Below are 57,671 nucleotides of genomic sequence, written 5' to 3' on the forward strand. Positions count from 1 at the left end.
GAAACGCCCGGTTACATTCCGAACCCGGAAGCTAAGCCTTACAGCGCCGATGGTACTGCAGGGGGGACCCTGTGGGAGAGTAGGACGCCGCCGAACAATCTTTGGAAGGACCCCTGGTCACCAGCGTTCAGCTGGGACCAGGGGTCCTTTTTATTTTTGCGGTGCGCGCCGGGTACCCGGCTGCGCGAGAATGACTTGCGGTACCGAAGACAGGAGTCACCATGTCCACCAACTCTCCCGACGACCGACCGGAGCGCGACCAGCGGCGACGGGAGGAGGACCGGAACGACCGCGGTCACCGTGGTGGTCAGCGCGGGGACCGCGGAGACCGTGGGGGCTTCCGCCGCGACAACGACCGCGGCAGCTACGGGCGTCGTGAAGGCGACCGGGGCGACCGCACCGACCGAGGTGAGCGGGGCGGCTTCCGCCGGGACGACAGCCGCGGTGGCGGTTACGGCCGGCGCGACGACCGCGACCGTGGACCGCGCCGGGACGACCGTGGTGGTGACCGTCCTTCCTTCCGGCGCGACGACCGTGGTGGTGACCGCCCCTCCTTCCGGCGCGACGACCGCGGTGAGCGTGGTGGCCCCCGTCGGGATGACAACCGTCGGGATGACAACCGCAGCGGTGGGTACGGGCGGCGCGACGGCCGTCGGGGCGATGTACGTCGTGGGGACGACCGACGCGGCGACGACCGCGGGCAGCGCGGTGGTTTCCGACGGGATGACCGACGGGATGACCGGCGGGATGACCGTCGGGACGACAGGCGCGATGACCGGCGCGAGGGCGAGCGCGGCGGATACCCCCGCCGAGACGACCGAGGGTTCCGTGGCGACAACCGGGACCGCGGCTTCCGTGGCGATGACCGCGACCGAGGTCACCGCAGTGACGATCGGGACCGTGGGTTCCGTACCGATGACCGCGACCGCGGCTTCCGTGGCGATGACCGCGACCGCGACCGCGGTTACCGGCGTGACGACCGTGGTGGTTTCCGGGGTCGTGACGACCGGCGCGGGGACGACCGTGGGGACCGTGGCGGTTTCCGGCGTGATGATGCCGGTCGCGGCGGGCGTCCCGGGTTCCGTCGCGAGGACGGACCGCGCGGCGACCGTGGTGAGTTCAGGCGAGATGACCGCGGCGACCGCGGTGAGCGTGGCGGCTTCCGGGGCCGTGACGACCGTGGTGGGCGCGGCCCCCGGCGCGATGACCGCGGTGGCCGTCCCGGCGGCTTCCGCGGCCGTGACGACCGGCGCGGCGACGAGCGTCGCGGTGGCGGCCGTTTCCGTGAGGAGCGGGACCGGGACCGGGAGCCGATCAAGCGGCTGCCGATCCCCGAGGACGTCACGGGCGAGGAGATCGACAAGGACGTGCGGCAGGAGCTGCAGAGCCTGCCGAAGACGCTCGCGGACGACGTCGCCAGGAACCTGGTGATGGTGGCCCGGCTCCTCGACGAGGACCCCGAGGGCGCGTACGGCTACTCCAGGGTGGCGCTGCGGCTGGCCTCGCGTGTCGCGGCCGTGCGGGAGGCCGCCGGGTTCGCCTCGTACGCCAACCAGAAGTACGGCGAGGCGCTGGCCGAGTTCCGGGCCGCCAAGCGGATGACCGGGAACATCGACCTGTGGCCCGTCATGGCCGACTGCGAGCGCGGGCTCGGACGGCCCGAGAAGGCGCTGGACATGGCCGGCGCACCCGAGGTGGGCAAGCTCGACAAGGCCGGGCAGGTCGAGATGCGGCTCGTGGCGGCCGGTGCGCGGCGGGACATGGGGCAGCTGGACGCGGCCATCGTGACACTGCAGAGCCCGGAGCTGGCCTCCAACTCCGTGCAACCGTGGACCGCGCGGCTGCGGTACGCGTACGCCGACGCGTTGCTCGCCGCCGGGCGGGAGAGCGAGGCGCGCGAGTGGTTCGCGAAGGCCGTGGAGGCCGACCGCGACGGCAGCACGGACGCCTCGGACCGGCTCGCCGAGCTGGACGGTGTGGAGTTCGTCGACGCCCTGTCCGACGACGAGGCCGAAGACGAGGCCAGGGGCGGGGACGCCTCCGAGGAGGAGAAGGACTGACGCTCTGCAGAAGGGGGGCGGATCCCGGTCGGGATCCGCCCCCCTTCGTGCGTTCGGAGGTCGTGTTCCGAGGTGTTCAGACGTCCAGTGCCCGCAGCACCAGGCCCGACGCCGGCTTCGGCCCGAACGAGGTCGACTTGCGTGGCATCGTCACGCCCTGCCGGGCCAGGTCGCGGACGACCTCCTCGCGGACCGGGTGCATCAGCACGGCCGTACCGCCGTCGCGTTCAGCCTTCGCGACGGTCGCGGCCGTGTCGTGGATGTAGGCGATGTGCGCGGGGGAGTCCTCGGGGACGCGCCAGACGTGGTCGAGGAGCGTGGCGTGCAGGACCGTCGCGTCGAGGGCGCGCCAGGCCGCGGGGCGGTCGGCGGGGATCGTACGGGCCAGGAGTTCCGGGTCAGGACGGTCGACGAGGTGGAAGGAGCCGTCGCCGGCCAGCAGGAACGCGTTGCCCGCACAGGCAGCGTCCGCCAGCGCATCAAGGGCCTCGGGCAGGGCGGCGTGGAGGCGGCGTACCCGGAAGAGGCCGTGCAGGGCGGCCACGGCCCGGTCGACGGGCAGGCCGTGGAGGAGGCGGTGGATGGCACGGACGCGGAGGGGGTAGCGGGCGGTGTCGACCAGGAGGACCAGGCCGTGGTCCCACGGGCTGGGTGAGGGGTGCTCGGCGCGGAGGCGGCGGTAGGTCGCCCAGCGGTGGTGGCCGTCCGCGATGAGGGCCTGGTGGCGGGCCAGGTCGGTTTGGATCGTGGCCAGATCGGCGGGGCCGGTGACCGACCACAGGCGGTGGCTGACGCCGTCCTCCGTCGTGGTGGCGAGGAGGGGTGGCAGTCCGGCGGTGCGCTCGATGAGGTCGGTTGTGGCGGTCGTCGAGCCGTTGCCGCGGTACGTGAGCAGCAGGGGTTCGAGGTTCGCGGAGGTGGCCCGCATGAGGTCCGCGCGGTCGGCGACGACGTGCGGCATGACGTCCTCGTGCGGTAGCACCACCTGCTCGGCCGGGTCCGACACCCGCAGGGCGCCGATGATGCCGCGTTGCAGCATGCCGTCGTCGTGGCGCTGTTCGTAGACGTACAGGCCGGGTTCCGGGTCGGTGGTCAGGACGCCCTCGGACAGCCAGCGGCGCAGGGTGCCGGCGGCCTGCTCGTTGCGGGCGCTGGGCGTGGCGGCCTGGGGCAGGATCAGACGGACGATGTTGTGCGGGTCGGAGGATTCGAGGTGGTGCAGGCCGTCGGGGCGCACCACGACGTCGTACGGCGGAGATGTCACGGCGGCAAGGCTGCCGACCCGGTCGGGGTCGTAACGAAGGCCTCGGAACGGGGTGAGTTCCAGGCCTCGGTGCGTCGTTGCCTCCGAGTGACCTGCTGTGTTCATCCCGGCATCGTACGGGTGTCAGTGCCATGGGGGATGATCGGGGGAAAAGCCGTCGAACGAGGAGCGATGCGGGATGAGCCGGAGCGTCAGGACGAGGCCCGAGGGCAGTGGGCAGGCCCTGAGCGAGGCGTACGACACGGCGCTGCTCGATCTGGACGGGGTCGTGTACGCGGGGGGCAGCGCTATCGCGTACGCGGTCGAGTCGCTGGCCGAGGCCCGGGAGGGCGGGATGCGCCTGGCGTACGTGACCAACAACGCGCTGCGGACGCCGGACACCGTGGCCGCGCACCTCACCGAGCTGGGGATACGGCCCACGGGCGCGGACGACGTCATCACCTCGGCGCAGGCGGTCGCGCGGCTGATCAGCGAGCAGGTGCCGCAGGGTGCCCGGGTGCTGGTGATCGGCGGCGAGGGACTGCGGGTGGCGCTTCGGGAACGCGGGCTGGTGCCCGTCGAGTCGGCGGACGACGATCCGGCGGCGGTGGTGCAGGGCTACGGCGGGCCCGAGCTGCCCTGGGGCCGTTTCGCTGAGGCCTGTTACGCGGTCGCGCGCGGTGTGCCGTGGTTCGCGTCCAACACCGACCTGACGATCCCGAGCGGGCGCGGGATCGCGCCGGGCAACGGGGCGGCGGTGGAAGTGGTGCGGATCGCCACGGGTGCCGAGCCGCAGGTCGCGGGCAAGCCGTTGCCCCCGATGCATCGCGAGACGATCCTGCGGACCGGGGCGAAGCGGCCGCTCGTCGTGGGGGACCGGCTGGACACGGACATCGAGGGCGCGTTCAACGGGGACGTCGACTCGCTGCTGGTTCTGACCGGGGTGACCGACGGCGCGCGGTTGCTGGCCGCGGCGCCGCAGCACCGGCCGACGTATGTGGACGCCGATCTGCGCGGGATGCTCCGCGGTCAGCCGGAGGTCGGGGAGGTGGGCGACGGCGGGTTCCGATGCGGTGGCTGGACGGCGACGGCCGGTGCCGGCCGACTGGAACTCGACGGGGACGGCGAGGCGCTGGACGGGCTGCGCGCGTTGTGCGCCGCGGCGTGGACGGCCGCCGGTGAGGGTAGGTGCGAGCTGGACGGGGAGAAGGCGCTGGCACGGCTGGGGCTCTGAGCGCCTGCTCGGGTCGGGGTTCCTGGAGCGCGCCGGCACAAGCACCGGCGTCGGCGGCGGCGGTCCGGAATCGTGACTGAATGAGAGGGTAGGCTAACCTAACTGCGTGTTGGTCGACAGTCCCCCCGAACAGCGCGCGGAGACCGCCCCCGCGCCCCCAACCCGACGGGCGGTTCGAGCCTTTGGGCTGCTCCTCGCCCTCGCGATCCTGGTTCTCGTCGTGTTGGCGAGTATCGCGATCGGAGCGAAAGAGCTGTCCCTCGGGCAGGTGTGGCACGGCTTGTTCGAGGACTCGGGGACGTACGGCGACGTCGTCGTCGCCGAGCGGCTGTCGCGGACCGTGCTCGGGCTGCTCGCCGGCGCCGCCCTCGGCCTGGCCGGCGCGGTGCTGCAGGCCCTCACGCGCAACCCGCTGGCCGACCCCGGGCTGCTCGGCATCAACGCGGGCGCGTCCGCCGCGGTCGTCACGGCCATCACGTACCTCGGGATCACCTCGCTCAGCGGCTACGTGTGGTTCGCGTTCTTCGGCGCGGCGGCGGTCGGGGCGCTGGTGTGGTTCCTCGGTGGCAGCCGGGGCGCGACGCCGGTGCGGCTCGCCCTCGCCGGTACGGCGATCAGTGCCGCCCTCTACGGCTACCTCCAAGCCGTGATGATCATGGACGACGCGGCGCTCGGCAAGATGCGCTTCTGGACGCTCGGTTCGCTGTCCTCGGCGACCGACTCGACCATCCGGCAGGTCCTGCCGTTCCTGCTGGCGGGGACGGTCCTCGCGCTGGCCCTGGCCCGGCCGCTGAACGCCATGGCCATGGGTGACGACACCGCCAAGGCGCTCGGCGCCAACCTGAACCGGACGCGGGCGCTGTCCATGCTGGCCGCGACCGTGCTCTGCGGGGCCGCGACCGCCGCCTGCGGCCCGATCGTCTTCGTCGGGCTGATGGTGCCGCACGTCGTGCGTTCCTTCACCGGGCCCGATCTGCGCTGGATCCTGCCGTACGCGGCGATCCTGTCGCCCGTGCTGCTGCTCGGCGCCGACGTCATCGGCCGGATCGTGGCCCGGCCCGCGGAACTCCAGGTGGGCATCGTCACCGCGATCCTCGGCGGCCCGGTGTTCATCTTTCTCGTACGACGGCGGAGGACGGCGCAGCTGTGAAGACCACCAACCGTGCTGTGCGGACCCCGGGCGGGCTCTCCCTGCGCCTGGACGTACGGGCGTTCACCGTCGTACTCCTGCTGCTGGTCTCGGCCCTCGCGGCGAGCGTCGCGCTCATCGGCACCGGAGACTTCCCGATCCCGGCCGCCGACGTGCTGAAGACGCTGGTGGGCGAGGGCAACGCGGGCCAGGAGTTCATCGTCAACGAGCTGCGGCTGCCGCGCGTCCTGGTCGGGCTGCTGGTCGGCGCCTCGCTCGGACTCGGCGGCGCGCTGTTCCAGTCCATCTCCCGCAACCCGCTGGGCAGTCCGGACGTCCTGGGCCTCGGGCAGGGCGCGACGGCCGGTGCGCTCACGGTGATCGTGCTGTTCTCCGGGACCGCGGGCCAGGTCGCCGTCGGCGCGCTCGTGGGCGGCCTGGCCACCGGCCTCGCGATCTACGTGCTCGCCTGGAAGCGGGGCGTGCACGGATACCGGCTGGTGCTGGTCGGCATCGGTGTCTCGGCGATCGTCACGGCGGTCAACGGCTATCTGCTGACCAAGTCCGACATCGTGGACGCGGCCCGCGCGGTCGTGTGGATGACCGGGTCGCTCGACGGCCGTGACTGGGCGCAGGTCTGGCCGCTGCTCGGGCTGTGCGCCGTACTCGTGCCGCTCGTCCTGGTCAACGCGCGCGGGCTGCGGATGATGGAGATGGGCGACGACGTGTCGTACGCCCTCGGGATACGGGTGGAGCGCGTGCGGCTGCTGCTGATGGTGGCGGCCGTACTGCTGACCGCGTCCGCGACGGCCGCGGCCGGCCCCGTCAGCTTCGTGGCGCTCACCGCGCCGCAGCTGGCCCGGCGCCTGACCCGTGCGCCCGGCCCGAACCTGCTGGCGTCCCTCTGCATGGGCGCCGCCCTGCTGGTCGCCGCCGACTTGCTCTCGCAGCGGGCGTTCGGCGCCGAGCAGTTGCCCGTGGGCGTCGTCACCGGCGTACTCGGCGGCGTCTACCTGCTGTGGCTGCTGGTCACCGAGCGCAGGGCGGGCAGGATATGAGCGAAAACCGAAGGAGCACTGTGAACCGTCTGTCCGCCGAGAGCGTCACCCTCGCCTACGACCAGCGGGTCATCGCCGAGCAGTTGTCGGTGGAGATACCCGACAACTCCTTCACCGTGATCGTGGGCCCCAACGCGTGCGGCAAGTCGACACTGCTGCGGGCGCTGTCGCGGATGCTCAAGCCGAGCACGGGCCGGGTACTGCTCGACGGTCAGGTCATCCAGTCGATGCCCGCGAAGAAGGTCGCCCGCACCCTGGGCCTGCTGCCCCAGTCGTCCATCGCGCCCGACGGCATCACCGTCGGTGACCTGGTGGGCCGCGGCCGCTATCCGCACCAGGGCATCCTGCGCCAGTGGTCCACCGAGGACGAGCGCGTCGTCCAGGAGTCGATGCGGCAGACCGGTGTCGCCGAACTCGCCGACCGCTACGTGGACGAGCTGTCGGGCGGTCAGCGCCAGCGGGTGTGGATCGCCATGGCGCTCGCCCAGCAGACGCCGCTGCTGCTGCTCGACGAGCCGACGACGTTCCTGGACATCCAGCACCAGATCGACGTGCTGGACCTGTGCGCGGAACTGCACGAGGAGCAGGGTCGCACGCTCGTCGCCGTGCTGCACGACCTGAACCACGCCGCCCGCTACGCCACGCACCTCATCGCCCTGCGCGAGGGCACGGTCATCGCCGAGGGCGCGCCGAGCGACATCGTCACGGCCGAGCTGGTCGAGGAGGTCTTCGGGCTGCGCTGCCAGGTGATCGACGACCCGGAGACGGGCACGCCGCTGGTGGTGCCGGCGGCGCGGAAGGCACGCGCCGGGGCGGGCGCCGGGGCCGGGAGGCCGGCGGTTACAGAATCTTCCTGAGCTGGAGCAGGTCCCGCACCCCCGCGTGGAGCTTCACCCGGCCCGAGCCCCAGGCCTTGGCGAAGTGCAGCTCGCCGTCCACCAGCGCCACCAGATCGTCACCGGTCATGACGAGCCTGATCTCGGCCTTGGAGGGCGGCGGTCCCTGCACGGTGTCGTGCACCTCGATCCGTCCGCCGCGCATACGGCCGACGAAGGTCACGTCCAGGTCCGTGATGTGGCAGCTCACCGAACGGTCCAGGGCCGCGGCCTCGCGGACGTCCCCTTCGGCGCGCTGCATGTTGTCCGAGAGCTTGTCGAGTGCGCTGCGGCACTCCTCGATCGTGGCCATCGCGATCGACGGTACCGCAGCGGTTCGCGGTAGCGTCGGGGCATGGACGACGCAGTACCCCCGACGGACCTCCCGGAGGAAGGGCAGCAGGCGGAGCCCGACCACGATCCCGCCGCCCCCGCTCCCCTGAACGTGCCCCGCACCCCCACCGGCGACGCCGAGGTGGACGCCGCCCTGCACCGGCTCGGCGACGCGGACCACCTCGCCACCGACGGACATGTGGAGGTGTACGAGGATGTACACCGGGGGCTGCGCGACGCGCTCACCGCGCTCGACGCCCGCCCGGGACCTCCGGCTCCCGCCCGTCACCCGACCACCACCCCTCAACGAGACCCTTCGGGTCGCCCTCTCTGATCACCGCACGGACCTAGGAGCTGAACACACCGTGGCAGGAGTCGCACGCCGCCGTCTCGACGCGGAGCTGGTCCGCCGGAAGCTGGCGCGCTCGCGTGAGCATGCCGGCCAGCTGATCGCCGCCGGGCGTGTCTCCGTCGGCAAGACCGTCGCGACCAAGCCCGCCACACAGGTGGAGACCGCGGCGGCGATCGTCGTCGCGGCCGACGAGAACGATCCCGACTACGTCTCGCGCGGCGGACACAAGCTCGCCGGCGCGCTGCAGGTCTTCATGCCGCAGGGTCTGGCCGTGGAGGGACGCAGGGCCCTGGACGCCGGCGCCTCCACCGGCGGTTTCACCGACGTCCTGCTGCGCGCGGGCGCCGCCCACGTCGTCGCCGTGGACGTCGGATACGGGCAACTCGCATGGTCTCTGCAGAAAGATGAACGCGTCACCGTCAAGGACCGTACGAACGTACGCGAGTTGACACTTGAAGAGATCGATGGGGAGCCTGTGGATCTTGTCGTGGGGGATTTGTCCTTCATTCCGCTCGGGCTGGTCCTGCCCGCCCTGGTGCGGTGCGTGAAGCCGGACGCCGACCTGGTGATGATGGTCAAGCCGCAGTTCGAGGTGGGGAAGGAGCGGCTGGGCAGCGGTGGAGTCGTACGCAGCCCCCAGCTGCGCGCCGAAGCGGTGACGGGGGTGGCCGAGAAGGCCCGGGGGCTGGGGCTCGGGGTGAAGGGCGTGACGGCCAGTCCGCTGCCCGGACCGTCGGGGAATGTCGAATACTTCTTGTGGCTGCGGTCCGGGGCACCGGAACTGGACCCGGCCGATGTCGACCGAGCAGTGGCGGAGGGGCCGCGTTGACCGAGAACCGAGCTCGTACTGTTTTCCTGCTCGCCCACACGGGGCGGCCCGCCGCCGTGCGCAGTGCCGAGCTCGTCGTGAAGGGGCTGCTGCGCTCCGGCCTCGGCGTGCGCGTCCTGGAGGCCGAGGCGCGTGACCTGCCGCTGCCGGAGGAGGTGGAACTGGTCAAGGAGGCGACTCCGCAGTGCCTCGACGGGTGCGAGCTGCTCATCGTGCTGGGCGGCGACGGCACGCTGCTGCGCGGCGCTGAGTTCGCCCGGGCCTCCGGGGTGCCGATGCTCGGCGTCAATCTCGGGCGGGTCGGGTTCCTCGCCGAGGCCGAGCGGGACGACCTCGACAAGGTCGTCGACCGGGTGGTGACGAAGGCGTACGAGGTCGAGGAGCGGATGACCGTCGACGTCGTCGTGCACCGCAACGGGGACATCGTGCACACCGACTGGGCACTGAACGAGGCGGCCGTGCAGAAGGTGTCCGCGGAGCGGATGCTGGAGATCGTCCTCGAGATCGACGGGCGTCCGGTGACGGGGTTCGGCTGTGACGGGATCGTGTGTGCGACGCCCACGGGGTCGACGGCCTACGCGTTCTCCGCGGGCGGTCCCGTGGTGTGGCCCGAGGTCGAGGCGCTGCTGATGGTGCCGATCTCCGCGCACGCGCTGTTCGCGAAGCCGTTGGTGACATCGCCGGATTCTGTGTTGGCTGTGGAGGTTCTGCCACACATTCCGCCGGGCGTGCTGTGGTGCGACGGGCGGCGGACGGTGGAGTTGCCGCCCGGGGCCAGGGTCGAGGTGCGGCGGGGGGCCGTGCCGGTGCGGCTGGCTCGGCTGCACCACGCGTCCTTCACGGACCGGCTGGTGGCCAAGTTCGCGCTGCCTGTGTCCGGGTGGCGGGGGGCTCCTCACTAGCGTGGTCGTCCGTTGTCGGCGGGCGCGGGTTGTTCGTGGTTGTTCGCGCAGTTCCCCGCGCCCCCAAGCAGGGCGCTGCCACTCTCGTGGGTGACAAGGGCAGGCCAGTCGCAATCCTTGGCTTGGACCTCGTAAGGTCTTGTCCGTGTTGGAGGAGATGCGGATACGGTCGCTCGGTGTGATCGACGACGCCGTTGTCGAGCTGTCGCCCGGGTTCACCGCGGTCACCGGTGAGACGGGTGCGGGCAAGACCATGGTGGTCACCAGCCTCGGGTTGCTGCTGGGCGGGCGCGCGGATCCGGCGCTTGTGCGGATCGGGGCCGGGAAGGCGGTCGTGGAGGGGCGGATCACCGTCCCGGACGACGCCACGGCAGCCGTACGCGCCGAGGAGGCCGGGGCCGAGCTCGACGACGGTGCCCTGCTGATCAGCCGTACCGTTTCCGCCGAGGGGCGCTCCCGGGCGCACCTGGGCGGGCGCGGCGTGCCCGTGGGGGTGCTGGCCGAGCTCGCCGACGAGCTGGTGGCCGTGCACGGGCAGACCGACCAGCAGGGGCTGCTCAAGCTGTCCCGGCAGCGGCAGGCGCTCGACCGGTACGCGGGTGACGCGGTCGCGGTGCCGTTGGCCAAGTACCAGGAGGCCTACAAGCGGCTGCGGGCCGTCTCCGCGGAACTCGACGAGATCAGCACGCGTGCGCGGGAACGGGCCCAGGAGGCCGACATGCTGCGCTTCGGGCTCGACGAGATCGCCGCCGTCGAGCCCCGGGCCGGTGAGGACACCGAGCTGGCCGAGGAAGCCGAGCGGCTCGGGCACGCCGAGGCGCTGGCGTCGGCCGCCGCGGCCGCGCACGGCGCCCTCGCGGGCAACCCGGAGGACCCGGAGGGTGTCGACGCCGGGACGCTCGTCGCGGGCGCGCAGCGGGCCCTGGACGCCGTACGGTCGCACGACCCGGCGCTGGCCGCGCTCGCCGACCGCATCGGGGAGATCGGCATCCTGCTGCGCGACGCGGCAGGGGATCTGGCCGGGTACGCCGACGATCTGGACGCCGACCCACTGCGGCTGGCCGCCGTCGAGGAACGGCGGGCCGCGCTCACCGGGCTGACGCGGAAGTACGGCGAGGACATCGCCTCCGTGCTGGCCTGGGCCGAGCGGAGTGCCGCCCGGCTCACCGAACTCGACGGCGACGACGAGCGGATCGGGGAACTGACCGCCGAGCGGGACGCGCTGCGGAGCGAACTGGGCGGGCTGGCACAGGCGTTGACGGACGCCCGGACGGAGGCCGCCGAGCGGTTCGCCGCCGCCGTGACCGCCGAGCTGGCCTCGCTCGCCATGCCGCACGCGCGTGTGTCGTTCGACATCCGGCAGACCGAGGACCCCGAGGGCGTCGAGGTCGGCGGCCGTGCCGTCGCGTACGGACCCGCCGGTGCCGACGAGGTCGAGCTGCTGCTTGCCCCGCACCCGGGCGCGCCGCCCCGGCCGATCGCCAAGGGGGCGTCCGGCGGTGAGCTGTCCCGGGTGATGCTGGCCGTGGAGGTCGTCTTCGCGGGGACGGATCCCGTGCCCACGTATCTGTTCGACGAGGTCGACGCCGGTGTGGGCGGCAAGGCGGCGGTCGAGATCGGGCGGCGGCTCGCACGCCTGGCGAAGACCGCGCAGGTCGTGGTCGTGACACATCTGCCGCAGGTGGCCGCCTTCGCCGACCGGCAGTTGCTGGTCGAGAAGACCAGCGACGGGTCGGTCACCCGTTCCGGCGTGAAGGTGCTGGAAGGGGAGGACCGGGTGCGGGAGCTGTCCCGCATGCTCGCCGGACAGGAGGACTCGGAGACGGCCCGGGCCCACGCGGAGGAGTTGCTGGCGACGGCTCGGGCGGACGGGTAGCCGAAGCGGCGTCGGGCGCCAGGGCGGGCAGGTGTACCCATCGTCACTCGTGTGGGTGACTTGGTTCGGCGCATTCCCCGACGCCGCGCCCCACTGTCGCCCTGTTGCGATTGGGGCGTTCCCTGTACCCCCGGATGTCCTGGCATCCTTGGCGGAGTACGCGCGGGAAACCGCTTCGTGCTCGCCCGACCCGAACCAGGAGCCCGGCCACGTGACCCCCGTGAGCAGCCACTCACCGCATGGCCAGTCGCCGCTGCGCACCGTGCAGGTGCTGGGCGGAGGCAATGCCGCCAGCAGTGCGCATGTGCGCTCCCTGGCCGCGGGGCTCGTCGCGAGGGGCGTGAGAGTCACGGTGTGCGCCCCCTTCGAGGCGGATCGCACCTATGACTTCAGGGGTGTCGGGGCCGATCACGTGCACGTGCCGCGCAGCAGTGACCCGGTGTCGGTGGCGGCGCTGCGGGCGGCCTGTGCCCACGCCGATCTGGTCCACGCCCATGGGCTGCACGCCTCCTTCCGTACCGTCCTGGCACTCAGCGGGCGGCGGGTGAGTACGCCGCTGGTCGTCACGTGGCACGACCGGGCGTATGCCGACGGCGCCCGCGCTCATATGCTGCGGGCGCTGGAGCGGCGGGTCGTGAAGGCGGCCACGGTGGTGCTGGGGACGACGTCGGCGCTGGTGGACCGGGCACGGCGGACCGGGGCGCGGGACGCCCGGCTCGCGGCCGTGGCGCTGCCCGGTCCACGCCGGCCCGTGGAACCCGACGACCCCGACCGCCTGCGGCCCAAGGTGCGTGCCGAACTCGGCTCCATCGGGCGTCCGTTGCTGATGGCCGTCGGATCCCTGGAGCGGCACCGCGGGTACGACGTGCTGCTGGACGCCGCGCGCGCGTGGAACCGTCTGGATCCCGTCCCCCTGGTCGTGATCGCGGGGGAGGGGCCGCTGCGCGGTGAACTCCAGGAACGGATCGAGCGGGAGGGACTGCCCGTCCGGCTCCTCGGGCGGCGCGAGGACATCACCGACCTCCTCGCCGCCGCCGATCTCGCCCTGCTGCCCAGCCGTCGGGAAGAGGCGCGCTCCGTCCTCGCCCAGGAGGCCCTGCACGCGCGCGTGCCGCTCGTCGCGACCGGGGTCGGCGGTGTTCCCGAACTCGTCGGGGACGCGGCCGAACTCGTCCCGTGCGGGGACGCGGGGGCACTCGCCGGCTCCGTCGTACGCCTGCTCGGCGACCCGGAACGCCGGGAACTGCTCAAGGAGAAGGGCGCCCGGCAGGCGGCGACCTGGCCGACCGAGGACGAGACGGTCGCCCAGGTGCTCAGCGTGTACGACGAGTTGACCCAGCCCCGGCCCCTCCCGTAGCTCTAGGGCCCTTCTGATGGATCTCCGCGGCGTCGCGACGCCCGGCACGCACTCTCGCACGCACCGGACGCCGCTCCTTCTCCCGCGGAGATCCATCAGAAGGGCCCTAGGGAACGTGCCTGCGGGCCCGCAGCGCCAGACTCAGGGCCAGTACGGTCTGCGGGTCGTCGAGGTCCGTGCCCAGCAACTCCCCGATGCGGGCCAGGCGGTTGTACAGGGTCTGCCGGTTGAGGTGGAGCTCCCGGGCCGTCTCCGCCTTGCGTCCGGCGTGCGCGAGGTACGTCGACAGGGTGGGCAGCAACGGCGGCCGGGAGCGGCGGTCGTGCTCCAGGACGGGGCCGAGGGCCCGGTCGACGAAGGCGGCCAGGTCCGGATGGTCGCGCAGCCGCCACAGCAGCAGGTCGATGTCCAGACGGCGCGCGTCGTACCAGGGCCGGTCGGGCAGGCCCTGGGCCGCCGTGGCCGTCTCGGCCGCGTGCCGCAGGCCCGAAGCCGCCGCCGTCCAGCCACCGGCCATCCCCACGACCACCACGGGCGGCTGCCCGCCCGGCCGCAGGATCCCGGCCCGGTCCACACCGGCCCGCAGCGCCGTCGCGACCCGGTCCGCGACCGTCGTCCGCTCCGGCTCCGAACGCAGGCCGAGCAGCACCGGCACCCGGCCCTCCACCGGCCGCACCCCGAGCAGCACCGGCACGCCCACGGACGCCAGTTCCTCCGACACCGCCCGGGCGAGCACCGCCCAGCCTCCCCCCTGGGACAGCGCGTCCCCGAGTCGCATGACCACCGGCAGCAGCGGGCCGTCGCCCGGCCTGAAGCCCAGCACCCGAGCCTGCGCCGGGGCGTCCTCCGCCGTGACCCGGCCCTCGGCGAGGTCCGTGAGGAAGTCGCCGCGCCCGCGCGCCGCCAGCTCCTCCTCCTGCCGTGCCTGCATCAGCACCACGGCCAGGATGCCCGCCGTCCGCTCGGCCGCCATCCCGTGCACGGGCGCCAGGGGCGTCCGTACGGGAAGCAGCACCAGACGTGCGCGGACGCCCCCGCTGCCGGGCCCGCCGCCCGGCACGTCCACGAGGACCGATCCCGTCGGCGGCGGCTCGTCCCGGTGCTGGCCGCGCAGCCCCTCCCACACCTGGAGCGGGTCCGCGCCCTCGGGACCGGCCCCGGCGGCGTACAGCAACTGCCCGTCCGCCGTCTCCAGGAAGACGGGGTTGCCGGCGAAGTCGGCCAGGATGCCGAGCACTTGGGGCACACCGCCGCCGCCCAGCAGGGCCCCGGTACACCGCCGGTGCACCTCCTCGGCCCGCTGGAGCAGCGCGTAGTGGCCGTTGACGATCTCGGTGTGGATCTCCTCCGTGACCGTGACGAACGCCACCTCGCGGTGGAGTTGGACGAGCGGCAGCCCGGCGGACCGTGCCGTGTCGACGAGGGCGGCCGGCAGCCGTGCGAAGCGCGGCCCGAGCTCCACCACCAGGGCGGCGATACCGCGCTCGGCCAGGGTGCGTACGAACGCCCGCTGTTCGGCCGGGCGGGTGCCGAGGCCGTAACCCGTGGTCAGCAGCAGCTCACCGCCCTTGAGGAGGGAGGCGATGTGCGGCACCTCCCCGGCGTGCACCCAGCGCACGGTGCGCCCGAGCCGCTCGGCGCCCGCCAGCACCTCGGGCAGCCCACTGCGCAGCCCCGGCAGCTCCAGCGCCCGCCGCACGGTGATCCCGGCGCCCTGGGTGCCGTAGCCGCTGTCCGTCCCGCTGTCCATGTGCCGGACGCTACCCGCGCCGGTGCCCGACGGACATCTCCGGAGGGGCACGAGGGCGATCAAGCCCCGGGAATACCGCGGAGACGACCGGGTACGGGCGCCGTCATGGACATCAGCGTGGTCGCCGCCGGGCGGGAGGACGACAGTCCCATCGAGGAGCCGTTGCGGGTCGCGGTCCTCGCGGACCGGCTCGGATACCGGGAGGTGTGGGCGGGCGAGGGAGCCACCTGGGACTCGTTCGTCCTGGCGGCGGCGATCGGAGCGGCCACCGAGCAGGCCGTGCTGACCGCCGGGCCCGTGCCGGTGAACGTGCGCGACCCGCTCACCATCGTCCGGGGCGCCGCCTCCACCGCCGCCGTCACCCGTCGGCCGGTCGGCGTGGCCCTGGGCACTTCCAGCAAACGCGTCGTCGAAGGCGTGCACGGCCGGCCGCGGACCCGGCCCGCCGCCACCCTCGCGGAGTCGGCGGCGGCCGTGCGCGCGCTGTGGGACAGCGTGCCGGGCGAGCCGATCGTGCCCGGCAGCACGTTCCCGCGCCGGCTGCCGCCGCCCGGCGGCATGGTGACCGTCGCGGCGTTCGGCGAGCGCGCGGTCGCCGCGGCCGTCGAGCACTCCGACCGGATGCTCCTCGACATCGTCTCCCCCGAGCAGGTCCGGCTGCTGCGGGCACGGATGCTCGCCGCGGCCGAGAAGGCGGGCCGTACGCCGCCGCGGCTGGCCGCCTGGCTGCCCGCCGCCGTGGATCCGGAGCCGGAATCGCTCAGGCAGGTCCTGCGCAGCGTCGTCGGCTACCTCAGGGTGCCGGGCTACAGCGACATGTTCGTCGACGCGGGGCTGGCCGAGGTCGTGGAGCTGGCCGCCAAGGGCGCCGACCCGGAGACCCTGCTGCGTGCCCTGCCCCCGAGGGCCGCGGGCACGGTCGCCCTCGTCGGCGACGCCGCCACCGTCCGGGCCCGCATCGACGCCTACGCCGAGGCCGGGCTCGACGAGATCGCCCTGGTGCCCGCCACGGCGGGCGACCCCGCGGGGGAGCGGACGCTCACGGCCCTCAGACCGGCGTGATGTTGTGGTTGAAGCGGAACACGTTGTCCGGGTCGTAGCGCTGCTTCAGCTCCGCCAGCCGCCGGGTGTTCTCGGTGCCCAGTCCGGCGGTGACCCGGTCGTCGCCCTCGTCGCCGATGAAGTTGAGGTAGACGGCGCCGGTGCTCCACGGCCGCGCGTCGGAGCGCACGTCCCGCACCCAGCGCACACAGCGTTCGTCGTCCGCCGGGTCCTCCCAGATGCCGAACGGATGCACCGCCCAGGGCGCGTCCCGGTAGGGCACCGGGTACTCGTGCGGTCCGGCCGCGATCGCGCCGCCCTGCGGGAACAGCACGTGCTGGGTACCGGTCGGAACGGGCATGGACCCGGCCCGGGCACAGAAGGTGTCCACGAAGTCGTCGGGCGCGCCCGTCAGATACTCCGCCGACCAGTAGTTCCGCATCCCCGGCGGGTCGTCGATCATGCACTGCAGGTCGGCGTACGGGATCGGGCCGACGATCTCGGCCTCGTGCGGCAGCGCCAGCAGGGGCTGGGCGACCTTGCGCATGTCGTCCTCGCCGCCGGCGTACGTCAGCAGGACAGCGCAGACCAGCCGGCCGACGAGGTGCTCGGGGACGAACTCCTCCGGGGGGCCGGTGAGGTAGATGACACCACCGGCCGCCGCGTCGGGACCGTTCGCGATCACTTCGCGGTAGGTGCGGACGGCCTCCGGGGCGTGCTCCGGGAGGTACAGCACCAGCGCGAGGGAGAACTCCGGCAGTTCGTGCAGGCGCAGCGTGAGCGCGGTGGCGACGCCGAAGTTCCCGCCGCCGCCGTGCAGGCCCCAGAACAGGTCAGGGTTCTCGTCCGCGCCGGCGTGGACCTGGTCGCCGTCGGCGGTGACGAGTTCGACGCCGAGCAGATTGTCGGCGGCCAGCCCGAAGCAGCGGTCCAGCCAGCCGGTTCCGCCGCCCAGCACGAAGCCGCCGACACCGGTGGTGGAGGCACGGCCGCCGGTCGTCGCCAGTCCGTACGGCTCGGTGGCCCGGTCCAGGTGGCTCATCGTGGCCCCGCCGCCGACCCGGACCGCGTGGGCCGCCGGATCCACGGTCACCGCGTGCATCCGGCGCAGATCGACCACCACACCGCCGTCGTTGACCGCCATGCCCGCCACGCTGTGCCCGCCGCCGCGGACCGCGACGTTCAGGTCGAGCTCCCTGGCGAACCGCACCGTCCGCACCACGTCGTCCGCGTCGGCGCACTGCGCGATCACCGCGGGCCGCCGGTCGATCATGGCGTTGAAGACGGCCCGGGCCTCGTCGTAGCCCGGGTCCTGTGGGGCGAACACGTCGCCGGTCAGTTCCTCGCGCAGCGCGGCGAGGGCCGCGCCCGCCTTCCAGAGGGGAGCCATGGCGCCCCCTTCCCGCAGGGGCAATCGTCCGCCTCCAGCCTAGGCGGACGCGGCACGTCCGGCCCGCTCAGCCGCCGTACGCCCCCGACGCCGTCAGACGCAGGGCGGTGTCGATCAGGGGCACGTGGCTGAACGCCTGTGGGAAGTTGCCCACCTGGCGCTGCAGACGCGGATCCCACTCCTCGGCCAGCAGACCGAGGTCGTTGCGCAGCGACAGCAGCTTCTCGAACAGCTTGCGGGCCTCGTCCACCCGGCCGATCATCGCCAGGTCGTCGGCCATCCAGAACGAGCAGGCCAGGAACGCGCCCTCGTCACCGGGCAGGCCGTCGACGCCCTCGTCGCCGCCCGAAGTCGGGTAGCGCAGGATGAAGCCGTCCGGCGTGGACAGCTCCCGCTGGATCGCCTCGATGGTGCCGATGACCCGCTTGTCGTCCGGCGGCAGGAAGCCCATCTGCGGGATCAGCAGCAGGGACGCGTCCAGCTCCTTCGAGCCGTAGGACTGCGTGAAGGTGTTGCGCTCCTTGTCGTAGCCCCGCTCGCACACGTCCCGGTGGATGTCGTCGCGGAGTTCCTTCCAGCGTTCCAGCGGGCCGTCCGCGTCACCGGACTCGATCAGCTTGATGGTGCGGTCGACGGCGACCCAGGCCATCACCTTCGAGTGCACGAAGTGGCGTCGCGGGCCGCGCACCTCCCAGATGCCCTCGTCCGGGTCCTGCCAGTGGTCCTCCAGGTAGCGGATCAGCTTCAGCTGGAGCAGCGAGGCGTAGTCGTTGCGCGCCAGGCCCGTCATGTGGGCCAGGTGCAGGGCCTCGGTGACCTCGCCGTAGACGTCCAGTTGGAGCTGGTGCGCGGCGCCGTTGCCGACCCGGACCGGGGTGGAGTTCTCGTAGCCCGGGAGCCAGTCCAGCTCCGCCTCGCCGAGCTCCCGCTCACCGGCGATGCCGTACATGATCTGGAGGTTCTCCGGGTCACCGGCCACGGCCCGCAGCAGCCACTCGCGCCAGGCGCGGGCCTCCTCGCGGTAGCCGGTGCGCAGCAGCGAGGACAGGGTGATCGCCGCGTCGCGCAGCCAGGTGTAGCGGTAGTCCCAGTTGCGGACGCCGCCGATGTCCTCCGGCAGGGAGGTGGTGGGCGCGGCGACGATGCCGCCGGTCGGGGCGTAGGTCAGGGCCTTCAGCGTGATCAGCGAGCGGACCACGGCCTCCCGGTAAGGCCCGTGGTACGTGCAGTGGTCGACCCACTCGCGCCAGAAGTCCTCCGTCGCCTCAAGAGACTGCTCCGGCTCGGGGAGCGGCGGCGGCTCCTTGTGCGAGGGCTGCCAGGAGATCGTGAACGCGATCCGGTCACCCGGCGCGACCGTGAAGTCCGCGTAGGTCGTCAGCGACTTGCCGTACGTCTCGGCATGTGTGTCGAACCACACGGAGTCGGGGCCGGCGACCGCCACCGTCCGCCCTTCGTGCTTGTGCACCCACGGCACCACCCGCCCGTAGGAGAACCGCATCCTGAGCGCCGAGCGCATCGGCACCCGGCCCGAGACGCCCTCCACGATCCGGATCAGCTGCGGGGCGCCGTCACGCGGCGGCATGAAATCCGTCACCCTGACCGTGCCCCGCTGGGTGTCCCACTCGGACTCCAGGATCAGCGAGTCACCGCGGTAGCTGCGCCGGGCGGCGGTGGGAGGCTCCTGGTCGGAGGCGTACGCGGGGCCGAGCCGCCAGAAGCCGTGCTCCTCGTTGCCCAGCAGTCCGGCGAAGATGGCGTGCGAGTCGAAGCGGGGCAGGCACAGCCAGTCGACTGTCCCGTCCCGGCAGACCAGGGCAGCGGTCTGCATGTCTCCGATGAGTGCGTAATCTTCGATGCGCCCGGCCACGTGCAACTCCAGTCGAACGGCCACGTCGCCCCACGAAGGGGCTGTCGCTAGTGCGGTCAAGGGGTTTTTCAGCAGTCTTGCAATGCGTCGTGAGCGATGCAGCAAAACAGGTCGCTCAGCCGTGATGCAAAGCGCCAATTGTTGCTCAACAAACTGACGAGCTCACCATGTTCCGGTGCTTACCGGCGGGGGGTGGTGCCGTTGGGCCGGGCGCGCTCGGCAGCGAGTGTCCGAGCAGGATACGACGCACGCAGATGATCTGGGTGCCGCTCCGGGCAAGGCGGGTACGCCGAACGAGTGAGCAAGGGGTGATGAACCGGTAACGGTGGCCACTTCCGTGTCGGTGCGTGCGCGGAGCGTGGCCGGAAGCCATCCCCCCGAGGCGCTGATACGCTGGTAGCCCGTGGACCGGTGGGCAGCAAACCCCCGAACCGCAGCGACGGCAACCGCCGGAGACCTCCGGCAGGCAGCCGCACCGCACCCCCAAACCGCGACCACGGGAGCCCCCTCTTGGCCATGCCGCCCGCTGCTTTTCGAAACTCGACGACCAAGCACATCTTCGTCACCGGGGGTGTCGCCTCCTCGCTCGGCAAGGGCCTGACGGCCTCCAGCCTCGGCATGCTGCTCAAGGCCCGCGGTCTGCGCGTCGTGATGCAGAAGCTCGACCCGTACCTGAACGTGGACCCGGGCACGATGAACCCCTTCCAGCACGGTGAGGTGTTCGTCACCAACGACGGCGCCGAGACCGACCTGGACATCGGCCACTACGAGCGCTTCCTCGACCGCGATCTGGACGGTTCCGCGAACGTCACCACCGGCCAGGTGTACAACACCGTGATCGCCAAGGAGCGGCGCGGCGAGTACCTGGGCGACACCGTGCAGGTCATCCCGCACATCACCAACGAGATCAAGCACCGCATCCGCCGCATGGCGACGGACGAGGTCGACGTCGTGATCACCGAGGTCGGCGGCACGGTCGGCGACATCGAGTCGCTGCCGTTCCTGGAGACGGTCCGCCAGGTCCGTCACGAGGTCGGCCGTGACAACGTCTTCGTCGTCCATATCTCGCTCCTGCCGTACATCGGCCCCTCGGGTGAGCTGAAGACGAAGCCCACCCAGCACTCGGTTGCGGCCCTGCGCAACATCGGTATCCAGCCGGACGCGATCGTGCTGCGCTGCGACCGCGAGGTGCCCACCGCGATCAAGCGCAAGATCTCCCTGATGTGCGACGTCGACGAGGCCGCCGTGGTCGCCTGCCCCGACGCCCGCTCGATCTACGACATCCCGAAGACCGTGCACGGCGAGGGCCTGGACGCCTACGTGGTCCGCAAGCTGGACCTGCCGTTCCGTGACGTCGACTGGACGACCTGGGACGACCTGCTCGACCGCGTCCACAACCCCGACCACGAGATCACCCTCGCGCTGGTCGGCAAGTACATCGACCTGCCCGACGCCTACCTGTCGGTCACCGAGGCCCTGCGCGCGGGCGGTTTCGCCAACCGGGCCCGCGTGAAGATCAAGTGGGTCACCTCCGACGACTGCAAGACCCCGGCGGGCGCGGCCCAGCAGCTCGGCGACGTCGACGGCATCTGCATCCCCGGCGGCTTCGGCGAGCGCGGTGTGACCGGCAAGGTCGGCGCCATCCGCTACGCCCGCGAGAACAAGGTCCCGCTGCTCGGCCTCTGCCTCGGCCTGCAGTGCATCGTGATCGAGGCCGCGCGCAACCTGGCCGACATCGCGGACGCCAACTCCACCGAGTTCGACCCCGCCACCGGGCACCCGGTCGTCTCCACCATGGCCGAGCAGCTCGACATCGTCGCCGGTGACGGCGACATGGGCGGCACCATGCGGCTCGGCATGTACCCGGCCAAGCTCGCCGAGGGCTCCATCGTGCGCGAGGTGTACGACGGCAAGGAGTACGTCGAGGAGCGGCACCGGCACCGCTACGAGGTGAACAACGCCTACCGCGCCGAGCTGGAGAAGAAGGCGGGCATCCTGTTCTCCGGCACCTCGCCGGACGGCAAGCTCGTCGAGTACGTCGAGTACCCGCGCGACGTCCACCCGTACCTGGTCGCGACCCAGGCGCACCCGGAGCTGCGCTCCCGGCCGACGCGTCCGCACCCGCTGTTCGCCGGGCTCGTCAGGGCCGCGGTCGAGCGGAAGACTTCGAAGTAACACACCAGTTGTACGGTGGCCGGGGTGCATCCCTTCAAAGGGTGTGCACCCCGGTTTCGTTCCGGCAGGTCGCGCAGGGCACGTGGAAGGACAGGCATGACGATCAAGGACACCCCGGAGGAGTGGGAGATCCGGGCGACGGACACCCCCTTCGTGGGCAACAAGACCTCCGTCCGTACCGACGACGTGGTCATGCCCGACGGCACCGTGGTCGGCCGTGACTACCAGGTCCACCCCGGTTCCGTGGCCGTCCTCGCCCTCGACGAGGCCGACCGTGTCCTGGTCCTGCGCCAGTACCGCCACCCCGTGCGCCACAAGCTGTGGGAGATCCCGGCCGGTCTGCTCGACGTGCCCGGCGAGAACCCGCTGAACGCCGCGCAGCGCGAGCTGTACGAGGAGGCGCACGTCAAGGCCGAGGACTGGCGGGTGCTCACCGACGTCTACACCACGCCCGGCGGCTGCGACGAGGCCGTACGGATCTTCCTCGCGCGTGACCTCTCCGAGGCCGAGGGCGAGCGGTTCGCGGTCGAGGAGGAAGAGGCCGACATGGAACTCGACCGGGTGCCGGTCGAGGACCTCGTCCGGGGCGTCCTGGCGGGCGAGCTGCACAACAACTGCCTCGTGGTGGGCGTGCTGTCGCTGGTCGCCGCGCGGAGCGGGGGCGGCCTGGACGCGCTGCGTCCGGCCCAGGCCCCTTGGCCCGCGCGCCCGTTCGAGGCGTAGGCGCTCCGCTGGGGGTGCCGCGACAGGGGGCCGCTGAGGCCGTCGGCTGGGTGCGGCGGCGTCGTGGTTTGTCGCGCCCGCGCGGCGGAGCCGCAGATCAGGCACAGCCCCGCGCCCCTAGGGGGCGAGCCTGACGCTGTCGGTCCTACGATCTGCTGATCCGATCGGGGGATGCGTCCGCCGGGCCCGCCGTGCTCCTCCGGGAACGTTGCAGAGCGTGAACTAGGCTCTGAGCACGCCCGTACCGGAGTCCCGGCGGGCTCGCAGGTGCGGTGGACGGGAGTGTGGCCCGTGACGGATCAGGTCGTGGAGACAGGCGACGTGCGGCTGACCGGGCACGCATCCGGGGACCGTCGATTCCTCGGCCGCACGCGGGAGTTGAAGGAACTGTGCGCCGACATCGAGCGCGCCGGACTGGACACCCTGGCAGGTCGCAAGCCCCCACGCGCGCGGGTGCTGCTCATCGCCGGCCGGCCCGGCTCCGGCCGCACCGCACTCGCCGAGGAACTCGCTCGGCAGGTCGCCGACCGCTACCCGGACGGCCTCCTGCGCGCCCGCCTGACCGACCCCGACGGCACCCCCGTGCCCGTCGAGCGGACCGCCCGGGACCTGCTCGCCGCCCTGGACGAGGACGCCCCGGCCGGAGCCGGCGAAGACGACCTCACCGACGCCCTGCGCACCGCCCTGGCCGACCGCCGGGCCCTGCTCCTGCTGGACGACGCGGCCGACGCCGAGCAGGTCGACGCACTCCTGCCCGACTCCCCGGACTGCCTGGTCGTCGCGGTCTCCATGGGCCCGCTGACCGGCATCCCGGACGTCCGCCCCTGCACGCTGGGCGGCCTGGACGCCAAGTCCGGGGTGGAGCTGCTGTCCCGGCACACCGGCTCGGTCCGCATCACCGTCGACCCCCGGGCCGCCGAGGGTCTCGCCGAGGAGTGCCAGGGACAGCCGGCCGCGCTGATGCTGGCGGGCGGCTGGCTCGCCGCCCGCCCCAAGGCGGCCGTCTCCGATCTCGCCAAGCAACTGCGCGCCGAGGACGACGAGGGCACGGCGCTGAGCCGGATCTTCCGCCTCGCCTACGCCGCCCTGCCCGCTACCGCCGCCCGGGTGCTGCGCCTGCTCGCCCTCGCCCCGGCCGGGCTCGTCGACCCGCAGACCGCCTCCGCGCTGGCCGGCTGCTCGGTCGGCAGCGCCCGTACCCTGCTGGACGACTTCGTCGCGCTGGGCTTCCTGCACGCGGTGGACTCACCGCTGCCGCAGTACGAGGTGCCCGGCTGTCTGCATCCCCTGCTCCGCGTCCTCCTCGAGCACCACGAGCGCCGGGCCGAGCGGCGGCTGGCCGGCGCCCGCATGCTGGAGCGGACCGTGCGGCTGCTCCAGTCCTGCCGGGCGATCACCGAGACCGACAGCCCCCAGGCCCGCCAGAAACTGCTCGACATGCCGCGCGCCCTGCGCTTCCCCACCCCGCGGGCGGCTGCCGAGTGGCTGCGCCTGACCCGGCCCGCCCTGCTGGCCTCGGCCCGGCTCGCGGTCGCCGACGGGGAGCTGGACACCCTGGCACGGCGGCTGATGTCCCAGCTGGTGCGGGCGTTGGTGGCACACGTCGGCACCCGGGCGGCGGCGCCGGACCTGTACGTCATCCATAACCTGGTCCTCGACGTGGCCGAGCGCCGGAACCTGCCCCGCGAGCGGGCCGCCGCCCTGCTCAACCTTGGCGACCTCGACGCCCGGACCGGCCGCACGGCCGACGCGCTGGTGCGCTACCGGGCCGCGCTGGACGCCGGACGCGAGGTGGACGACCCGTACGCGACCGGGCGGGCGATGGAATCCGTAGGTGGCGCGCACCTGGAACTCGGCGACTTCGACCGGGCCGCCGACTGGTTCGGCCGGGCCCTCACCGAGCGGCTCGCCCGGGGCGAGCGGGCGGACGCCGCCCGGCTGTACGGGCGGATCGCCGAAGCCCACACCTACGCCGGCCGCTACGGCGAGGCCCTGCGTAACTGGCGCTCGGCGATCGCCGGGCACCGCAAGCTCGGCGACGTGGCCGCCCAGGCGCGGGCCATGAGCGAGCTGGCGCGGGTCCAGGAGTACGCGGGCCGGCCAGAGGAGTCGCTGCGCAGCTGCCGGGAGGCCGTGGAGTGGGCGCGACGGGCCGAGGACACGCGGTTGCAGGCCGCGCTGCACCTGCGGGTCGCCGACACCCTCGAGCACCTCGGCGACCCCGCGTCGGCAGGGCTGCACCGGGGGGCCGCCGAGCGGCTGCTCGGGGAGCAGCAGGACGACGCCGAGGACCCCGAGGAAGCCCAGGTAGCCGAGCCCAAACCTGAAACCTCGCCCTGACGCCTGCGAAATCCGCAGTACATCCGCTGAAGATTGATGTAATGAAAGGCTAGACAGCGGGAACACCTTCATTAGACTGGCTCTGCCGCTCGTTCTTCTGCGGTCTCTCCCGGTGTGCCCGTGCGTGCCCGGGTATGTCTAGTAATGCCCCATACCCTCTGAGTCAAGGACCGTGATCGACGTGAAGGTCGGCATTCCCCGCGAGGTCAAGAACAACGAGTTCCGGGTGGCCATCACCCCCGCCGGCGTGCACGAGCTGGTGCGTCATGGCCACCAGGTCGTCATCGAGCGCGGCGCCGGCGTCGGCTCCTCGATCCTGGACGACGAGTACGTCACGGCCGGCGCGCAGATCCTGGAGACCGCCGACGAGGTGTGGGCCGCCGCCGACCTGCTGCTGAAGGTCAAGGAGCCCATCGCCGAGGAGTACCACCGCCTCCGCAAGGACCAGACGCTCTTCACCTACCTGCACCTGGCCGCCTCCAAGGAGTGCACGGACGCCCTCCTGCAGTCCGGCACCACGGCGATCGCCTACGAGACGGTCGAGCTGCCCAGCCGAGCGCTGCCGCTGCTCGCGCCGATGTCCGAGGTGGCGGGCCGGCTCGCCCCGCAGGTCGGCGCCTACCACCTGATGCGCGCCAACGGCGGCCGGGGCGTGCTGCCCGGCGGCGTCCCCGGCGTGCCGGCCGGTCGCGCCGTCGTCATCGGCGGCGGTGTCTCCGGCTGGCAGGCGGCGCAGATCGCCATCGGCCTGGGCTTCCACGTGACCCTGCTCGACAAGGACGTCAACAAGCTCCGCGAGGCGGACAAGATCTTCGGTACGAAGATCCAGACCGTGGTCTCCAACGCCCTGGAACTGGAGAAGGCCTGCCTGGAGGCCGACCTCGTCGTCGGCGCGGTGCTGGTCCCCGGAGCCAAGGCCCCGAAGCTGGTCACCAACGAGCTCGTCTCCCGGATGAAGCCCGGAAGTGTCCTTGTCGACATCGCGATCGACCAGGGCGGCTGCTTCGAGGACTCCCGTCCGACCACCCACGCCGAGCCGACCTTCCAGGTCCACAACTCGGTCTTCTACTGCGTCGCCAACATGCCCGGCGCGGTGCCCAACACCTCCACCTACGCGCTGACCAACGCCACGCTGCCCTACATCGTGGAGCTGGCCAACCATGGCTGGGCGGAGGCGCTGCGCCGCGACCCGGCGCTGGCCAAGGGCCTCAACACCCATGACGGCAAGGTCGTTTACCGCGAGGTCGCCGAGGCGCACGGCGTGGAGCATGTGGAGCTGTCCTCGCTCCTCGGCTGAGTGGCGTCGGCCGAGCCGGGGCCGGTAAGTCAACGAAGTCACCAACCCGCAAAGGCGATACGTCAACACTGCTCGTCAACGCAGCGCGTCCGGCCGGACCTTGCCCGCAAGGTCCGGCCGGATGTGTGTATGGTCACTTCGCGATTCTCGGGCAACTCGCCTCGAACGTAACCCTTCAACCGATTCGCACACCGGTGAAACCTGCCGTGCGACGGCCGTACGCCCTTGACAGCGGGATGTTTCATTGCCGACACATCGGGCCGGGTCCGGCGGATTGTGTTGCTGCGGACGCCCGACACGCCATAGAGTCGCCAACCGTCGGCATGGTGCCACGCTGACCTGTCTAGAAGTTTCCTGGTCACCAAGGAGGTAAGACGACTTGTGAATGAGTCGACATTTACTCCCGGGGGTGGTCAACCAGGAATGCCTGCACGGGACCAGGGTCCCGCGGGGTTCGCTGCTGTCGGCTCCGTCGCTGTGCGCACCTTCGCAGCCCACCAGAGTCAGCAGGCGACTCACACTGCACACCAGAAGATGGATGGCCATCACGTGAACGCCATGGCCGGCGACGGAAGTGGCGCGCCCCACAACCACTTCGCCGACTACGACGACCTGCCCGAGGGGCACTTCTACGACCCCGACGCCGAGTACGAGCCCGACCCCGAGTACGCGGCCACTCTCGCGCCCGACGCGGCCAGACAGCGACGGGAGCGCATCGGCCCGACCGGGCGCCCGCTGCCGTACTTCCCGATCCCGGGCCCGCTGGGCGACCACGGACCCGCGAAGATCATCGCGATGTGCAACCAGAAGGGCGGCGTCGGCAAGACGACGTCGACCATCAACCTGGGCGCCGCGCTCGCGGAGTACGGACGCCGGGTCCTGCTCGTGGACTTCGACCCGCAGGGCGCGCTGTCGGTCGGACTCGGCGTCAACCCGATGGAACTCGACCTCACCGTCTACAACCTGCTCATGGAGCGGGGGATGGCGGCCGACGAGGTGCTGCTGAAGACGGCGGTCCCCAACATGGACCTGCTGCCCAGCAACATCGACCTGTCGGCGGCCGAGGTCCAGCTGGTCTCCGAGGTCGCCCGCGAGTCGACCCTGCAACGCGCCCTGAAGCCGCTGCTGGACGACTACGACTTCATCGTCATCGACTGCCAGCCCTCGCTGGGCCTGCTCACGGTCAACGCCCTGACGGCCGCGCACAAGGTGATCGTGCCGCTGGAGTGCGAGTTCTTCGCCCTCCGTGGTGTGGCGCTGCTGACCGAGACCATCGAGAAGGTCCAGGAACGGCTCAACCCGGAGCTGGAGCTCGACGGGATCCTGGCCACGATGTACGACTCGCGCACCGTGCACAGCCGCGAGGTGCTCGCTCGTGTCGTCGAGGCGTTCGACGACCACGTCTACCACACGGTCATCGGGCGCACGGTCCGCTTCCCGGAGACCACGGTCGCCGGTGAGCCGATCACCACCTACGCCTCCAACTCCGTCGGTGCCGCCGCCTACCGCCAGCTCGCCAGGGAGGTGCTCGCCCGGTGTCACGCCGAGTGAGTCTGCCGGGGGCCGACGAACTCTTCCGTACGACAGGGGGGATGGGGCTGCAGTCGTCCACGCCCAGGCGTCAGGCCAATGGCGACGCCCGGGTGCCCGCTCCGGCGGCGGAGGGCGACGCGGCGGCAACGGCCGCCGAGGACGTGCCGCAGTCGGTGCCGGCGCAGGGCGGTGACGGCGAGGGCGCGGAGCACGTCGCGGCGGACGCGGATCCGGCCGAGGCCGGGGAGTCCCGCAGCCGGGCGGCTGCCGCGGAGCGTTCCGGTACCGCTCGTCGGCAGGCGGCGCAGGAGGGTTCTGCCGCCGGTGCCGGAGCGGCTGCCGCGGCGCCGCGCAAGCGCGGGCGGGCGGCCTCGCGCCGCCCCAGCGGTCGCGAGCGGCACGACGAGAAGATCACCGTGTACGTGTCGGCCGAGGAGCTCATGGACCTGGAGCACGCCCGTCTCGTGCTCCGCGGCGAGCACGGCCTCGCCGTCGACCGCGGCCGCATCGTCCGCGAGGCGGTCGCCGTGGTCCTCGCCGACCTGGAGACCCGCGGAGAAGCCAGCATCCTCGTACGACGGCTGCGCGGGCGGTAGCGATAACCTGCGGGGGCCATGACCTCGAACGCCACCCCGCCACCCGCCGGCCGCCGCCGCACGCTGGGGCGTGGTCCGGGCGTTCCCCGGGCCGAACCGGTAACGGGCCCGGCGGCTGAGCCTGCCGGGGGTGTCCCGGCGGAGACGGGGCCCGTGGCTTCACCGACGGAGCCGACGGCGTCGGCAGAAGCGGCGGAGGCGCCGGAACCGGTCCGGTCGGGCATGTCACCCATGGAGACGGTGGCCGGTTCGGCTGCCGTGGAGGACGGGGCCGCCGGCTCGGAAGCGGCGCCCCGGGCAAGGCCCGGGGCGGCGGGGCCGCATCGTGAGGGCGACCTCACGGCGGCGGGGTCCGCGTCGCCCGGCGCCGGGGTCGAGTACGGGAGCGCTGCCGCGCTGGAGGGCGCAGGGCTAGCCGGTGAGGGGGGTCCGCCGGCGATCGGTCCTCTGCGAACTGAGGGCGGGACGCTTGCCTCCGGGTCCGTGACCGAGCAAGTGGCGACCGTTCCGGAGGCAGAGGCAGAGGCAGAGGCAGAGGCAGAAGCCGACGCCGGCGGCGCCGACGACGGGGTCTTCAAGGTCCGGCTCGCGAACTTCGAAGGCCCCTTCGATCTGCTGCTCCAGTTGATCTCCAAGCACAAACTGGACGTCACCGAGGTCGCGCTGTCGAAGGTGACCGACGAGTTCATGGCGTACATCCGGGCGATGGGGCCGGACTGGGACCTGGACGAGACGACCGAGTTCCTCGTCGTCGCGGCGACGCTGCTGGATCTGAAGGCCGCACGGCTGCTGCCCGCCGCCGAGGTGGAGGACGAGGCAGACCTCGCGCTGCTCGAAGCCCGGGACCTGCTGTTCGCCCGGCTGCTCCAGTACCGGGCGTACAAGCAGATCGCCGACATCTTCAACGCGCGGCTCGACGACGAGGCCCGGCGCTACCCCCGCACCGTCGGGCTCGAGCCCCAGCACGCCGAGCTGCTGCCCGAGGTCGTCATCAGCATCGGCGCGGAGGGGTTCGCCAAACTCGCCGTGAAGGCGATGCAGCCGAAGCCCAAGCCGCAGGTGTACGTCGACCACATCCACGCCCCGCTGGTCAGCGTGCAGGAGCAGGCGCAGATCGTGATCGCGCGGCTGAGGGAACTCGGCGAGGCCAGCTTCCGGAAGCTCGTCGAGGACACCGACGACACGCTCACGGTCGTGGCCCGCTTCCTCGCACTGCTGGAGCTGTACCGCGAGAAGGCCGTGGCGCTCGAGCAGGAGGCCGCGCTCGGGGACCTGCTCGTGCGGTGGACCGGCAGCGACGGGGACGACACCCCGGCCGTCACCGACGAGTTCGACCGGCCGCCCGAGCCGCCGAAGGAGGAGAAGAAGCCGTGAGTGAGGACACCAGGGAGCTTCCGGCCGGGCTGCGTGATGTCGCCGGCCTGGACCTCAAGCCCGCTCTGGAGGCGGTCCTCATGGTCGTGGACGAACCCGCGACCGAGGAACACCTCGCGAAGATACTGGAGCGGCCGAGACGCCAGATCGCGGACGCCCTGCGCGAGCTGGCCGACGAGTACACCGTCCAGCGGCGCGGCTTCGAGCTGCGGTTCGTCGCGAACGGCTGGCGGTTCTACACCCGGGCGGAGTTCGCGCCCGCCGTCGAGCGTTTCGTGCTGGACGGCCAGCAGGCCCGCCTCACCCAGGCCGCCCTGGAGACCCTGGCCGTCGTCGCGTACCGGCAGCCGGTCAGCCGCAGCCGGGTCTCGGCGGTGCGCGGAGTGAACTGCGACGGCGTCATGCGCACCCTCCTGCAGCGGGGTCTGATCGAGGAGGCGGGCACGGAACCCGAAACAGGTGCGATCCTGTACGTGACGACGAACTACTTCCTGGAGCGGATGGGCCTGCGTGGCCTGGACGAGCTCCCGGAGCTCGCGCCCTTCCTCCCGGAGGCGGAGGCGATCGAGGCCGAGACCCAGGAGGGCGTACCGTCGTTCGACCCGGACGCGCCTGACGACGATGTGCCGGGCCGCCCGGTCACCCCGGGTACCGACGACGAAGACGACCAGACGGAACTTTGATGCGAAGCAGCGGCAGCGGCAAGAGCGGCGGACGCGGTAACCACCGCGGCGCCGGCAACAACAGGGACCAGAAGCAGGGGCAGGGCCGCCCCCGCAAGCCCCGCCCCGAGGAGCGCCGCTACGACGTGGGCCCCGGGGCGACGAAGGACGGCCCCAAGGCCGGGCGCGGCGGCGCCGCGCGCGGTGGCGCCAAGGGCGGGCCCAAGCAGCCCCGGAAGCAGGGGCGTACGGCCCCGGCGCGTCCGCGTGAGTACGAGGCGCAGGTCGAGGAGCGCAACCGCGACCGGTACGCCGGGAAGAAGGAGGTCAAGCTCCCGAAGACCTTCCCCGGCGCCGAGCAGGAGGGCGAGCGGCTGCAGAAGGTCCTCGCGCGCGCGGGCTTCGGCTCCCGGCGTGCCTGCGAGGAGCTGATCGAGGAGGCCCGGGTCGAGGTCAACGGCGAGATCGTCCTGGAGCAGGGGCGGCGCGTCGACCCCGAGAAGGACGAGATCAAGGTCGACGGGCTGACCGTCGCCACCCAGAGCTATCAGTTCTTCGCGCTGAACAAGCCCGCCGGTGTCGTGTCGACCATGGAGGACCCGGAGGGCCGGCAGTGCCTCGGTGACTACGTCACCAACCGCGAGACCCGGCTCTTCCACGTCGGCCGGCTCGACACCGAGACCGAGGGCGTCATCCTGCTCACCAACCACGGCGAGCTGGCGCACCGGCTGACCCACCCCAAGTACGGGGTCAAGAAGACCTACCTCGCGCACATCGTCGGCCCCATCCCGCGCGACCTGGGCAAGCAGCTCAAGGACGGCATCCAGCTGGAGGACGGCTACGCCCGCGCGGACCACTTCCGGGTCGTCCAGCAGACCGGCAAGAACTACCTCGTCGAGGTCACCCTGCACGAGGGCCGCAAGCACATCGTGCGCCGCATGCTGGCGGAGGCCGGCTTCCCGGTCGACAAGCTGGTGCGGGTCGCCTTCGGGCCGATCACCCTGGGCGACCAGAAGTCGGGCTGGCTGCGGCGGCTGTCCAACACCGAGGTGGGCATGCTGATGCAGGAAGTCGATCTCTAGGCTTACGCGGACACGCCGCATGCCGTAAGTTCCCCGCTCCCTCGGGAGGAGCGGGGACGGAAGGACTTCTGACATGGCCACGCTCGTCCACAAGCAAGCCGCCACAGGAGCGCTCACCGGCCTCGCGCTGGGGGACGCGTTGGGGTATCCGACCGAGTTCAACGACGTGGCGACGATCCTCGCCCACCACGGGCCGTGGCGGGAGCTTCCGCTGGCGAAGCACGCCTACGTCTCCGACGACACGCAGATGACGCTGGCGCTGGGCCGGGCCGTGCGGACGGCGATGGACCGGGGGCTGCTCACCCCGGCGGGGCTCCTGGGCCCCCTGCGTGGGGAGTTCGTGGACTGGTACCGGTCGCCGGAGAACAACCGGGCCCCGGGGCGTACCTGCCTGACGGCCTGCTCGCTGCTGAAGGACGAGTCCCGCCCCTGGCAGGACGCCAGCCAGATCCACTCCAAGGGCTGCGGCGCCAACATGCGCGTCGCTCCGCTCGGCCTGATCCAGGGCCTGAGTGACGAACAGCGCGCGGGCGCCGCCCAGTTGCAGTCCGCCCTCACCCATGGACACCCCACCGCGCTCGCCGCGTCCGACCTCACCGCTCACGCCGTACGGCTGCTCGCGCAGGGCGCCGAGCCCGCCGGGCTGACAGGACTGCTGCGTTCGTACGCCGTGGAGAACCGCAGCCACTACCACGAGCGCTGGCTGGGCGACCTGTGGCGCCGGGCCGAGGACCGGGGCCCCGAGCAGTTCATCGCGCGCGGCTGGGACGAGTGCCTGGCGATCCTCGACCGGCTCGAGCACGCCGTGCGCACCGTCTCGCCCGAGGACGACCCGTGCCTGGCCACCGGGGAGGGCTGGATCGCCGAGGAGGCCCTGGCGACCGGGCTGCTGTGCTTCCTGCTCTTCCCCGACGAACCGGTGACGGCCCTGCGCCGTGCCGCCTGCACAGCCGGCGACTCGGACTCGATCGCCTGCCTGACGGGCGCGTTCGCGGGCGCGTACCTGGGCGCGAAGGCCTGGCCGGCCGAGTGGTCCGACCGGATCGAGTACCGGAGCGATCTGCTGACCCTCGGAGCGCTCTGGGACGCCTGATCAGGCGTTCGTCAGCCGGACCGAGTCGCCCTCCACGGTGATCTGCTCGGCGGGCAGTGGCCGGGTCGCCGGGCCGTGCGCCACCGATCCGTCGGCGATCCGGAACCTGCTGCCGTGGCAGGGGCAGTTGATCGTGCCGTCGGAGACGGAGCCCACCGTGCAGCGCTGGTGGGTGCAGATCGCCGAGAAGGCCTTGAACCGGCCCTGCTCCGGCTGGGTCACCACGACCTCCTCCTCCTTGAAGATCTTGCCGCCGCCGACCGGGATCTCGTCGGTGGAGGCCAGCTCCCGGCCGGCCGGGGCGCTGGTCGCGTCCTGGCCGGTGGGAGAGCTCGTCGCCGTCGAGCCGTTGCCGTCGCCGCCCCCGCCACAGGCGGCGACGAGCGCCGCCGCGCCCGTCGCGCCCGTCGCGAGGAGAACCGTGCGGCGAGTGGTCTCGTAGGTCATGTCGTCACTCCGAAGGCGCTGAAGAACGGGCAAACCGGATATGTCCACATTGTGAGTTTGAAAATACCCTTGGAACGGCAATCCCGGTGTCTCATCGGGTGGGCGTCGCGCACCCCCGCCCCGGGGGCTGACTAGGCTGGACGGACGTAGAGCGACACGCACGTCAGCAAGGAGCATCGCCGTGGCGGTACGAGCGGTCCGGGGCGCCGTCCAACTGGAACGGGACGAGGCCGGGCACATGGACGAGCAGGTCGGAGCCCTGCTCACGGCCATCCTGGAGCGCAACGAGCTCACCGCCGACGACCTGATCAGCATCTGGTTCACGGCGACGCCCGACCTGCACAGCGATTTCCCGGCGGCCGCCGCCCGCAAGCTCGGCATCGTGGACGTCCCGCTGATCTGTGCCCAGGAGCTGGACATCGAGGGGGCCATGCCGCGCGTCGTCCGGGTCCTCGCGCACATCGAGTCGGACAAGGCACGTGCCGACATCTCGCACGTCTACCTCGGCGCCGCCGCCGCCCTGCGCAAGGACATCGCCCAGTGAGGACCGCTCTCGTCATCGGCACCGGGCTCATCGGCACGTCCGCCGCCCTCGCCCTGTCCCAGCGGGGCGTCACCGTGCACCTCGCCGACCCGGACCCGGAGCAGGCCCGTACGGCGACCGCGCTCGGCGCCGGCACGGACGAGGCGCCGGACGGGCCCGTCGACCTCGCCATCGTCGCCGCCCCGCCCGCACATGTCGCCGACGTGCTCGCCGACGCCCTGCGCCGGGGTGTGGCACGCGGCTACCTGGACGTCGCCAGCGTCAAGGGCGGACCGCGCCGCGAGCTGGAGGCGCGTGGCCTCGACCTCACGGCGTACATCGGCACCCACCCCATGTCGGGCCGCGAGAAGTCGGGCCCGCTGGCCGCGACCGGAGATCTCTTCGAGGGCCGCCCCTGGGTGCTGACCCCGACCCGGGACACCGACACCGAGGTGCTCAACCTCGCCCTGGAGCTGGTCTCGCACTGCCGTGCCGTGCCGGTCGTGATGGACGCCGACGCCCATGACCGTGCCGTCGCCCTCGTCTCCCACATGCCGCACCTGGTGTCCAGCCTGGTCGCCGCGCGCCTGGAGCACGCCGAGGAGGCCGCCGTGCGGCTGTGCGGGCAGGGCATCCGGGACGTGACCCGGATCGCCGCATCCGACCCCCGGATGTGGATCGACATCCTCTCCGCGAACCCCGGTCCGGTCGCCGACCTGCTCACCGATGTCGCCGCCGACCTGGAGGAGACGGTGCGGGCCCTGCGCGCCCTCCAGTCCTCCGACGACCACAAGCGGCGTGAGGGCACCAGCGGCATCGAGGACGTCCTGCGGCGCGGCAACGCCGGACAGGTCCGCGTCCCCGGCAAGCACGGGTCCGCGCCGCGGGAGTACGAGGTCGTGGCCGTGCTCATCGACGACCAGCCGGGGCAGCTCGCCCGGATCTTCGCGGACGCCGGGATGGCCGGGGTCAACATCGAGGACGTGCGGATCGAGCACGCGACGGGACAGCAGGCCGGTCTGGTGCAGTTGATGGTGGAGCCGAAGGCCGCGGCCGTGCTGACCGCGGCGCTGCGGGAGCGGGGCTGGGCGATCCGCCAGTAGGTTGCGTGGTGCCGCGGGGCCGCCTCCGCCCGGGTGCGGCCGGACGAGTGACGCGAACCCAGTAACCTGGTGCGGGGCAGTCGCGCCCTCATCCCGCCGGCCCGGTTTCAGGAAGGTCCCCACTGTGGAAAGCGCCACGCCAGTGATTGTCGCCATCGACGGCCCGTCCGGCACGGGCAAGTCGAGCACCTCGAAGGCCGTGGCGGCGCAGCTCGGGCTGAGCTACCTGGACACCGGCGCCCAGTACCGGGCGATCACCTGGTGGATGGTGAACAACGGCATCGACATCGACGACCCGGCCGCGATCGCCGCCGCGGCCGGCAAGCCCGAGATCGTCTCGGGCACCGACCCGCAGGGTCCCACCATCTCCGTCGACGGCGTCGACGTGGCCGGTCCGATCCGCACCCAGGAGGTCACCTCCAAGGTCAGCGCGGTCAGCGCGGTGCCCGAGGTGCGTGCCCGGATCACCGAGCTGCAGCGCACCCTCGCCGCCTCCGCGGAGCACGGCATCGTGGTCGAGGGCCGTGACATCGGCACGACCGTGCTGCCGGACGCCGACCTGAAGATCTTCCTCACCGCCTCCCCGGAGGCCCGGGCCGCCCGCCGCAGCGGCGAGCTGAAGGGCGCCGACGTCCACAGCACCCGCGAGGCCCTGATCAAGCGGGACGCCGCCGACTCCAGCCGCAAGACCTCGCCGCTCGCCAAGGCGGATGACGCCGTCGAGGTGGACACCACCGAGCTCACGCTGTCCCAGGTCATCGAGTGTGTCGTCACCCTCGTCGAGGAGAAGCGGGCCGGGAAGTGAACCTCCCCTCGGAAAAGGGCGCCGAGGTCGGTCGGCGCATCGGCGTCGGCCTGATGTACGGGCTGTGGAAGCCGCGCGTGCTCGGCGCCTGGAAGGTGCCCGCGCACGGCCCGGTGATCCTCGCGGTCAACCACTCCCACAACATCGACGGCCCGATGGTCATGGGCGTGGCGCCCCGGCCGACGCACTTCCTGATCAAGAAGGAGGCGTTCGTCGGGCCGCTCGACCCCTTCCTGCTCGGCATCGGGCAGGTGAAGGTGGACCGCGACACCACCGACCGCACGGCGATCACCCAGGCGCTCGGCGTCCTGGAGAACGGCGGCGTGCTGGGCATCTTCCCGGAGGGCACCCGGGGCGAGGGCGACTTCGCCGCGCTGCGCGCCGGGCTCGCGTACTTCGCGGTGCGCAGCGGCGCCCCGATCGTGCCGGTCGCCGTGCTGGGAAGTTCCGACAAGCGCGGGCGGTTGATAAAGGGGCTGCCTCCGCTGCGGTCCCGCGTCGACGTCGTCTTCGGCGAGCCGTTCGAGGCGGGCGACGGCAGCGGGCGCCGGACACGCAAGGCGCTGGACGAGGCGACCGGGCGCATCCAGAAACAGCTCGCCGCCCACCTGGAAAACGCCAGGCGCTCCACCGGGCGCTAGGAAACACTGAGTAGTGGATCAGCCCGTGGCACAGCGGGTACTCCACCGACCACCACGATGAACGACGAGGTACGGACTTCATGAACGACCACATCCAGCCCGACGGCTCGGACGCCTCCGGGGGGGCCCACGAGCACGACCACGGGGCGCTCGGCGACGCCGAGTTCGCGGAGTTCATGGAGCTCGCCGCGGAGGAGGGCTTCGACCTCGAGGACGTCGAGGGCGCGATCGAGGCGGCCGGGCACGGCCCACTGCCCGTCCTCGCCGTGGTCGGACGCCCCAATGTCGGCAAGTCGACTCTGGTGAACCGCATCATCGGACGCCGTGAGGCCGTCGTCGAGGACAAGCCCGGGGTCACCCGCGACCGGGTGACCTACGAGGCGGAGTGGGCGGGCCGCCGCTTCAAGGTCGTCGACACCGGCGGCTGGGAACAGGACGTCCTCGGCATCGACGCCTCCGTCGCCGCCCAGGCCGAGTACGCCATCGACGCCGCCGACGCCGTCGTGTTCGTCGTCGACGCCAAGGTCGGCGCCACCGACACCGATGAGGCCGTCGTACGGCTGCTGCGCAAGGCCGGCAAGCCGGTCGTGCTGTGCGCCAACAAGGTGGACGGCCCGAGTGGCGAGGCCGACGCGGCGTACCTGTGGTCGCTGGGCCTGGGGGAGCCGTACCCGGTCTCCGCGCTGCACGGCCGTGGCACCGGCGACATGCTCGACCAGGTCCTGGAGGTGCTGCCGGAGGCGCCGCGCGAGACCTTCGGCGGGGGCGGCATCGGCGGACCGCGCCGGATCGCCCTGATCGGCCGTCCGAACGTCGGCAAGTCCTCGCTGCTGAACAAGGTGGCGAACGAGGAGCGCGTCGTCGTCAACGAGCTGGCCGGCACCACCCGTGACCCGGTCGACGAGCTGATCGAACTCGGTGGTGTCACCTGGAAGTTCGTCGACACGGCCGGTATCCGCAAGCGGGTCCACCTCCAGCAGGGCGCCGACTACTACGCCTCGCTGCGTACCGCGGCGGCGGTGGAGAAGGCGGAGGTGGCGGTCATCCTGATCGACGCGTCCGAGTCGATCTCCGTCCAGGACCAGCGCATCGTCACCATGGCCGTCGAGGCCGGCCGCGCGATCGTGCTCGCGTACAACAAGTGGGACACCCTCGACGAGGAGCGCCGCTACTACCTGGAGCGGGAGATCGAGACGGAGCTCGGCCAGGTGGCGTGGGCACCGCGGGTGAACGTCTCGGCGCGCACCGGCCGGCACATGGAGAAGCTGGTCCCGGCGATCGAGACGGCCCTGGCGGGCTGGGAGACCCGGGTCCCGACCGGCAGGCTGAACGCGTTCCTCGGTGAGCTGGTCGCCGCCCACCCGCACCCCGTCCGGGGCGGCAAGCAGCCGCGCATCCTGTTCGGCACCCAGGCGGGCACCAAGCCGCCGCGGTTCGTGCTGTTCGCCTCCGGCTTCATCGAGGCGGGCTACCGGCGCTTCATCGAGCGCCGCCTGCGCGAGGAGTTCGGCTTCGAGGGCACGCCGATCCACATCTCCGTGCGGGTGCGCGAGAAGCGCGGCGCGAAGAAGAAGTAGCGAGAACAAGGAGCGACACAGCGGAAGGGCGGCCCCGGCGGGGCCGCCCTTCCGCTGTCCGGTGCTCGCTCACACGTCGCCGCGCCGTCCCGGTGGCAGTGCGGCAGGCACGTGGTGCATGCCCGTGTCGTGCGGGCCGGTGCTCCCCATGCGGTGCCACTGCGCCTGCTGTCCGGCGGCGTGGCGGGCGCTCTGGGCTCCCGCGCTGTACGCGCTGTACGAGCTGTGCGCATGGTTGTAGGAGCCCGTGCTGTACGGGATGTTCCCGAAGGCGGTGAAGCCCAGCTTCTCCTCGCCGCTGCGGTCGCCGGGCAGCGCGCGGAAGGACTTGACGTACTCGGCGTAGAGAGCGTCGTAGATCGGCGTGGCCGATGGGCCGCCCTGGGTCTCCTGAGCAGACCGCGCGGAGGGGATCGGCGAGAAGGAGTGGCGGCGGGGAACGTCGTATGCGTGCACGTATGTCCAAACGACCCCGCGGGGCAAGGGATGCGGCCGGGGTGCGGCTTTCGCAGGGATACGGTCTGCGCGGGTGACGCTCCGCTCAGGTGCCGGCCAGCGGCAGCGCCGCCGCGACCAGCTGTCCGTTCGCCGCCGCCTTGTCCAGGGCGTCCCGCAGCAGGTCCTCGCGCGGCTGACGGCCGATCGAGCCGACAGGGGCGGCGAACATCAGCACCCGCTGGTGCTTGTTGGCGGCAGTGCGCCATCCGTCGGTCACCTGGAGCGGTTCGTGCGCCTGCCACCAGGCCACCGGCCGGCCGCCGTTCTGGCCCGGCTGGAGGACCGCGTGCAGCTGGCCCACGGCGAGCAGCACGGACCAGCCGTGCAGCACGGGCGGTACGGCGGACAGCTCGGTCAGGGGCATGAAGCCCTGCTCGATGAGGAGGGGCAGGAAGTCGTCGCCGCCGGCGCCGGTCGTGCCGGGCCGGGCGATGGGCGCGGTCGGTTCCACGACCAGGGCCGGGTGCAACTCCCCGCCGATCAGGACGAGCCCACTGGTCACACCGAGCACCGCCTGCTCGGGCGCCGTCGTGTCGGGCGCCGTCGCGTCGGGCTCCATGCCGACGGTGTCACCGGCGATGGACTTCACGGCACCCTGGAGCTGCTCCTCGGTGACCTGGACGACCTGCGAGGGCAGGCAGCCGGCGTGCGCGAAGGCGAGGACGGCGGTCTCGTCCCCGATGAACAGGACGGTGCTGGTGCGCTCCTGCTCGGAGTCGCCCGGGGTGCGGCAGGACGTGCAGTCGTAGCTGCCCGGGGCGGTCTCTCCGGCGAGCAGGCGGTCGGCTTCTTCGTCGCCGATCTCGGCGCGTACGTCGTCGCTGACGTCGAGCATGCGCGGCACGGGTGACTCCCTCGGGGATGCGGTGCGTGGCGAGGCCGGGTGGCTCCCGGCCCGTGGTCCGGGTGGGCCCCGGCTCATGAAGAAGACAACGGGTGATCTGTGGCGGGAGTCACGCCTTACGGCGAACGGAATCGAACCAACCACCGCGCAGGGTCACGCTCGGCGCGGAAGCGCGCACTCACGGTCAACTCTCTTGTTTGTAAAGGGTGTTGAGGCGGTGAAGTGGGTCACAGATCGTTCAGGTGGTGGGACGACAAATCCGGAAATCCGCGAATGAAGTGGGTGTCCGGAAATAGCCGTTACCAGAGGTATCGGCGAACTGGCCTGCCCTGACAGCGCACTGGTTGCTGTCGGCCCGTCACTTCCATACATTCCTCGGCCGTGTGCAACGAGCACCGCTCGAGTACGTCCGCCGGCCGCACGGTTCCCCGGAACCGCGCCCAGCACCACACCGGTGGACGGGGCGAGCGCCGCCCACCCGCCCCATGGCGTGGAGGGTGGCGTTCCGCCTTGGGGGACCTCGAGTGCTTCGAGAGGGAACTACATGTCCGAATGTGCCGATACCACTCGCGACAACGCTCGGAAGAACCAGGTTCGTACGACGGCGGTCCTCGTCGGGGCGGCACTGCTCGCGCCCCTCGGACTGCTGGCCGCGACCGGAAACGCCGCGGCGGCTGACAGCGGAGTGTGGGACCGCATCGCCCAGTGCGAGAGCGGCGGCAACTGGCACATCAACACCGGCAACGGCTACTACGGCGGACTCCAGTTCGCCGGCTCCACCTGGCGCGCCTACGGCGGCACGGCCTACGCGCCCACCGCCGACCAGGCGAGCAGGTCCCAGCAGATCGCCGTCGCCACCAAGGTCCAGCGCGCCCAGGGGTGGGGCGCCTGGCCCGTCTGCTCGGCACGCGCCGGGGCGAGCGGCAGCGCACCCGCCGCCGGCCCGGTCACCTCCACCAAGCCGGCTCCGGCGAAGCCCGCGAAGGCACCGGAACGTGCCACGGACCGCGCGGACCGCGGCTCCACCCGTGGCGACTACACCGTCCGCGAGGGCGACACGCTGAGCGGCATCGCCGCCCGGCACGGCACCACCTGGCAGCGCATCCACACCGCCAACAAGGCCGTCATCGGTGACGATCCCGACATGATCGTGCCCGGCCTGCGCCTCGCACTCTGAGCCGCTCCCCCCGCCGGGACACGGGCCCCGTCCGGTCGCCCGGCCGGACGGGGCCCGGACGTCCCCGTTCAGTCTCCGAGTTCGCTCGCCTCCCCGGCGAACACGACAGCCCCGCGGCGCAGTTCGTACACCAGGACCGGCCGGTCCCGCAGGGCGGACGGCAGCCGTTGCTCGGCGGCCACCACGCATGCGCCGAGCGAGCTCAGCAGCTCGTAGGTGCGCGCCGCGACCGGGGGTGACATGCCCTGGGCGGGCTCGTCGACGAGCACCACGCGCGCTTGTGACAGCAGGGCACGTGACAGGGCGAGCATGCGCTGCTCCCCGCCGGAGAGGGTGCCCGCGCGCCGCTCCAGCAGGGGCCGCAGCTGCGGGTAGGCGTCGAGGGCCGGGACGTGGTCCGGGGCGGCGAGGCCGAGGTTCTCCCGCACGGTGAGGGAGCCGAACACGGCCTGTCGCTCCGGCACCAGGCACAGGCCGCGCCGGGCCCGCTCGTACGCCGGCACCCGGGTCACGTCGGCGCCGTCCCACAGCACGGCGCCGCCCGACAGGGGCACGGTGCCCGCCAGTGCGCGCAGGGCGGTGCTGCGACCGGAGCCGTTGCGGCCCAGCAGGACGGTGAGGCCCGGACCGGGCGCGACGAGGGTGATGCCGTGCAGGGCCTCAAGGGGGCCGTAGCGCACGTGGGCGTGGCGCAAGGAGACGGTCGTCATGGGCCGGCCCCCGTTCCCAGGGCGTCCAGGACCCGCCCGGGCGGACCGGAGGCGACGATCCGCCCCGCGGTCATCACATGCACGATGTCGGCGAGGCCGGCTACCAGGTCCAGGTCGTGCTCGACGACGAGCAGGGCCGTACCGTCGGCCGCCAGGGCCTTCAGGACCCTGGCCAGGGCGGCCACTTCGGCGGTGTCCAGGCCGGCGGCGGGCTCGTCCAGCAGCAGCACACGCGGGGTGCCCGCGAGGACCCTGGCCAGTTCGACGCGGCGCAGCGTCCCCGTGGGCAGCCCCGCGGCGGGTACCGCCCGCACCGGCCCGTCCAGGCCGAGCAGCCTCAGCGTCCGCTCCACCGCCCCGGAGTCGGTCACCCGGCCCTGCTCGGCACCCACCCGGACGTTCTCCGCCACGGTCAGCGACGGGAAGACGGCCAGCTGCTGGAAGGTCCGCGCGACACCGAGCCGGGTGCGGGCGTGCGCGGGCAGTGCGGTGATGTCCCGTCCGTCCAGCCCGACGGTGCCACGCGCGGGCCGCAGAGTCCCCGCCAGACAGTGGAACAGGGTGCTCTTCCCGGCCCCGTTGGGTCCCACCACCGCGGTGATCTGCCCAGGGGCGAGGTCCAGGTCGACGCCGTCGAGGGCGGTGAAGCCGCCGTAGCGGACGTGGAGCCGTCGGGCGGTGAGGACGGGGGAGGGGGGCGTGGCCCGACCGGTGGACGGTGAGGGGGTCCGCGGGGGCGCTGCCGCTCGCCGCTGGTCCGCGCGGGGCTCGCTGGTCGCCTCACCCGATGCCGGCGTGCTGCCGGGGCGCGGCGTGTCAGGCGAGCGGGAGCGGCCCGCAGGCCCCGGGCCGTTCCCGGAAGCGCCCGGCCGGCCCGGGAACCCGCGCTCCGGTGCCCCTGGCGGCTGCTGGTCCGTGGCTTCGGGAGCCGCCCGCCCCTCTGCCGCCCTGCCGCGTTCGCGGTCTCCGGCGGGGCGTCCCACCGCCGCCGTCCCCTTGTCCTCCAGCGCCAGGCGGATCGGCGTCGCCCCCATGGGCACCGGCGCTGCCCGGGGCGTCCGGGGCCGCGCCGGGCGCAGCAGCCCGCGGGCTCGGTCGCCCGCCGCAGTCAGGGCCGGTGCGCGGCGCGGGCGCATGCGTTCCGTCGCGGTGCGCAGGGCCTCGTACGGGCCACCGGGGAAGCGCCCCACCAGGACCGCCAGGACACCGATCAGGGCCGCCGCCACTCCGCCGCGCGTACCCGCGTCCAGGCCGACCAGCAGCGCCGCGGCGGCCAGCGCGCCGAGGGTGCTGTCGGCGCCCAGCACCACGACCGCGGCGAACCACAGCAGACCGCGCACCGGGTCGTACGCGGCGGCGTCGAAGGCGCGCAGCCCCATGCCGAGCATGCCGCCGCCCAGCGCGGCGAGCGCGGCGCCCGCCACGAAGGCGAGCAGCTTGAGCGACGGCACCCGCACGCCCGCCGCCTGCGCCCCCGCCTCGTGATCGCGCATGGCCGCGAGAGCCCGGCCCGTCCGGCCCCGGCGCATCCCGTGTACCGCCAGCAGAGCGACGGCCAGCAGGAACAACTCCAGGAGGTAGTAGGCGCGGTCCCCGTCGAACCCGGCCGGGCGGCCCAGCGACAGTCCGGCCGTGGCGTAGGGCTGGGCGAAGACGAAGCGGCTCACCCCCACGCCGACGGCGAACGTCGCCAACGCCAGCGCCAGGCCCCGGCGGCCGATCGCCGGCCAGCCGGTGAGCAGCCCGAGCGGTGCCACCAGCACGACCGAAACGGCGAGGGCCGCCAGCTCCGGCATGACCGGCAGGCCCGGGAAGCGCCCTGCCGCCAGCAGCGCGGTGAACAGGGCGCCCAGGCCCGCGTACGCCGCCTGCCCCAGCGAGATCTGGCCGCCGCGGCCGGTGACCACCACCAGGGACAGCAGGATCACCGCCAGCGCCGGCACCTGGACCGAGGTGTGCAGATCCCGGCCGGCCAGGCCCAGCGGGAGCAGGAGCAGCACGCCCGCCACGATCCACACGCCCGGCGGTGCCGGTGCCCGGGTGGTGGCGGTGCGCGGCAGCGCGTCCCGGGCACCCACGCCCGGCAGCACCAGGGCCGCGACCAGCAGCGCGACGACGAACAGGTTCGTGCCGACCGCCCGGAGCAGCGGCTCGCCCCACCCGGACGGGTGCAGCCGCGTCAGCTGACTCTGCGCCACCCCGATGACCAGTGCCACCGCCACCGCGACCGGCAGGCTCCGCATCCGCGCGGCCACCGCGACCGCCACGACCTCCATCACGAGCAACGGCAGCCCGTACGGGTCGAGACGCACATACGGGGCCAGCAGCACCCCCGTCAGGCCCGCTGTGAACGAGCCGAACGCCCAGCCCGCCGCCGCGACCCGGTCCGCGTCGATGCCGCCCAGCACCGCGAGCTGCCGGTCGTCGACCACGGCCCGCAGCTCCCGCCCGAACCGGGTCCAGCGGACGATCGCCGCGACCCCGGCGGCCAGCACCAGCACCACCGCCAGCTGCCCCCACGGCTCGTCCGGCACCAGCTCCGGCGCGTCGTCCCGGGCCCCCTGCCCCCACAGCAGTGCCGCGCCGCCCACCAGCAGCACGAACACACCGATGGACGCGACCAGCGTCTGCGCGGGGTCGCCGCCGAGGACGGCGAGCGGCCGGAACACGAACCGTTCCAGGGCGACACCCAGCCCCGGCGCCAGCACCAGCAGCGTCACCGCGGCCGCCGGCCACAGCGGCCAGCCCCACTCGACCACGCACTGCCGCAGGGCGTACGCGCACACCATCGCGATCGCGCCGTGCGCGAAGTTCAGCACGCCGGTCGCGCGGTACGTGACGATCAGGCCGATGCCGGTCAGGGCCGCCGCGCTGCCGACCGACAGGCCGGCCAGGGTGAGGTCGTACGTGAGCGAGGACATCGGCCGGGCTCAGTCGGTCTCTTCGGCGGGCTCGCAGATCGGACAGGGTGCCAGCTTCCCGTCCGCCACCAGTCCGGAGTCCACCGGGACCGCCTCCGTCTTGCCCGCGACCAGCGGGCAGTCCGCCCGGTGCCACAGCGTGCCGCCCGGCACCATCAGCAGCTCGCCGCTGACCGCGAGGGGCGCGAGCGCAGCCTGCCCGCTCGCGTCCGCCTCGGCGGTTTCGGCCGCCACGAGGAGGCCGTACAGCTCCTCCACGCGTGCGGCGGCGACCGAGCTCCGCCCGTGGGCCAGCAGCACCGCCCCGGAGATGATCAACGCGGCGCCGGGGATCGTGCAGGAGGCGAGGTAGGGCAGCTGCCGTTCGGCGAAGCGCTCCCCGGAGACGCCGTACCAGCCGACGACGCACAGCACCGCGCCGGCGGCCAGCGCGGCCCAGCCGGCCCAGAGGACGGGATGCACGGTCCGCAGTCGGCTTGTCCGCATCGCTGCCTCCCACACGTCGGTTGTCCGGGCACGCGCCTGGCTGCCTGTTCAAGTCCGCCGCTCGCTTGCACTATGCCCCTTGGAAGCTGACCCTGAAAGCACCGGGCGCACATGGCCCGGACCGACACCCGGTGGTGAGCCAGATGGTTCTCGGCAGCGACCTCAGGCGGGGGAACGCGAAGGCGGGACCACGAGCCGCGGGACGGGGCACGGCGATCATGGCCGCCCTGGTGCTGGCCCTCGCACCGGCCCTCGCGGCCTGCACCGACGACAGCGGCGGCGGCAGCGAGAGCACGCCTTCCACCACCACCGCGGAGCGGACCACGAGCGCCCCGGCAAGCGCGCCCGCGGACCGGGCCGCGGCCGAGGCGGAGATCAAGCAGAACTGGCAGAAGTTCTTCGACCCGCAGACCTCGACCGAGGACAAGCAGGCCGTCCTGGAGAACGGCGACCGGATGGGACCCGTCCTGCGGGCCTTCAGCGGTGACGCCCGCGGCGGCCAGGTCGAGGCGCAGGTCACCAAGGTCCGGTTCACCTCGGCGACCGAGGCGGACGTCACGTACACGCTCACCCTGAAGGGCGCCACCGCCCTGCCGGACGCCTCCGGAACGGCCGTCGAGCAGGAGGGCACCTGGAAGGTGTCTGTCAAGACACTGTGCTCGTTGGTGCAGATGAGCGGCAATGGGACGCCGGTCCCGGGCTGCTGAGATCCTCACCGCGGTGCTGCTGCTCGCCTTGAGCGCCGCCTGCGGCAGCCGCATCCCGGAGAGCGACTTCGAACACGACGGCCGTACACCACCGCCCCGCGACTCGGCGCCCCTGCGGGTCGGCATCATCGCGAGCGCCACCAGCCCGGTCGGCGGCAGCGCGTTCACCGGCCCGCGCGACGGCGCCAGGGCCTGGTTCGACCGGCTCAACGCACGCGGCGGCATCGACGGACGCCGCGTCGAGGTACGCACCTGCGACGACGGCGGCAGCGGCGTCGGCAACAACGAGTGCGTGCACCGGCTCGTCGAGGAGGACAAGGTCGTCGCCCTGGTCGCCACCACCGCTCTGGACTACGCCGGCGCCTCCCGCGTCTCCCGCGCACGCGTGCCCGACATCGGCGGCCAGCCCCTCGGCAGCGCCTACGACACCTACCCGCACCTCTACGGCATCTACGGCAGCCTCGCGCCCCGCGACGGCACGACCGGCTGGGACGGCAAGCTGTACGGCGGCACCGAGGTCTACCGCTACTTCAAACGCGAGCACGGCGCCCGCACCGCCGCCGTCGTCTCCTACAACCAGTCCGCATCCGCCGCCTACGCCCGGCTCGTCGAGCGGGGCCTGCGCGCCGAGGGATACGAAGTCGTCACCGAGCAGGTCGACTTCGCCCTGCCCAACTTCCGCGCCGTCGCGGCCGATCTGAAGGAGCAGGGCGCCGACCTCGTGTTCGACGCCATCGACGGGCACGGCAACGCCCGGCTCTGCCAGGCCATGGACGAGGTCGGCGCCGACCTCACCGCCAAGGTGACCAACGTGCAGAACTGGACGTCCACCGTCCCGGAGGCCTACAAGGACGCCCCGCGCTGCCGCAACGCCCTCTGGGCGACCGGCTCCAGCCGCAACTACGACGACACGGGCGATGCGGCCGTACGGGAGTTCCGCGAGGCGACGAAGGACCTGAGGACGCACTCCCAGTGGCAGCTGGAGGGGTGGGCGGCCGCACGGTGGTTCACGGACGCCGCGAAGTCCTGCGCCAGGACGGGCATCACGCGCGCGTGCGTCGACGCCTACATGAACCGCAGCGAGGGATACACCGCCGGAGGACTGCTCCTGCCCGTCAGGTTCGAGCGGCTCCCCGAACCGCCGGAAACCAGCCGGACCTGCCTGTCGGTGGCCCGCTGGCGGGACGGCGAGGGCTGGGTCGCACAGGGGGACATGAACCGCACCTGCTTCGAGGTCCCCCAGTTGGCGTACGAGCCTTGAGGACAGTGGCTGTCCGCAAGGGCTGGCAGACTCGCCCCATGTTGGAGACCTCGGCACGCCTGCTGCGTCTGCTGTCCCTGCTCCAGGCCCACCGCGAGTGGTCCGGCGCCGACCTGGCCGAGCGGCTCGGCGTCAGCGCCCGCACCCTGCGCCGGGACGTCGACCGGCTCCGCGGACTCGGCTACCCGGTCAACGCCAGCCCGGGCACGGGCGGTGGCTACCAGCTGGGCGCGGGCGCCGAGCTGCCGCCGCTGCTCCTGGACGACGACGAGGCCGTGGCCGTGGCGATCGGACTGCGTACGGCCGCCGGCCAGGGCATCGAGGGCATCGGTGAGACCTCCGTCCGGGCCCTCGCCAAACTGGAACAGGTCCTGCCCGGCCGGCTGCGTCGCCGTGTGGGCGCCCTCAACGCCTTCACGGTGCCGATGCTGCGCGGGCCCGTGCCCGACGCCGTCGACCCGGGCGTGCTGACCGAACTCGCCCACCTCTGCCGGGACGCCGAGCGGCTGCGCTTCGAGTACCGCGGCCACGACGGCACCGTCAGCCGCCGCAGCGTCGAACCGCACCGCCTGGTGTGCACCGAGCGCCGCTGGTACCTGGTCGCCTGGGACCTCGACCGGGAGGACTGGCGCACCTTCCGCGTCGACCGGATCACGCCCAAGCCACCGCACGGCCCGCGCTTCGTTCCGCGCGAGCCTCCCGCCGAGGACCTGGCCGCCTACGTCTCCCAGGGCGTCTCCACCCGCGTGTACGCCACCCACGCCGTCGTACGGATCCTGGCGCCCCTGGAGGAGGCAGCCGCCCACATCTCGCCCACCGCCGGGATGCTGGAGGCCGAGGGCCCGGACAGCTGCCTGCTGCGCTGCGGCGCCGGAAGCCTCGACGTGATGGTGATCCACATCGTGATGCTCGGCTTCGATTTCGAGGTGCTGGAACCGGTGGAGTTGATCGACGCGGTCAGGAGGACTCGCGACCGGCTTGATGGGGCTTTGGCTCGGGCTGGGCAGTCACCGCCGCGTACTGCGGATGGTGCAGGTCGAACGCCGGCGACTCCGACCGGATCCGGGGCAGCGTCGTGAAGTTGTGCCGGGGCGGCGGGCACGAGGTCGCCCACTCCAGCGAACGCCCGAAGCCCCAGGGGTCGTCGACCTCCACCTTCCGGCCGTATCTGGCGGTCTTCCACACGTTGTAGAGGAACGGCAGCGTCGACATGCCGAGCAGGAACGCGCCGATCGTCGAGACGGTGTTGAGCGCGGTGAAGCCGTCCGCGGCGAGATAGTCCGCGTACCGGCGGGGCATGCCCTCGGCGCCCAGCCAGTGCTGCACCAGGAACGTGGTGTGGAAGCCGGTGAACAGCGTCCAGAACTGGATCTTGCCGAGCCGTTCGTCGAGCATCTTCCCGGTGAACTTGGGCCACCAGAAGTAGAAGCCCGCGAAGATCGCGAAGACGACCGTGCCGAAGACGACGTAGTGGAAGTGCGCGACCACGAAGTACGTGTCCGTCACATGGAAGTCCATCGGCGGCGACGCCAGGATCACCCCGGTCAGCCCGCCGAACAGGAACGTCACCAGGAAGCCCGTCGCCCACAGCATGGGCGTCTCGAAGGACAGCGAGCCCTTGAGCATGGTGCCGGTCCAGTTGAAGAACTTCACCCCCGTCGGCACCGCGATCAGGAAGCTCATGAGGGAGAAGAACGGCAGCAGCACCGCGCTCGTGGCGAACATGTGGTGCGCCCACACGATCATCGACAGGCCGGTGATCGCCATCGTCGCCCCGACCAGCGTCAGATAGCCGAACATCGGCTTGCGGCTGAAGACCGGGATGATCTCCGTGATGATCCCGAAGAACGGCAGCGCGATGATGTACACCTCGGGATGCCCGAAGAACCAGAACAGGTGCTGCCAGAGGATCGCCCCACCGTTGGCCGCGTCGAAGACCTGCGAGCCGAACCGCCGGTCCGCCTCCAGCACCAGCAGCGCCGCCGCCAGCACCGGGAACGCCATGAGGATCATGATCGACGTGAACAGCGTGTTCCAGACGAAGATCGGCATCCGGAACATCGTCATGCCGGGGGCACGCATCCCGATGATGGTGGTGATGAAGTTGACCGCGCCCAGGATCGTGCCGAAGCCGGACAGCGCCAGTCCCATGATCCACAGATCGGCCCCGATCCCCGGCGTGCGCTCCGCGCTGTTGAGCGGGGCGTAGGCGGTCCAGCCGAAGTCCGCCGGCCCCGAGGGCACCAGCAGTGAGCCCAGCACGATCACCCCGCCGAACAGGAACAGCCAGTACGAGAGCATGTTCAGCCGTGGGAAGGCGACGTCGGGGGCGCCGATCTGCAACGGCATCAACTCGTTCGCGAAGCCCGCGAAGGTCGGCGTCGCGAACAGCAGCAGCATGATCGTGCCGTGCAGCGTGAACGCCTGGTTGAACTGCTCGTTGTCGATGATCTGCAGCCCGGGCCGGGCCAGCTCGGCCCGCATCAGCAGCGCCATCGCACCGCCTACCAGGAAGAACACGAACGACGTGATCAGGTAGAGGTGACCGATCTTCTTGTGGTCCGTCGTGGTGAGCCAGTCGACCACCACCCGCCCGTGCTGCTTCCTCGGCACGGGCCGCACCGTCGCCTGTACGGTCTGCGTCCCCATCGCTCGCTCGCCCCTTCGCTCATCGCGTACCGGGTCCGCCGAAGCCCGCGCCACCGTCCCCGCGAGCCCACGCCATGATGCGCGCGGCACAGCTCGCTCCGACAGGGCGCGTACCGGCCTCTTCACGCCGAAGCCATGCATTTCCCGTGCGGCGTCGGCTGCGCGGACCCGGACCGGCGCCGGAATGGAACGGGCCCGGAGGCGCTTCTTCCGGAACTTTCCGCCGGGCTTTTCCCATGGGGTCACAGGACACGCTGAATTCCCGATGGAATGACTGCGGAAGGCCTACGGAACCGCTCGTCCGTGTGACGGACAGCGCCCGAAACTCCGGTCGCGATCTTGTGACAGAAGCGTGACAGGAGGGGGACAGGGAAGGAACAGAGGGGAGTAGCGTGGCGGCATGGCACCGACACCTTCCGCGGAACCCGACGACACTCCGGACAGCTATGTCGGCCTGGAGGCCGGCCGGGCCGAACACCTCGCGCGTGAGCGCGGCTGGTCGACGGTGCGCTCACTGCCGCCGGGGGCGATCATCACCATGGAGTACCGCGTGGGCCGGCTGAACTTCGAGGTGAAGGGCGGCCGGGTGGCGCGGGCCTGGAAGGGCTGAGAGCGGGCGACGGCCCCGGTTCCGAGTGGGACCGGGGCCGTCGCCGTGCCGGGGAGCGCGCACCCCGGCCCTCGCCGTCCGGTGTGGTCAGCCGCCCGTCAGGGGGCGCGTCGTGGAGGACGAGCCACGCGGGTGCCGCTCCGAGTGCGGCGGGCGGCGGCTGCCGACCGGGGTGGTCGGCGTGCGCTCCGAGCGGGCTGTGTGCGGGCCCGGCGCAAGGTAGGCCGGGGCCCGGGGCGAGCGGGCCGTGACGTCGTCCAGGTCGGTCGGCAGTGGCGTGACCACCACGGGCGGCGCGCTGACCGGGGCGGGAGCCGGCGCCGTACGGCCCCGGCGGGCCCGCCGGCGCTCGCGCAGGTCGAAGATCACGGCCTCGGAGCGGGCGATCAACGGCTCGAACCACGGCAGGGCGAGCAGGATCAGCAGGCCCGCGGCCCAGCCCAGGAGCACATCGCTCAGCCAGTGCGTACCGAGGTAGACGGTGGCCATCCCGACGCCGAGCGAGGTCACGGCGGAGACGGCGGACAGCCAGCGGCGCGCTCTCGGAGTCGAGGCCATATAGGCCAGGATTCCCCAGGTCACCACGGCGTTGGCGGTGTGACCGCTCGGAAATATATCGCCGCCGCGCCACATCTCGTTCGAGCCGATCACGGTCGCGTAGTGCGGCCCCAGGCGGCCCATGCCGTACTTGGCGGCGCCGACCGTGACGTTCAGCAGCAGCAGCGAGACGCCGAGGGCGAGCAGGGGGCGCAGGGTGTGCTGCCGCCAGGAGCGCCAGCCCAGCCAGGCCGCGACCATCACGGCGGTCGGGCCGCGCTGGCCGAGGACCACGTAGTAGTCGACGAACCAGTGGATCTCCGACCACTGCTGGTACGGCCGGAAGAACATGACCTGCCAGTCGAGCCGGACAAGCCAGGACGTGATCACCACGGCCCACACGATCGCGCCGTAGAAGGCCAGGGTCGCCGCCAACAGCACGATGCGGTGCCTGCTCATCTTCGGCTCATCGATGAGGGCCGGTCGTTCCGGCTCACGATCCAGCCGGGCGAACACCCGGTCCAGACGGGTGAGCTTCGGTTCGTTACGCACCCAATCGACGTTACAGCGAGTGAGCTCAGTTCCCTGTCGAATCAACGGCTTTGTGATGACGATGTGATGTGGGATTCCTCTCAGGGGGAGGTTTATTTCCAGCGAATCTGTAATCGCCGGGCGCTGCGGCCTTCAATTCCTTTGATCATTCCGGATGCGGGTTTTGGTGTGCTTTTGAATTCGTTCACCCGGGCATGGCGCGGAATTCCCCCGGCGCTCACAGCGGGTCAGGGCGGACCGGAGCCGTTCAGCCAGAACGCCCCGTACCCCGCCGAGAGGACGGCCACGGAGCCGAGCACCAGTGCTGACCTGCGTGAACGCAGCCGGGCCAGAGCCAGGGCGAGAGGCAGCAGCAGCGGGAAGGCGGGCAGCAGCAGGCGCGGTTTCGAGCCGAAGTAGCTCGACGCGCAGAGCGCGAGCGCGGTCACGACGCCGGTGTAGACCAGCAGCGGAAGCGGCTGGCGCTGACGTACTCCGACCCCATACAGCCATACGACTGACGCGACCCCGAGGATCAGCCCCACGCCGGCCGGAACCGACGAGATCGACGTGAACTTTTCGCCGACGAACCGGGCGAACGCGTAGCCCCCGTCGAACCCGTTGCGCCATCCGGCCTGTACGTCGAGATAGCCGAGTGGACCCTCGCCGGTGCGGTGACCGACCCACAGGACGTATCCGGCGGTGCCGAGGGGTGCCAGCAGCATGCCGAGGACGCGGCGGGCGCCGGGGCCCGGGCCGGGCGTGCTGCCCGCGCGCCGGTCCCGTGCGAAGGAGTCGATGGCCGCCACCCACACCGCCGCGGCCACCGCCATCCCCACCGGGCGGGTCAGACCCGCCAGCAGGGCCAGGGAGCCCGCGGCCACCCAGCGGCCGGTGAGCACCGCGTACAGCGCCCACGCGGCGAGCGCCGTGAACAGGGACTCGCTGTACGCCATCGACTGCACGATCCCGACCGGGAGCACGGCCCACAGCAGCACCGCGCACACCCCGGCCCGGTGGCCGTACACATGGTCAGCGACCGCGAAGATCCCCCAGGCCGCGGCGATCGAGGCACACAGGCTGACGACGAAACCGCCGTCCGCGTACGACAGCGGGGACACCGCCGCCAGCAGCCGCTCCAGCCAGGGCAGGAGCGGGAAGAACGCGAGGTTCGAGTGCACGTCCCCGTTCGGCAGGCGCACCTCGTAGCCGTAGCCGAGTTCGGCGACCCTGGTGTACCAGAGCGCGTCCCAGCGAGCCGTCAGCAGCGTGTACGCGCTCTTGTCCCGTGCCGCGCTCCACAGGGCCAGGGCGATGAGGCCCAGGACGCGGACGGTCGCGTACCCGAGGAGCGCCGGGGCGGCCCGGCGCAGCGCCCCGGCGCGGGACGGAGCCGCGCGCGTCTCAAGATCGGTCACGGGCCCGATTATCGACCGGCGCCGGAACCGCCCGGCCGGCCGGGGCGTGGTCGAGGGGGGAGGAAGTGGCGTACACCACATCGTTCCGCCGGACGGGTGAGAGGTCTGCCACTAGGCTCCGTCACGGACTCGCGTACTCTGACGTGTCACTCGCTTTTCGTTTGCGCGGGCCGGAGACCACCGCTTCTCTCCGGCCGAGTCGCGGGGGCGTCCCCACACCCCGTGAGCCCGCCGATCGCGAGACATCTGGGAGGTACGTGCATGTCCGGGACGACCACGGCCGGCGCCGCGCTGCGCCGTCGGGCGGCCGGGGCCGGTGCCAACCGCTGGGTGGTTCTCGTCGTCCTCTGCGTCAGCCTGCTGCTGGTCGCCGTCGACGCCACCGTGCTGCACGTGGCGGTCCCCGCCGTCACGGAGGACCTGAGGCCCGGCGGGATCGAGCTGCTCTGGATCGTCGACGTCTACCCGCTGGTCTGCGCCTCGCTGCTGATCCTGTTCGGCACGCTGGGCGACCGCGTCGGCCGCAGACGGATCCTGCTCCTCGGGTACGCGCTGTTCGGCGTCGCCTCCGCCATGGCGGCCCTGGCCGACAACGCCCAGGTGCTCATCGCGGCGCGGGCGCTGCTCGGCGTGGGCGGCGCGATGATCATGCCCGCGACCTTGTCGATCCTGCGGCAGGTCTTCCCGGACCGGCGCGAGCGGGCGCTCGCCATCGGCATCTGGAGCGCCGTGGCCGCTGTGGGCGCGGCGGTGGGGCCGCTGCTCGGCGGCTTCCTCCTGGAGCACTTCTGGTGGGGCTCCGTCTTCCTCGTCAACATTCCGTTGATGCTGGTCAGTCTCCCGGTCGGACGGCTGCTGCTGCCCGAGTCGAAGGGCGATGGCACCGGCCCCTGGGACGTCGTCGGTGCGCTGATGGCGGCGGCCGGGCTGTTCGGTGTGGTGCTGGGCGTCAAGCGGCTCGGGGGCGGGGAGCCGGTGTGGAGCATGTTCACCCTGCTGCCGCTGGTGCTGGGCGTGGCACTGCTGGCCGGCTTCGTACGACGGCAGCGGCGGCGGGCGCAGCCGCTGGTGGATCTGAAGATGTTCGCGCGGCCGGCGTTCAGTACGTCCGTCGGGTGCATCGTGCTGGCGATGCTCGCGCTGGTCGGTCTGGAACTGATCGCGGCGCAGTACCTCCAGCTGGTGCTCGGGCTGTCTCCGCTGGAGACGGGGCTGCGGCTGCTGCCGCTGACCTTCGCCGCGATGGCGGCCGGGCTGGCGGGGGCGCGCATGCTGCGGCGGTTCGGGCCTCGGCGGATGGTGTGCGCCGGGTTCTGCCTCACCGCTTTCGCTGTCCTGCTTCTGACGGCGATGGGCCGGACGGACGAGTGCGCGCTGATGCTCGCCTCGTTCGTGCTGCTCGGCTTCGGGCTGGAGACGACGCTGTTCGGGGCGTACGAGTCGATGCTGAGCGAGGCGCCGCCGGAGCAGGCCGGTGGGGCGGCGGCGATCGGGGAGACGTCGTACCAGCTCGGTGCGGGGATCGGGATCGCCCTGCTCGGCAGCGTGATGAACGCCGCGTACGCGCCGGGGCTGTCGCGCGTACCGGGCGTTCCGGAGTCCGCCTCCTCCTCGGCGGGGCATTCGCTGGGGGAGGCGTACGAGGTCGCCGCGCAGCTGGGCGGGACTGCCGGAGCCGCTCTGCGGCACGCCGCCCGGGACGCGTTCGTGCACGGGCTGCATGTGACGTTGCTGGTGAGTGCCGGGTTGCTGCTGCTGGGGGCGGTGATCGCGCTGCGGTTGCCGCGGGCGATGCAGTGCGAGGCGGGGCCGGTGGAGGTGCCCGCGCAAAGGGACGCGGAGGAGTCGCGCGTCTCGGTGTGAGTCGCCCACCCGCGCACCACCCGTAACCGTTCGAGTGAAGGGTCGAGGTCACCACTGGGTGGTGCCGCCCGACGCCGCGCCGTTGGCGGCTTGCGGTGGTGGAGCGGCGGCTTGGGGTGGTGCGTGGGCGGGCCGAGGCCGTAGCGTCTGACTAGCGCTGCTAGTTAAAGAGTCTCGGAGGGTGTCAAGATGTCCGGTTCATCCAAGCTGCCCCCCTTCGATCCCGCCGACCCCCTCGGCCTCGACGACCTGCTGGAGCCGGAGGACCTGGGGATCAGGGACACCGTGCGGGCCTGGGCCGCGGACCGGGTGCTGCCCCATGTGGCCGAGTGGTACGAGAAGGGCGAGCTGCCCGCCATCCGGGAGCTCGCCCGGGAGCTCGGTGGGATCGGTGCCCTCGGGATGTCCCTCGACGGGTACGGGTGCGCCGGTGCGTCCGCGGTGCAGTACGGGCTGGCCTGTCTCGAGCTGGAGGCCGCCGACTCCGGGATCCGGTCCCTCGTCTCCGTACAGGGCTCCCTCGCCATGTACGCGATCCACCGGTTCGGCAGTGAGGCGCAGAAGCAGGAGTGGCTGCCCCGTATGGCCGCCGGTGACGTCATCGGCTGCTTCGGGCTCACCGAGCCCGACCACGGCTCCGACCCGGCCTCCATGCGGACGTACGCCAAGCGCGACGGATCGGACTGGATCCTCAACGGCCGCAAGATGTGGATCACCAACGGGTCCGTGGCCGGTGTCGCCGTCGTGTGGGCGCAGACCGAGGACGGGATCCGCGGGTTCGTGGTGCCGACCGGCAGCGCAGGGTTCTCCGCGCCGGAGATCAAGCACAAGTGGTCCCTCAGGGCCTCCGTCACCAGCGAGCTCGTCCTCGATGACGTACGGCTGCCCGCCGACTCCGTCCTGCCGGAGGTGACCGGCCTGCGCGGGCCGCTCAGCTGCCTGTCGCACGCCCGGTACGGAATCGTCTGGGGAGCCATGGGAGCGGCGCGCAGCAGTTTCGAGGCCGCGGTCGACTACGCGAAGTCGCGGGAGCAGTTCGGGCGGCCCATCGGCGGCTTCCAGCTCACTCAGGCCAAACTCGCCGACATGGCGGTCGAACTGCACAAGGGGATCCTGCTCGCCCATCACCTGGGGCGGCGGATGGACGCCGGCCGCCTGCGTCCCGAGCAGGTCAGCTTCGGCAAACTCAACAACGTGCGGGAGGCGATCGAGATCTGCCGCACGGCCCGCACCATTCTCGGGGCCAACGGGATCTCGCTCGAATACCCGGTCATGCGGCACGCGACCAACCTCGAGTCGGTGCTCACCTACGAGGGCACCGTCGAGATGCACCAGCTCGTGCTGGGCAAGGCGCTCACCGGGCTCGACGCCTTCCGGTGATCCCGCGCGGGGGCAGGGCCGGTGAGCGGCCCTGCCTCAGCTCTGGTTGAAGAAGCCGTCCGTGCGGTGCCCGGCCGGGTCGCCGTTCACGATCTCCGTGTGGGCGGGGGTCAGCAGGAACACGCGGGTCGACACTCTCTCGATCGAACCGCGCAGGCCGAAGATCAGTCCGGCCGCGAAGTCGACCACGCGCTTGGCGTCGGTGGCCTCCATCGCCGTGAGGTTCATGATGACCGGCACGCCCTCACGGAACAGCTCGCCGATGGCGCGCGCGTCCCGGAAGCTGTCCGGGGTCACCGTGCCGATGCGGCGGCCCTTCTCCTCGGCGACGTCCGAGGCCACCTTGACGCGCGGATCGGTGACCCAGGCCTCCCCGGGCTCGGTCCCGTCGGAGTAGTCGTCGTCGTAGTAACGCTCGTCTTCGTTGTCGTCGACGAGGCCAAGCCAGGCACTTGCCTTGCGTACCGATCCCATGGACGCCTCCTCTCACAGCGGTCTTTCTTGCATTCCGCACCCCTATGGTCGTCCATGATGCGGATGCCGCGCCAAGTGGATAGACGCCGCGCGGGGGGTTTGTGACGGTACTGGTGCACAGCGAATCCGTCGAGAGTCCGTGTGTCCCAAGGGTCGTTTCCCAAACGGCTGCTGACTGTGAGTGAAATATGATTCTTCTCGGCGTACGGGTGACGGGCGGGGCGTACGGGTGAAGGCGCGGACCGATGTGATGCCGCAGCTCAGAGCGTCGTGGCGAAGCTCGGCGGCCAGTGGGTGGCGCATGTGTGCGGTCTTGTGCCTCGCACTACGGGGTGACCACGGACAGTTCACTCGAATAGTGACGAACTATGACGAGCTTCTCATATCAGTTTTTGACGGCGACTCAGACTCTGGGGTTGTGACGGCTGCGACTGAGGGTGCAGTTGTTGACGGCTGAAAGGCACTCTTGCGCCTACCGGCCGTTCGGCCGAATACTCCCTCCAGCGCTTGTCAGGGGCACGGCGTGTTCGGAATCCGGACAACCCGGCCCCAGGCTGCGCCTCACGGGCCCGAGACCCCACGAGGGCCCCCGACTTCCTTTGTGGAGGAACGAAAAGTGAGGATCAAGCGCACCACCCCGCGCAGCGGCATCTCGAGACGGACCCGGCTGATCGCCGTCTCCACCGGCCTCGTCGCCGCTGCCGCGATCGCGATCCCCAGCGCGAACGCGTCCGACACCCCCGCCACCTTCAGCGCCGCCGAACTCAAGAGCGCCAGCGGCTCGTTGCTGAAGGCCGACATCCCGGGCACCGCCTGGGCCGTCGACAGCAAGACCAACCGCGTGCTCCTGACCGTCGACAGCACGGTCACCCAGGCCGAGATAGCGAAGATCAAGCAGCAGGCCGGCGCCAACGCCGACGCGCTCACGATCAAGCGCACCCCCGGCAAGTTCAACAAGCTGATCCAGGGCGGCGACGCCATCTATGCGAGTAGCTGGCGCTGCTCCCTCGGCTTCAACGTCCGTGCCAGCAACGGCACCGAGTACTTCCTGACCGCCGGTCACTGCACCGACGGCGCGGGTACCTGGTACTCCAACTCCGGCCGCACCACGGTCATCGGCTCGACCGCCGGCTCCAGCTTCCCGGGCAACGACTACGGTCTCGTGCGCTACAGCGGCTCTGTCAGCCGCCCCGGCACCGCGAACGGCGTGGACATCACCCGCGCGGCCACCCCGAGCGTGGGCACCACCGTCATCCGCGACGGCTCCACGACCGGTACGCACAGCGGCCGTGTCACCGCCCTCAACGCCACCGTCAACTACGGCGGCGGCGACATCGTCTCCGGCCTGATCCAGACCACCGTCTGTGCCGAGCCCGGTGACTCCGGCGGTTCGCTCTACGGCAGCAACGGTGTCGCGTACGGTCTGACCTCCGGCGGCAGCGGTAACTGCTCCTCCGGTGGTACGACGTTCTTCCAGCCCGTCACCGAGGCGCTGAGCGCGTACGGCGTCAGCGTGTACTAGGTCCTGACGGCAAGCGGTTCGCAGGGTTTTGTGCCCCCGCACGTACTGTGTGCGGGGGCCTTCCTGTTTGTTAGGACTTGCTTGGGATGGTGAGGGTTTGGTGTAGGTGATGAGATGGTCCGCCAATGCCCTTTTCCTGAGTGCTGGTTGAGGTCGGATCGAGGGGCGGTTTTCAGCCACATGGAGACCTCACAGCGTGGGCACAAATTACTCACGCGTAATGTTTGCAGTGTGAACGCGGCGGAGTTGGGCCCGATTTGACCTTGAACGGTCAGTATGAGGGGGCGTGCGGCCCGTCATCTACGCGCGTCCTGAACTCGGCCTTGTGTGCTCCCCGTTGTCCTCGGAATAGTGGGCGCTCGTCAACGAAGCCTTCCGGTTCGTGAGGTCCCCACAACCTCCCGGACCGACCCCCCACAGGAGGACACGAGTTGAAGCACCGACGCATACCCAAGCGGCGTGCAGCCGTGGCAGGTGGCGGTATAGCCGCCCTCGTCGCCGCGGGAGTCACCTTGCAGTCCGCGAACGCGAGCGAGACGCCTGAGGTCTCCGCGCCCAAGACCCTGTCGGTCGCGGCGGCCGGAAAGCTCGCCTCGACGCTGGCCCAGGACCTGGGCGGCGACGCGGCCGGGACGTACTACGACACGAAGAGCAAGAGTCTCGTGGTGAACGTGCTCGACGAGGCCGCCGCCGATGCGGTCGAGAAGGCCGGCGCCAAGGCGAGAGTCGTGGCGAACTCCCTCGCCGAACTCAAGAGCGCCCGCAGCACGCTGAAGACGGACGCGACGATTCCGGGCACCTCCTGGGTGACCG

Annotated in this window: 49 protein-coding genes, 1 rRNA gene and 1 pseudogene (1 of these 51 running past the window's edge); 36 read left to right on the forward strand and 15 right to left on the reverse strand. The window is 71.9% G+C overall.

Translation table 11 applies throughout. The features are described from left to right. Positions 1-96: ribosomal RNA gene (gene rrf / locus IE97_RS39435) — 5S ribosomal RNA — on the forward strand; the annotation flags it as partial. A gap of 1,226 nt (positions 97-1,322) precedes the next feature. Next, positions 1,323-2,060: a tetratricopeptide repeat protein gene (locus IE97_RS42620; protein ID WP_199807102.1), complete on the forward strand. Its 738-nt coding sequence runs from the start codon at positions 1,323-1,325 to the stop codon at positions 2,058-2,060. Positions 2,061-2,136: 76 nt separating this feature from the next. Here IE97_RS42620 and IE97_RS0131025 read toward each other — a convergent pair whose 3' ends face one another. Next, positions 2,137-3,429 carry a DUF1015 family protein gene (locus IE97_RS0131025; RefSeq protein ID WP_030247778.1) on the reverse strand — a complete coding sequence of 431 codons (1,293 nt, stop codon included), beginning with the start codon at positions 3,427-3,429 and terminating at the stop codon, positions 2,137-2,139. 73 nt (positions 3,430-3,502) lie between these two features. Here IE97_RS0131025 and IE97_RS0131030 point away from each other — a divergent pair, with 73 nt between their 5' ends. The 4 genes from IE97_RS0131030 to IE97_RS0131045 all read left to right on the forward strand — a co-directional run bounded on the left by IE97_RS0131030 (position 3,503) and on the right by IE97_RS0131045 (position 7,581). Beyond that, the gene (locus IE97_RS0131030; RefSeq protein WP_030247781.1) at positions 3,503-4,537 is read left to right on the forward strand and encodes an HAD hydrolase-like protein; all 1,035 of its coding nucleotides are present in this window, start codon (positions 3,503-3,505) and stop codon (positions 4,535-4,537) included. Positions 4,538-4,643: 106 nt separating this feature from the next. Next, positions 4,644-5,687 (forward strand): FecCD family ABC transporter permease, encoded by a 1,044-nt coding sequence (locus IE97_RS0131035; protein ID WP_030247783.1) that lies wholly within the window; start codon positions 4,644-4,646, stop codon positions 5,685-5,687. Beyond that, the gene (locus tag IE97_RS0131040; protein WP_030247785.1) at positions 5,684-6,724 is read left to right on the forward strand and encodes a FecCD family ABC transporter permease; all 1,041 of its coding nucleotides are present in this window, start codon (positions 5,684-5,686) and stop codon (positions 6,722-6,724) included. The genes IE97_RS0131035 and IE97_RS0131040 overlap by 4 nt, the downstream gene beginning before the upstream one ends. Beyond that, positions 6,721-7,581 carry an ABC transporter ATP-binding protein gene (locus IE97_RS0131045; RefSeq protein ID WP_106975468.1) on the forward strand — a complete coding sequence of 287 codons (861 nt, stop codon included), beginning with the start codon at positions 6,721-6,723 and terminating at the stop codon, positions 7,579-7,581. Before IE97_RS0131040 ends, IE97_RS0131045 begins: the two co-directional genes overlap by 4 nt. On the opposite strand, the gene IE97_RS0131050 is transcribed toward IE97_RS0131045, so the two are convergent. Beyond that, positions 7,565-7,912: a sterol-binding protein gene (locus IE97_RS0131050; RefSeq protein WP_030247788.1), complete on the reverse strand. Its 348-nt coding sequence runs from the start codon at positions 7,910-7,912 to the stop codon at positions 7,565-7,567. The two genes, IE97_RS0131045 and IE97_RS0131050, sit on opposite strands and share 17 nt — an antisense overlap. Positions 7,913-7,954: 42 nt before the next feature. Between IE97_RS0131050 and IE97_RS0131055 the strand changes: the two genes are divergently transcribed. The 5 genes from IE97_RS0131055 (at position 7,955) to IE97_RS0131075 (ending at position 13,248) form a co-directional block, all read left to right on the forward strand. After that, positions 7,955-8,266 (forward strand): hypothetical protein, encoded by a 312-nt coding sequence (locus IE97_RS0131055; RefSeq protein ID WP_030247791.1) that lies wholly within the window; start codon positions 7,955-7,957, stop codon positions 8,264-8,266. A 31-nt stretch (positions 8,267-8,297) separates the two neighbouring features. After that, the gene (locus tag IE97_RS0131060; RefSeq protein ID WP_030247793.1) at positions 8,298-9,113 is read left to right on the forward strand and encodes a TlyA family RNA methyltransferase; all 816 of its coding nucleotides are present in this window, start codon (positions 8,298-8,300) and stop codon (positions 9,111-9,113) included. Next, on the forward strand, positions 9,110-10,015 hold the full coding sequence (locus tag IE97_RS0131065; RefSeq protein ID WP_030247795.1) for an NAD kinase: 906 nt from the start codon (positions 9,110-9,112) through the stop codon (positions 10,013-10,015). Before IE97_RS0131060 ends, IE97_RS0131065 begins: the two co-directional genes overlap by 4 nt. Positions 10,016-10,172: 157 nt before the next feature. Beyond that, positions 10,173-11,891: a DNA repair protein RecN gene (recN, locus tag IE97_RS0131070; protein ID WP_030247797.1), complete on the forward strand. Its 1,719-nt coding sequence runs from the start codon at positions 10,173-10,175 to the stop codon at positions 11,889-11,891. A gap of 211 nt (positions 11,892-12,102) precedes the next feature. Beyond that, positions 12,103-13,248: a glycosyltransferase family 4 protein gene (locus tag IE97_RS0131075; protein ID WP_030247799.1), complete on the forward strand. Its 1,146-nt coding sequence runs from the start codon at positions 12,103-12,105 to the stop codon at positions 13,246-13,248. A 106-nt stretch (positions 13,249-13,354) separates the two neighbouring features. Here IE97_RS0131075 and IE97_RS0131080 read toward each other — a convergent pair whose 3' ends face one another. After that, the gene (locus IE97_RS0131080) at positions 13,355-14,998 is read right to left on the reverse strand and encodes a PucR family transcriptional regulator (RefSeq protein WP_030247801.1); all 1,644 of its coding nucleotides are present in this window, start codon (positions 14,996-14,998) and stop codon (positions 13,355-13,357) included. 105 nt (positions 14,999-15,103) lie between these two features. Between IE97_RS0131080 and IE97_RS0131085 the strand changes: the two genes are divergently transcribed. Beyond that, positions 15,104-16,060, forward strand: a complete 957-nt coding sequence (locus IE97_RS0131085) for an LLM class F420-dependent oxidoreductase (RefSeq protein WP_030247802.1) — start codon at positions 15,104-15,106, stop codon at positions 16,058-16,060. Here IE97_RS0131085 and IE97_RS0131090 read toward each other — a convergent pair. Together IE97_RS0131090 and IE97_RS0131095 are read right to left on the reverse strand one after the other, a co-directional pair. Next, positions 16,047-17,429 (reverse strand): FAD-binding oxidoreductase, encoded by a 1,383-nt coding sequence (locus IE97_RS0131090; protein ID WP_030247804.1) that lies wholly within the window; start codon positions 17,427-17,429, stop codon positions 16,047-16,049. The two genes, IE97_RS0131085 and IE97_RS0131090, sit on opposite strands and share 14 nt — an antisense overlap. 67 nt (positions 17,430-17,496) lie before the next feature. After that, entirely contained in the window at positions 17,497-19,299 is a 1,803-nt protein-coding gene (locus IE97_RS0131095; protein ID WP_030247806.1) for a glycoside hydrolase family 15 protein, read from the reverse strand. 516 nt (positions 19,300-19,815) lie between these two features. Here IE97_RS0131095 and IE97_RS0131100 point away from each other — a divergent pair. The 10 genes from IE97_RS0131100 (at position 19,816) to IE97_RS0131145 (ending at position 32,174) form a co-directional block, all read left to right on the forward strand. After that, complete coding sequence (locus IE97_RS0131100) at positions 19,816-21,474, forward strand: CTP synthase (protein WP_030247809.1); 1,659 nt, start codon at positions 19,816-19,818, stop codon at positions 21,472-21,474. Between the two features lie 96 nt (positions 21,475-21,570). Next, entirely contained in the window at positions 21,571-22,197 is a 627-nt protein-coding gene (locus IE97_RS0131105) for an NUDIX domain-containing protein (protein ID WP_030247811.1), read from the forward strand. A 291-nt stretch (positions 22,198-22,488) separates the two neighbouring features. Then, positions 22,489-24,537 (forward strand): tetratricopeptide repeat protein, encoded by a 2,049-nt coding sequence (locus IE97_RS0131110; RefSeq protein WP_030247812.1) that lies wholly within the window; start codon positions 22,489-22,491, stop codon positions 24,535-24,537. 172 nt (positions 24,538-24,709) lie between these two features. Next, positions 24,710-25,834, forward strand: coding sequence for an alanine dehydrogenase (gene ald, locus IE97_RS0131115; protein ID WP_030247813.1), 1,125 nt, complete (start codon positions 24,710-24,712; stop codon positions 25,832-25,834). A gap of 423 nt (positions 25,835-26,257) precedes the next feature. Continuing rightward, entirely contained in the window at positions 26,258-27,385 is a 1,128-nt protein-coding gene (locus tag IE97_RS0131120; protein WP_078603438.1) for a ParA family protein, read from the forward strand. Beyond that, the gene (locus IE97_RS0131125) at positions 27,370-27,963 is read left to right on the forward strand and encodes a hypothetical protein (protein WP_030247818.1); all 594 of its coding nucleotides are present in this window, start codon (positions 27,370-27,372) and stop codon (positions 27,961-27,963) included. The genes IE97_RS0131120 and IE97_RS0131125 overlap by 16 nt, the downstream gene beginning before the upstream one ends. Positions 27,964-28,359: 396 nt before the next feature. After that, entirely contained in the window at positions 28,360-29,337 is a 978-nt protein-coding gene (locus IE97_RS39645) for a segregation and condensation protein A (RefSeq protein WP_324608030.1), read from the forward strand. After that, positions 29,334-30,020 (forward strand): SMC-Scp complex subunit ScpB, encoded by a 687-nt coding sequence (scpB, locus tag IE97_RS0131135; protein WP_030247822.1) that lies wholly within the window; start codon positions 29,334-29,336, stop codon positions 30,018-30,020. The genes IE97_RS39645 and scpB overlap by 4 nt, the downstream gene beginning before the upstream one ends. Then, the gene (locus tag IE97_RS0131140; protein ID WP_030247824.1) at positions 30,020-31,081 is read left to right on the forward strand and encodes a pseudouridine synthase; all 1,062 of its coding nucleotides are present in this window, start codon (positions 30,020-30,022) and stop codon (positions 31,079-31,081) included. Before scpB ends, IE97_RS0131140 begins: the two co-directional genes overlap by 1 nt. Before the next feature lie 73 nt (positions 31,082-31,154). Then, on the forward strand, positions 31,155-32,174 hold the full coding sequence (locus tag IE97_RS0131145) for an ADP-ribosylglycohydrolase family protein (RefSeq protein WP_030247826.1): 1,020 nt from the start codon (positions 31,155-31,157) through the stop codon (positions 32,172-32,174). Here the strand turns inward: IE97_RS0131145 and IE97_RS0131150 are convergent, their stop codons facing one another. Further along, positions 32,175-32,621 (reverse strand): Rieske (2Fe-2S) protein, encoded by a 447-nt coding sequence (locus tag IE97_RS0131150; protein ID WP_030247829.1) that lies wholly within the window; start codon positions 32,619-32,621, stop codon positions 32,175-32,177. 181 nt (positions 32,622-32,802) lie between these two features. Between IE97_RS0131150 and aroH the strand changes: the two genes are divergently transcribed. The 5 genes from aroH (at position 32,803) to der (ending at position 37,270) form a co-directional block, all read left to right on the forward strand. After that, positions 32,803-33,165 carry a chorismate mutase gene (gene aroH, locus IE97_RS0131155; protein ID WP_030247831.1) on the forward strand — a complete coding sequence of 121 codons (363 nt, stop codon included), beginning with the start codon at positions 32,803-32,805 and terminating at the stop codon, positions 33,163-33,165. Continuing rightward, complete coding sequence (locus IE97_RS0131160; RefSeq protein WP_030247832.1) at positions 33,162-34,247, forward strand: prephenate dehydrogenase; 1,086 nt, start codon at positions 33,162-33,164, stop codon at positions 34,245-34,247. Before aroH ends, IE97_RS0131160 begins: the two co-directional genes overlap by 4 nt. Positions 34,248-34,371: 124 nt before the next feature. Next, the gene (gene cmk, locus IE97_RS0131165) at positions 34,372-35,052 is read left to right on the forward strand and encodes a (d)CMP kinase (RefSeq protein WP_030247834.1); all 681 of its coding nucleotides are present in this window, start codon (positions 34,372-34,374) and stop codon (positions 35,050-35,052) included. Further along, positions 35,010-35,693 (forward strand): lysophospholipid acyltransferase family protein, encoded by a 684-nt coding sequence (locus tag IE97_RS0131170; protein WP_078603439.1) that lies wholly within the window; start codon positions 35,010-35,012, stop codon positions 35,691-35,693. Before cmk ends, IE97_RS0131170 begins: the two co-directional genes overlap by 43 nt. 80 nt (positions 35,694-35,773) lie before the next feature. After that, positions 35,774-37,270 carry a ribosome biogenesis GTPase Der gene (der, locus tag IE97_RS0131175; protein WP_030247839.1) on the forward strand — a complete coding sequence of 499 codons (1,497 nt, stop codon included), beginning with the start codon at positions 35,774-35,776 and terminating at the stop codon, positions 37,268-37,270. 69 nt (positions 37,271-37,339) lie between these two features. Here the strand turns inward: der and IE97_RS0131180 are convergent, their stop codons facing one another. Both IE97_RS0131180 and IE97_RS0131185 read right to left on the reverse strand, forming a co-directional pair. Next, the gene (locus IE97_RS0131180) at positions 37,340-37,726 is read right to left on the reverse strand and encodes a hypothetical protein (RefSeq protein ID WP_030247841.1); all 387 of its coding nucleotides are present in this window, start codon (positions 37,724-37,726) and stop codon (positions 37,340-37,342) included. Between the two features lie 85 nt (positions 37,727-37,811). After that, positions 37,812-38,612, reverse strand: coding sequence for a hypothetical protein (locus IE97_RS0131185; protein ID WP_030247842.1), 801 nt, complete (start codon positions 38,610-38,612; stop codon positions 37,812-37,814). A 544-nt stretch (positions 38,613-39,156) separates the two neighbouring features. Here IE97_RS0131185 and IE97_RS0131190 point away from each other — a divergent pair. Continuing rightward, positions 39,157-39,789: a transglycosylase family protein gene (locus IE97_RS0131190; protein WP_030247843.1), complete on the forward strand. Its 633-nt coding sequence runs from the start codon at positions 39,157-39,159 to the stop codon at positions 39,787-39,789. A 68-nt stretch (positions 39,790-39,857) separates the two neighbouring features. Here the strand turns inward: IE97_RS0131190 and IE97_RS0131195 are convergent, their stop codons facing one another. Genes IE97_RS0131195 through IE97_RS0131205 form a run of 3 tightly spaced genes read right to left on the reverse strand, consistent with a single transcriptional unit; the run spans position 39,858 to position 43,906 of the window. Next, on the reverse strand, positions 39,858-40,499 hold the full coding sequence (locus IE97_RS0131195; RefSeq protein WP_030247845.1) for an ABC transporter ATP-binding protein: 642 nt from the start codon (positions 40,497-40,499) through the stop codon (positions 39,858-39,860). Further along, positions 40,496-43,420 (reverse strand): branched-chain amino acid ABC transporter permease/ATP-binding protein, encoded by a 2,925-nt coding sequence (locus IE97_RS0131200; RefSeq protein ID WP_030247847.1) that lies wholly within the window; start codon positions 43,418-43,420, stop codon positions 40,496-40,498. Before IE97_RS0131200 ends, IE97_RS0131195 begins: the two co-directional genes overlap by 4 nt. A gap of 9 nt (positions 43,421-43,429) precedes the next feature. Beyond that, positions 43,430-43,906: a hypothetical protein gene (locus tag IE97_RS0131205; RefSeq protein WP_030247849.1), complete on the reverse strand. Its 477-nt coding sequence runs from the start codon at positions 43,904-43,906 to the stop codon at positions 43,430-43,432. A 143-nt stretch (positions 43,907-44,049) separates the two neighbouring features. Between IE97_RS0131205 and IE97_RS0131210 the strand changes: the two genes are divergently transcribed. From IE97_RS0131210 to IE97_RS40920, 3 genes are read left to right on the forward strand one after another with little or no spacing between them, the layout of a single operon-like run. Then, positions 44,050-44,613 carry a hypothetical protein gene (locus IE97_RS0131210; protein ID WP_030247851.1) on the forward strand — a complete coding sequence of 188 codons (564 nt, stop codon included), beginning with the start codon at positions 44,050-44,052 and terminating at the stop codon, positions 44,611-44,613. Continuing rightward, positions 44,588-45,874 (forward strand): ABC transporter substrate-binding protein, encoded by a 1,287-nt coding sequence (locus IE97_RS0131215; protein WP_030247852.1) that lies wholly within the window; start codon positions 44,588-44,590, stop codon positions 45,872-45,874. The genes IE97_RS0131210 and IE97_RS0131215 overlap by 26 nt, the downstream gene beginning before the upstream one ends. A 38-nt stretch (positions 45,875-45,912) precedes the next feature. Next, positions 45,913-46,953, forward strand: a complete 1,041-nt coding sequence (locus IE97_RS40920; protein ID WP_030247853.1) for a helix-turn-helix transcriptional regulator — start codon at positions 45,913-45,915, stop codon at positions 46,951-46,953. 43 nt (positions 46,954-46,996) lie between these two features. Here the strand turns inward: IE97_RS40920 and ctaD are convergent. Beyond that, positions 46,997-48,664: pseudogene (gene ctaD, locus IE97_RS0131225) on the reverse strand (cytochrome c oxidase subunit I); the annotation flags it as partial. A 259-nt stretch (positions 48,665-48,923) separates the two neighbouring features. Between ctaD and IE97_RS0131230 the strand changes: the two are divergent. Next, on the forward strand, positions 48,924-49,133 hold the full coding sequence (locus IE97_RS0131230) for an I78 family peptidase inhibitor (protein WP_030247856.1): 210 nt from the start codon (positions 48,924-48,926) through the stop codon (positions 49,131-49,133). A gap of 87 nt (positions 49,134-49,220) precedes the next feature. Here the strand turns inward: IE97_RS0131230 and IE97_RS0131235 are convergent, their stop codons facing one another. Together IE97_RS0131235 and IE97_RS0131240 are read right to left on the reverse strand one after the other, a co-directional pair. After that, complete coding sequence (locus IE97_RS0131235) at positions 49,221-50,222, reverse strand: phosphatase PAP2 family protein (RefSeq protein WP_030247857.1); 1,002 nt, start codon at positions 50,220-50,222, stop codon at positions 49,221-49,223. Between the two features lie 227 nt (positions 50,223-50,449). Beyond that, positions 50,450-51,619, reverse strand: a complete 1,170-nt coding sequence (locus IE97_RS0131240; protein ID WP_030247859.1) for a glycosyltransferase family 39 protein — start codon at positions 51,617-51,619, stop codon at positions 50,450-50,452. Positions 51,620-51,880: 261 nt separating this feature from the next. Here IE97_RS0131240 and IE97_RS0131245 point away from each other — a divergent pair, with 261 nt between their 5' ends. Both IE97_RS0131245 and IE97_RS0131250 read left to right on the forward strand, forming a co-directional pair. Beyond that, the gene (locus IE97_RS0131245) at positions 51,881-53,482 is read left to right on the forward strand and encodes an MFS transporter (RefSeq protein WP_030247860.1); all 1,602 of its coding nucleotides are present in this window, start codon (positions 51,881-51,883) and stop codon (positions 53,480-53,482) included. Positions 53,483-53,671: 189 nt separating this feature from the next. Beyond that, a complete protein-coding gene (locus IE97_RS0131250) occupies positions 53,672-54,862 on the forward strand; it encodes an acyl-CoA dehydrogenase family protein (protein WP_030247861.1) in 1,191 nt (396 codons plus the stop codon). A 36-nt stretch (positions 54,863-54,898) separates the two neighbouring features. Here the strand turns inward: IE97_RS0131250 and IE97_RS0131255 are convergent, their stop codons facing one another. After that, a complete protein-coding gene (locus tag IE97_RS0131255; protein ID WP_030247863.1) occupies positions 54,899-55,336 on the reverse strand; it encodes a cell division protein SepF in 438 nt (145 codons plus the stop codon). A 616-nt stretch (positions 55,337-55,952) separates the two neighbouring features. Between IE97_RS0131255 and IE97_RS0131260 the strand changes: the two genes are divergently transcribed. Beyond that, on the forward strand, positions 55,953-56,858 hold the full coding sequence (locus IE97_RS0131260) for a S1 family peptidase (RefSeq protein ID WP_030247865.1): 906 nt from the start codon (positions 55,953-55,955) through the stop codon (positions 56,856-56,858). Positions 56,859-57,289: 431 nt separating this feature from the next. Next, a protein-coding gene (locus IE97_RS0131265) for a S1 family peptidase (protein ID WP_051705185.1) crosses the window boundary here: on the forward strand, positions 57,290-57,671 show its 5' end (the start). Its footprint extends 701 nt past the window's final position; the window shows 382 of its 1,083 coding nt (coding positions 1-382); it begins with the start codon at positions 57,290-57,292; its stop codon lies beyond the right edge, outside the window.

This window comes from Streptomyces sp. NRRL S-455 (assembly GCF_000717875.1).
In the GTDB taxonomy this organism is placed as follows: Bacteria; Actinomycetota; Actinomycetes; order Streptomycetales; family Streptomycetaceae; genus Streptomyces.

Excerpts from the sequence above, each read along its gene's own strand:
- IE97_RS0131025 (WP_030247778.1), bottom strand. The coding sequence starts at position 3,429 with ATGAACACAGCAGGTCACTCGGAGGCAACGACGCACCGAGGCCTGGAA.
- IE97_RS0131030 (WP_030247781.1), top strand. The coding sequence starts at position 3,503 with ATGAGCCGGAGCGTCAGGACGAGGCCCGAGGGCAGTGGGCAGGCCCTG.
- IE97_RS0131045 (WP_106975468.1), top strand. The coding sequence starts at position 6,721 with ATGAGCGAAAACCGAAGGAGCACTGTGAACCGTCTGTCCGCCGAGAGC.
- IE97_RS0131050 (WP_030247788.1), bottom strand. The coding sequence starts at position 7,912 with ATGGCCACGATCGAGGAGTGCCGCAGCGCACTCGACAAGCTCTCGGAC.
- IE97_RS0131055 (WP_030247791.1), top strand. The coding sequence starts at position 7,955 with ATGGACGACGCAGTACCCCCGACGGACCTCCCGGAGGAAGGGCAGCAG.
- recN (WP_030247797.1), top strand. The coding sequence starts at position 10,173 with ATGCGGATACGGTCGCTCGGTGTGATCGACGACGCCGTTGTCGAGCTG.
- IE97_RS0131080 (WP_030247801.1), bottom strand. The coding sequence starts at position 14,998 with ATGGACAGCGGGACGGACAGCGGCTACGGCACCCAGGGCGCCGGGATC.
- IE97_RS0131085 (WP_030247802.1), top strand. The coding sequence starts at position 15,104 with ATGGACATCAGCGTGGTCGCCGCCGGGCGGGAGGACGACAGTCCCATC.
- IE97_RS0131090 (WP_030247804.1), bottom strand. The coding sequence starts at position 17,429 with ATGGCTCCCCTCTGGAAGGCGGGCGCGGCCCTCGCCGCGCTGCGCGAG.
- IE97_RS0131100 (WP_030247809.1), top strand. The coding sequence starts at position 19,816 with ATGCCGCCCGCTGCTTTTCGAAACTCGACGACCAAGCACATCTTCGTC.
- IE97_RS0131105 (WP_030247811.1), top strand. The coding sequence starts at position 21,571 with ATGACGATCAAGGACACCCCGGAGGAGTGGGAGATCCGGGCGACGGAC.
- IE97_RS0131120 (WP_078603438.1), top strand. The coding sequence starts at position 26,258 with ATGCCTGCACGGGACCAGGGTCCCGCGGGGTTCGCTGCTGTCGGCTCC.
- IE97_RS0131140 (WP_030247824.1), top strand. The coding sequence starts at position 30,020 with ATGCGAAGCAGCGGCAGCGGCAAGAGCGGCGGACGCGGTAACCACCGC.
- IE97_RS0131145 (WP_030247826.1), top strand. The coding sequence starts at position 31,155 with ATGGCCACGCTCGTCCACAAGCAAGCCGCCACAGGAGCGCTCACCGGC.
- IE97_RS0131150 (WP_030247829.1), bottom strand. The coding sequence starts at position 32,621 with ATGACCTACGAGACCACTCGCCGCACGGTTCTCCTCGCGACGGGCGCG.
- der (WP_030247839.1), top strand. The coding sequence starts at position 35,774 with ATGAACGACCACATCCAGCCCGACGGCTCGGACGCCTCCGGGGGGGCC.
- IE97_RS0131190 (WP_030247843.1), top strand. The coding sequence starts at position 39,157 with ATGTCCGAATGTGCCGATACCACTCGCGACAACGCTCGGAAGAACCAG.
- IE97_RS0131195 (WP_030247845.1), bottom strand. The coding sequence starts at position 40,499 with ATGACGACCGTCTCCTTGCGCCACGCCCACGTGCGCTACGGCCCCCTT.
- IE97_RS0131200 (WP_030247847.1), bottom strand. The coding sequence starts at position 43,420 with ATGTCCTCGCTCACGTACGACCTCACCCTGGCCGGCCTGTCGGTCGGC.
- IE97_RS0131205 (WP_030247849.1), bottom strand. The coding sequence starts at position 43,906 with ATGCGGACAAGCCGACTGCGGACCGTGCATCCCGTCCTCTGGGCCGGC.
- IE97_RS0131210 (WP_030247851.1), top strand. The coding sequence starts at position 44,050 with ATGGTTCTCGGCAGCGACCTCAGGCGGGGGAACGCGAAGGCGGGACCA.
- IE97_RS0131215 (WP_030247852.1), top strand. The coding sequence starts at position 44,588 with ATGGGACGCCGGTCCCGGGCTGCTGAGATCCTCACCGCGGTGCTGCTG.
- IE97_RS40920 (WP_030247853.1), top strand. The coding sequence starts at position 45,913 with ATGTTGGAGACCTCGGCACGCCTGCTGCGTCTGCTGTCCCTGCTCCAG.
- IE97_RS0131230 (WP_030247856.1), top strand. The coding sequence starts at position 48,924 with ATGGCACCGACACCTTCCGCGGAACCCGACGACACTCCGGACAGCTAT.
- IE97_RS0131245 (WP_030247860.1), top strand. The coding sequence starts at position 51,881 with ATGTCCGGGACGACCACGGCCGGCGCCGCGCTGCGCCGTCGGGCGGCC.
- IE97_RS0131250 (WP_030247861.1), top strand. The coding sequence starts at position 53,672 with ATGTCCGGTTCATCCAAGCTGCCCCCCTTCGATCCCGCCGACCCCCTC.
- IE97_RS0131255 (WP_030247863.1), bottom strand. The coding sequence starts at position 55,336 with ATGGGATCGGTACGCAAGGCAAGTGCCTGGCTTGGCCTCGTCGACGAC.